Genomic DNA, 56746 nt, shown 5'->3' with positions numbered 1-56746 from the left:
TTTCGCCGCAGGCAATCTTTTCACCGGCGTCTCCTGCAGGCTGTGAATGGAAGTCATCTGGTTTCAGATGAATGACCGCCGTCCGCCGCAGAACCTCCTTCGGTTTGAACCGGTCGGTGTAAACCGCCATACAGGCAAAACCGTCGCGCGCAGCGAACAGCGGCGGCAGGTCGCCCGCGTGCGCCGGGTGCGGGCAGCCACCCGGATTAAAGTGGCCGTCCGTATCTTTCAGTGGGTCATCCGCTGTACCGGTGTAGCTGCTGCCGCTGTGAATATGCAGTGCAAAAATATTCACAGCACAGGGCTTTTTTTCAACCGGCAGGCCAAAGACCTCCGCTGTCACCACCGTACCGCCGGGGGCTTCGTACAGCCGCAGCACGCCATGCACCGCGCGGTACTGCCCCACTCCGCGAATCTGCGCCCGCGCCAGGGGCGTGCCGTGGTCAATTAAATCGGTAAACGCTTTATATTTTCCAATATAAGGAAACACATTTCTCACCTCCACCACAGAATATGCAGGAAAAGCACGTTGGGCAGGCAATATTTTTCTCGCCTACTTTTACACGCTGGGGACAAACTAATGGTAAAAGGAGATGAACCTATGAAACGGAACACAGAAAAAGCAAAGCCGAATGCCAAACCAGAGCCGCAGGACAAAGACCTGCTGGGCTACACAGACGATTACTTGAACGAAGCAGACAATGTGGTTTCCGCGCAGGAATGCACTGGGCTGATCATGTACCCGCCGCTGTCGGAATCAGAAGCAGAGTCTTTTACCGACCTTTACAGCATTCCAAAGCCGGAAAACAAGAAACCAAACGGCCTGCAAAAAGAAAAAAAGGAAAAGCACGATTTTTCATAGTTGTATTTTGCCCTCTTTTCTGTTATACTAAAAGCATTCTAATTGCATTTACTGAAAGGAGGGCGCATGGATGTACGGAATCCGTATGGTTATTATCCTGCAATTTGGGCCGAATTTTGCTGCAAATAGGGGAAGTGCGCCCTTTTTGCGGTAAACAAAACGGTTTTACGTGAAAACACGGGCCGCGGCGTTTTGCCGTGGCCTTTTTTGTGTGGGTGCGGCTTTCCCTTTTTATGAAATTTTACATAAAAAGGAGCGGCTCTCTATGCAGATTCGCAGTCAAATCTTAAAACTATATTTTTTCGAGTTTCTCACATCCTTCCGCATTACCGATGCCATCTGGGTTTTTCTGCTCATCCACCGTGGATTTAACCTTGCGCAGGTCGGCGTAGCGGAGGCAGTCTTTCATCTGGTCAGCTTCTGCTGTGAAGTGCCAAGCGGCATGGCAGCAGACCTGCTTGGGCGCAGGCGCACGCTGTTCTGCAGCGGAATTTTGGTTACGGTCAGCTGTGTGTGTATGCTGGCCATTGACAATTTTTTCGGTGTTCTGCTCTCCATGATTTTTAATGCGCTCAGCTACAACCTAACGTCCGGCACCGACCAAGCGTTGCTTTACGACAGCCTGCTTGCAGCCGGACAGCAGGAGCGCTATCTTGCTGTCAGTTCGCGGCAGAGTGTCCTTTGCCGCGTTTCGTTTGCGGTTTCCGGTCTAAGCAGTTTTTGGGCGGTTGCCGCCGGTTGGCAGGTCTGCTATGTGCTGACTGCTGTGCTGGGGTTGGCGTCCAGCCTGCTGGCAGCCGCTCTGCATGAACCGCTTGTGACAGACGCGCAAAAGGCACGCGCTGCACGGGCGCTCCGAGAACTGCCGCACCGGCTTGCGGTGCATTTTCAACAGAGCTTCTGCTTTCTGCGGAAAAATCCCCGCGCCGCCTGCATCATGCTCAGTACCGCAGGTGTTTCCACGGCAAACTACATGACGCTCATGCTGCTGCAGGACTATCTGCCCACGATTGGTCTGCCGGCAGGTGCCATCGGTATTCCCTTGCTGCTGATTGACCTGCTCGGCTCAGTCGGCGTTTGGCTCGCGCCACGCGCCGCAAAAAAGCGAACATTCTTTGCGCTGGCGATGCTCTGCATTGTCTTTGCAGGTGCGGGCACGCTGCTCGCCGCGGCAGGGTTTGCCCCGCTTTCGATTGTCGGTGCCGCGCTTGCCGCTGTTTTTGACGGTATGCTCGACACCGCTTCCGGCGCTGCGCTGAACGACACGCTTCCCAGCGACCAGCGCGCAACGCTGCTGTCGGTAAGCAGTATGCTGTACAGTCTGCTGATGATTGCCGCAAGCCCCCTCAGCGGCGCGGTTTCCACTGCCGCCGGTACGCCCGCCGCCGCCATTGCGCTGATGGGTGCACTGCTGCTGGCGTGCGGTCCGCTGCTTGGGCGGCTGTACCGTGCCGTGCGGTCACGCCGGCTGTCCCGCAGCGATTAAGCCACACCTTGTCCCAACGGATTCTGCCCAATAAAAAAGCTGAGGTTTCACGCCTCAGCTTTTTTCTATTCCATTTCCTTTTTTCGCTTTCGCCACTTAAAAACCACAATGGCAAGGTACAGCGCCAAAAAACCGCAGAGCACCAGAACCAGCGTCAGGGTATCGCCGGTGCCGCCCATCTTTACCTCTGCCCACAAACTGTCGATGAGGGTGTTGGTTTTGTCCGGCAGATTTACAAAGACCTCGGACTTGTCCAAAATGGACTGCGGCGGGTAGTAAATCGGGTTGTCGGTCACTTCTTTCGGCAGCAGCTTTTTTGCTGCCGACTCCGGTGTGGAATACCCGATGTAGGACAAATTCGCGGCGGAAATCTGTGGATCACAAAGGAAGTTGATGTACGCTTCCGCAGCAGACTTATGCTTGCTGCCTTTGGGAATGCAGGCGGCATCCACAAAGAAATTGGTGCCCTCTTTTGTCGGGATGGTAAAGCCAATGTTGGGGTTTTCCCCGACCAGCGTTGCCGCGTCGCCTGCATAGTAGGGTGCCAGCCATGCTTCGCCGGAATCCATCTTGTCAAAAATCTGATCCATCACATATGCCTGCACCAACGGTTTTTGCTCTTTCAGCAGGGTAGCGGCGGCCTCCCATTCGTTGACATCTGTAGTGTTGTAGGAGTAGCCAAGGCGCTTCTGCGCAATGCCGAACGCATCGCGCGGATTGTCAAACATCAGAATTTTACCGGCATATTTTTTGTTCCAGAGAACGTCCCAAGATTCTGTTTCTTCTTTTTTGACATACTTCTTGTTGTAAAAAATCCCAACCACGCCCCAGGTGTACGGAACCGAATACGCATTCTGCGGGTCGTACTTCGGGTTACGGAATTTCCGGTCAATGTACTGAAAATTCGGGATGTTCTGAAAGTCCAGCTTTTCCAGCATTCCCTCTTCGGAAAGCTTGCTGACCATATAATCGGAAGGAAAAATGACATCGTACTCCGCACCGCCGCCCGCCAGCTTGGAGTAGAGGGATTCGTTGGTGTCGTACGTGGTATAATTGACGCGGATGCCGGTGCGCTTTGTAAATTCGGCGTTGACATCCAGCGTGCCGTCCGTTCCGTTGCTGATATACTCGCCCCAGTTGTAGACATTGATGGTCACCCCTGTATCCTTGGACTTAGCAGAGCTGCCGGAAGAAGCTGATGCAGGCAAAAGCGCGGTGCCGGCTGTCACCGCCGCCAAAAGCAGTGCAATTCCTTTTTTCAAACTTCTCCCTCCTCTGCCGCATCCTGCAGGCGCGCCGTCTTTGCCGACGAGCCGGACTGCCGCACATTCACGATAAACAGCAGCGCCAGAATCACCGCAAACAGTACCGTGGAAAGCGCGTTGATCTCCGGACTAATGCGCTTCCTGGTCATGGAGTAAATATAAATCGGCAGCGTCTGGGTGGTACCGCTGGTAAAATAGCTGATGACAAAGTCGTCAATCGAAAGGGTAAACGCCATGATGGCGCCGGTGATGATACCGGGCAAAATCTGCGGCAGCACCACCTTGAAAAACGCCTGTACCGGTGTGCAGCCCAAGTCCTGCGCCGCTTCATATAGATGGGCATCCATCTGCAGCAGCTTCGGGCGCACAGACATGATTACATACGGCAGGCAGAACGTGATGTGTGCAATCATCAGGCTGCCCATACCGAGGTCGGTGTTCAGCATACGCATGGCGATGACAAACAGCAGCATCATCGAAACACCGGTGACAATCTCCGGATTGACCATGGGCAGATTCGTGATATTCATCGCCGTGCGGCGCGCCCACTTGCCCTTGAGGCTGTTGATACCAATGGCGCCGATGGTGCCAAGCACCGTGGAAACCACCGCCGCAAGCACCGCAATGAGCAGCGTATTGCGCAGCGCCACCAGAATCAGCCGGTCCTCAAACAGCTGGCGGTACCACCGCAGAGAAAAGCCGGAAAAAACCGAGCGACTCATAGTGCTGGAATTATTAAAGCTGAAAAGAATCAGGACAAAAATAGGCGCGTAAAGGAACAGATAAATCAGCGTTGTGTACAGCTTTGAAACGAATTTCAAATCATCACCGCCCCTTTCTCTTCGCCGTCGTCAAACTGGTTCATAATGCCCATGCAAATCATGATGAGCACCATGAGCACCAGTGAAATTGCAGAACCGAGGTTCGGGTTGTAAGCGGAACCGAGAAACTGCATTTCCACCACGTCGCCAATCAGCAGGTTCCCGCCGCCGCCGAGCATTTTGCTAATGATAAAGGTGCTGACCGCCGGCACAAACACCATCGTCACACCGGAAATCATGCCCGGCATACTCATGGGCAGCGTAACCTTGCAAAACACCTGCGCGCGGCTGGCACCGAGGTCCTGTGCCGCCTCCAGAATGGAATTATCAATTTTTGTAAGCACCGTGTACAGCGGAAGAATCATATACGGAATATAATTATAGACCATGCCCAGCACAACCGCGCCGGCTGTGTTAATCATATGCAGCCGCGGCAGGCCCAGCGAAACAAACAGATTGTTGAGAATGCCATTATCCTCCAGTAGTGTCATCCAAGCATACGTCCGCAGCAGAAAGTTCATCCACATGGGCAGCATGACCAGCATAATCATCACGTTCTGCGTTTTCAGCTTGCGGTGCGCAATGCTGTACGCCAGCGGGTAACTGAGCACCAGGCAGATCACCGTTGCCAGCGCCCCCTGCCAGATGGAGCGCAGAAACACATTGCTGTACTGCCCCACCTGCTGCATATTTTCCCAGGTAAAGTGTCCACTTTTGTCGGTAAAGGCGAAGTAAAGCACCATCAACATAGGCACCACGGTAAAAAGAACCATCCAGACAAGGTACGGCAGCAGCGCTTTCTTTGCTTTCATTCGTCTGCCTCCTGCCGTGCTTCCTCCGCTTCTTCGACTTCTTCAGAAATCTGAATGTCCTCCTCCATCTCATCGCTGAACGTACTGTAATCTCCAAAGGAACCAGAATAGCTGGATTTGTGCATAATGTGAATGTCATCCGGCTCGATTTCCAAACCGATATGCTCCCCCACGCCGGTATAGTGAATGGACTGGATCATCCACTTAAAACCTGCCACATCCACAATAATTTCATTGTGCACGCCTTTAAACGTTACGTTAGTAACCACACCGTGCAGGGGGCTTTTCTCCGGTGCGACCACATCGATGTCCTCCGGACGAATCACGACGTCCACCGGCTCGTCTTTACGAAAGCCGGTGTCCACACAGCGGAATTTACAGCCCGCAAATTCCACCAGATAATCCTCATGCATCACGCCGTCCAAAATATTGGACTCCCCGATAAAGTCCGCAACAAACGCATTCTGCGGTTCGTTGTAAATGTCCTGCGGCGTACCGATTTGCTGAATGAAGCCGCCCTCCATCACCACCACGGTGTCGCTCATGGAAAGCGCCTCCTCCTGGTCGTGCGTGACAAACAGGAACGTGATGCCGGTCTGCTGCTGAATCTTTTTCAGTTCCACCTGCATATCCTTGCGCAGTTTCATGTCCAATGCGCCGAGGGGTTCGTCCAGCAGCAGCACCTTGGGGTCGTTTACCAAGGCGCGCGCAATGGCAACGCGCTGCTGCTGCCCGCCGGAAAGGCGCTCCACCCCGCGGTGCTCGTACCCGCGCAGGTTCACCAGCTCCAGCATTTGCTTCACTGCCGTGCGGATTTCCTTTTCCGGCTTTTTGTGAATCCGCATGCCAAACGCCACATTGTCGTAAACATTCAAATGCGGAAACAGCGCGTACTTCTGAAAGATGGTGTTAACCTCACGCTTGTACGCAGGCATATCGTTGATTCTTTTTCCGCTGAAAAAGACATCGCCCCGGTCAGGCGTGACAAACCCGCCGATAATGCGCAGCGTGGTTGTTTTTCCGCAGCCGGACGGCCCCAGCAGTGTGACAAACTCACCGTCACGAATCTTGAGGTTCAGATTCTGCAGGACCGGCTCGCCGTCAAACGAAACAGCAATGTCCCGGAGCGAAATGATTGGTTCTTGTTCCAATAGAGATGCATCCCCTTTGCGGTAATTTAGTTACGTTGAGCCAGGCATGGTTAAACGCTACCCCCGGTGCTGTGTCTTTGCTGCGCCCCGCAAAGGATTTTTCGCAGTCGAAACCGGACGGAAATCAAGCAGTTCCCTCCGGAATTTCTGCGGCAGCAAAACAGCGCCAAGTATTCGTCAGATGCAAACGCAACAAATGATATAATAGTGTGTATTCTGCATTCTGTCAATGTTTTTTGAAAAAATCGTCAAATTACTGGGATTTTTTAAAAATGCACAGGATAACAAGCGGATTTCCTCTGCTTTTCTCCCTGATTCTCCCGTTTCCTGCTTTGGAATTTTAAACAGAAGCAGCAGCTGTTTCAACCGGCAAATGCATTTTACCGGGCGCATCCTGCCACTTCACCGGATATCCCGCACCGTGCGAACAGAACACGGAATCCGGTGTATTTTCCACATCGCGCTCCGGCTCATACGCCGCCTGCCGCACCACCTGCTGGGTATTGTGGCACGGTTGGTAGCCGCCGAATGCCAGTGTCATGCTGCCCTGCCCTTTTGTAAAGGCAGTCAGCTGTGCCGGATACTCCATCATCTCCGATACCGGTGCCGCACCGCGCAACAGCGCACGTCCGCCGCTTTCCTGCAGCGGCTCGCAGGTACCGTGCATCCGCTGCACATCCGACAGTACCCTGCCGGACTGTGCAAAGTCAACCTCCGCGGCAAAAGCATACCATGGCTCCAGCAAAACACTCTGTGCCTGCATCAATCCCTGCCGCACCGCGCGGTAGGTTGCCTCACGAAAATCGCCGCCCTCCGTATGCTTCAGGTGCGCCCTGCCCGAAAGCAGCACAACCCGCACATCTGTCAGCGGCGCACCGGTCAGCACCCCGCGGTGCTCTTTTTCCAACACATGGGTGCCAATCAGATTTTGCCAGTTCCCTGCCAGCACATCCTGCGGGCAGCAGCTCTCAAACGTGATGCCGCTGCCCGGTTTTCCGGGGCACAGCTGCAGGTGCACCTCCGCGTAGTGCCGCAGCGGTTCAAAGTGGCCGCACCCAACCACCGGCGCGGCGATGGTTTCCCGGTACAGGATTCTGCACGCGCCGAAGCGAACCGTCAGCCCGTACCGCTCCTGTGCCAGCTGCGCCAGCACCTCTAACTGTACCTTACCCATGACCTGCACTTCTAATTCCCGCAGCGGCTCGTTCCAACGGACGTGCAGCAGCGGTTCCTCGTCCTCCAGCTCCCGAAAACACGTCAGTACCTGTCCTGCAGAAACGCTTTCCGCAAACAGCACCCGTGCGGAAAGCATGGGCTGCAGTCGGTACGCTTCGCCATGTGCCGCACCGACACCGGCGGTATCGCCGGGAGAAAGTCCCTGCACACCGGTCACCGCACAGAACGCTCCCGGTCCGGCTTTGGGTGCAAGCACAAACCGATTTCCCTGGTACACGCGCAGTTCGTTGCATTTTTCCGCATCCGGATTTTCCCCGGGCACCTGCAGCAAATCCTTGGGGTGCAGTTCGCCGTTCTGTACCCGCAAAAACACCACGCGGCCGCCGCTGTCGTGCCGTACTTTATACGCTTTCGCCTGAAACGGCGCGTCTGCCGTGCCCTGCGGTGGTGCGGAAAGCAGCGCCAAGCCGTTTAGCAAGCCTGCCACCCCTTCACCGGAAAGCGCCGCCCCTGCAAAAGTCGGAACCACTGCGCCGCGCGCAAAAAGTGCCCGCACCCGTTCCAGCCACAGCGCGGGCTGATACCCCTTCTCCAAATATGTTTCCAACAGGATATCGTCCAGTTCCGCCACAGCCTGCACCTGCACGTCAAGCATGGCACCGTCCGGCTGCAGCCCGTCTGAAAAGTCCACGCACGGCACGCCAAACTGTTTGGCAAAAGCCTGCCGCACTTCCTGCGGTCGGGCACCGGGGCGGTCGATTTTATTAAAAAACAGCATGGTAGGAATCCGCCGTTCCCGCAAAAGCCGCCAAAGCGTGCGCGTATGTGCCTGAATCCCCTCTACGCTGCTGAGCACCAGCACCGCACAGTCCAGTACGCTGAGGCACCGCTCGGCTTCGCCGGAAAAATCCGCATGGCCGGGCGTGTCCAACAGCGTAAAGCGCCTTTCTCCAATCGAAAAGGACGCCTGCTCTGCAAAGACGGTAATGCCGCGCCGGCGCTCGATGTCCGTATCGTCCAGAAATGCATTCTGCCGGTCAACCCGTCCTGCCTGCCGCAGGGCGCCAGTCTGGTAAAGAATCTGTTCAGAAAGCGTGGTTTTTCCCGCATCCACGTGCGCCAAAATGCCCACGGAAGTCATTGCCGTTTGTTCTGCCATTGCCGGTTCCCCTTTTTTATGTATTGCTATCTTCCAGTATACCACAGGCGCAAATGTACACCCGCGCATAGGAAAGCCGCCGCTCTATTGCAAGAGCGGCGGCTTTGGGTGAAAATTATGAAGAAAGAAAAAGAGTTGTAATCAAAAGGAAAAGACAGCCGTTAAGCAAACGGGTTCTCGTCTTTATACGGCATACCGGCAGGCTGGTTGTACGCAATGTCCTTTACGCCAAGATACTGGAAAATGCTGTACAGCGCCTTGCCGCAGTGGCTGAACGCAACCGCGCCGTGATGCGGATAGCGCTTTCCGACCAGAACATGGCGGAAGAAACGACCCATCTCCGGAATGGCGAAGATGCCAATGCCGCCAAAGCTGCGGGTTGCCACAGGCAGCACTTCGCCCTCTGCCACATAGCTGCGCAGCTGGCCATCGGCTGTGCCCTGCAGGCGGTAGAATGTAATCTGACCGGGTGCGATGTCGCCCTCCAGCGTGCCGCGGGTAAAGTCCGCTTTTTCGCCGTTTTCGAGCAGACGGTTCTGAATGAGCTGATACTTGATGGCACGGCCCGCGCAAAGCTTGCAGCTCGGGGTATTGCCGCAGTGGAAGCCCATAAATGTATCATGAAGCTTGTAGTTGAATTTGGGTTTGATGTCCTCTTCATAGAGGTCAGCCGGCACGGAGTTGTTGATATCCAGCAGCGTAACCGGGTCTTGGGTGACACACAGGCCGATATACTCGGAAAGTGCGCCGTAAATGTCAACTTCGCAGGCCACCGGAATGCCGCGGGTATCCAGGCGGCTGTTGACGTAGCACGGCTCAAAGCCGAACTCTTTCGGGAATGCCGGCCAACACTTGTCTGCAAAGGCAACGTACTTGCGCGCGCCCTTGTTCTCTTCTGCCCAGTCGAGCAGAGTCAACTCAAACTGTGCCATGCGCGGCAGCAGGTCGGGGTAGGTGTTGCCCTCCATGCCCAGTTCCTTCGCCATGTCTTCCACGACTTCGGGAATGCGCTTGTCGTTTGCGTGTGCGTGGTAAGCAACCAACAGGTCAAGCTCGCTGTTCTCTTGGATTTCAACGCCCAAATCATACAGCGGCTGAATCGGCGCATTGCAGGCAAAGAAATCCTGCGGGCGCGGGCCAAATGTAATAATCTTCAGATTGGAAACACCGATGAGCGTACGGGCAACCGGCACAAAGTCAGCAATCATGTCCGCCACTTCGTCTGCTGTGCCGACCGGATACTCCGGAATGTATGCATCCAGATGGCGCAGGCCGAGGTTGTAGGAGCAGTTGAGCATACCGCAGTAAGCGTCGCCGCGACCGTTAATCAGGTCTTTGCCGGTTTCCTCTGCTGCGGCAGCATACATGACCGGACCGTCAAAGTACTTGGCAATCAGCGTTTCCGGTGTTTCCGGGCCGAAGTTGCCGAGGAACACACACAGCGCGTTGCAGCCCTGTGCCTTGACCTCTTCCAGCACTTTCTGCATATCAATTTCATTTTCGACAGTGGTTTTTGCTTCGTAAACGTCAATGTTCTTCTTTGCACAGGCTGCTTTTACGGCAGCGCGGCGGCGCTCGGAAAGGGAAATGATGAAACAGTCGCGGCTGACCGCGATGAGTCCCAGTTTTACCTCAGGAATATTCTGCATTAAGGGTTACCTCCATTTATCTGCTTTTTGTAATGCATCGCTGCGCTTAAACGCGCAGATTTTCTCCGGTCAGTCCGAGAAACGCTCCATCTTTGTCCAAACCGCTTTCCGGGTGGGCCAGCAGCCACTTGTTCTGTGCGAACAGCAGCGCGTCCTCTCCGGATTTTTTCGGTGTGAACTTAAGCGGCTCATTGGTGCCCTTGGGCAGGGCCACCATACAGCGGAACTTGCCGTTCACGCTACAAGGCGCGTAGTGCAGGGTGGTGGCGTACACTTCCAGCATGGTGCCGGCCGGCACCAGAAACGCCTCCATCTTTGCCGTATCATACTGATGGGTTGCAGGGTCAATATCCTGCTGTCTGCCAAGCAGAAGAATCAGGTCTGTCGCGGCATAGTTAATCTCACTGCTGCGGTGATACTCCACAGCGTCCAGCTGGTGGTTTTCGCCGTTGCAGTAGCCGACCTGTGTCGGCAGCCCGCCGAAGAGCCGTTCGGAAATTTCCTGTGCAACCGACAGATTTTCCAGAGCGGGAATGCCCGGCTCATAAATCACATTGCTGGGGGCTGTGAGCTGCTCCATTGCATTCTGCAGCGCCGCGCAGTCAAAATCCGAAATCACCCGGCCGTATGGAACGAACGCCGGAGCATCGAGCTTTTGAATCTCCATGTCATCCTCCTTGTTTCGTTAGCGTGAAATACACGGTCTGAACCAACTTTTTGTGCCCGTGCACAAGTTCATTTATACCCTAACACGCAGGAAGCAAATTGTCAAGAATAATCGACGATATTTTTCAAAAATTTTATTTGACAAACCGCACCGTCTATTTTATAGTAATAGGGAAATGTGCACGCGCACAAAGGAGGTGTTCCCTTGGCAGTCACCATCAAACAGATTTCCGAACTAAGCGGCGTTTCCCGCGGAACCGTCGACCGCGTTCTGAACGGCAGGGGTCATGTTTCCCCGGAAAAGGACGCTTTGGTGCGGCAGGTTGCAAAGCAGCTCGGCTACCAGCCCAACATGGCTGGCAAAGCGCTCGCTGCACGCAAAAAATCCTATACCATCGGCGTTCTGCTCTGCTCGGAGGGCAACCCTTTTTTTGAGGAAGTCATCCGCGGCGTGCGCGCTGCGGAAAAGGAACTGGCGGACTTCGGCGTGCAGGTACGGCTGCACACCCGCAAAGGTTACAACGACGTGCGCCTTGCCGAAGAAATGCGCACCCTTGCCAAAGACTTGCACGCGCTGGTTCTGACGCCGGTCAACAGCCCGCTTATCGCCGACGAAATCAACGCCCTGACCGATGCAGGTACGCCGGTGGTCACGGTCAACACCGACATTGAGGGCAGCCGCCGCCTGTGCTACATTGGCAGCGACTACGCCGCGGGCGGACGGGTTGCCTGCGGTATGCTGCGCCTGCTAACCGGCGGAACCGCCCATCTCGGCATTCTGACCGGCTCTTTAAAGGTGCTCGGTCACAACCAGCGCATTGCTGGTTTCCGCGAAGTGATGAAAAAAAGCTGCCCCGGTTTTACCCTTTCTGAACTGGAAACCACGGAAGATGACGACATCATCGGGTACGAAAACGCCAAGCGGATGCTGCACGCAAATCCGGAAATCGATGCGCTGTTTCTTGCCGCCGCCGGTGTGTACGGTGTCTGCCGCGCGGTACAGGATTTCCGCCGGGAGTCCCCTCCGAAAATCGTCTGTTTTGACGCCACGCCACCGGTACGGGAGCTGATGCAGGCAAACATTGTGCAGGCCGCCATCGACCAGCAGCCGTTCCGGCAGGGCTACGATTCCGTACAGACCGCTTACCAGTATCTGCTGACAGGCACGCCGCCCAAGCAGGACCGCATTCTGATGGAAAACCAGATTGTGATTCGGGAAAGCTTTCTGCGTTAGCCTGCCGTTTCTCCCTTTCAAATCGCAGAAATCCAAATAATTTTATATTTAATTTTTTAGAAGGAGCTGAGTATATGCAGTATCTGATTGGTATTGACATCGGTACTTCCGCAACAAAAACGGTTCTGTTTGACGAGGAGTGCCGCGTAATTGTAAGCGCAAGCGAGGAATATCCCCTGTACCAGCCGCAGAACGGCTGGGCAGAGCAGCGCCCAGAGGACTGGAAGCACGCGGTGCTGGCAACCCTGACCGAGGTACTCAAAAAGTCCGGTGTAAAAGGGCAGGATGTCAAGGGCATCGGCCTTTCCGGCCAAATGCACGGTCTGGTTATGCTGGACGAAAATAATGAAGTCATCCGCCCCGCCATCATCTGGTGCGATGGGCGCACCGGCAAGGAATGTGACGAAATTTACGAGCGCGTCGGTCGCGAGCGGCTCATTCAGATTACCGCAAATCCGGCGCTCACCGGCTTCACCGCCTCCAAAATTCTGTGGGTGCGCAACCATGAGCCGGAAAACTACGCGCGCTGCAAACATATCCTGCTTCCGAAAGATTACATCCGCTTTGTGCTGACCGGCGTTTTTGCCACCGAGGTCAGCGACGCTTCCGGTATGCAGCTTTTGGATGTGCCGAAGCGGCAGTGGAGCGAAGAGATTCTGCAGAAGCTGGACATTGACCCTGCTTTGCTTGCAAAGGTGTATGAATCCCCCGAAGTCACCGGCGAAGTGCTGCCAACAGTTGCGGCGCAGACCGGACTTGCCGCCGGCACACCGGTGGTCGGCGGTGCGGCAGACAATGCCGCCGCGGCAGTCGGTACAGGCATTGTCACCGACGGCAGCGCTTTCACCACCATTGGCACCAGCGGCGTGGTTTACGCGCACACTTCTAAAGTTTCCATTGACCCGAAGGGGCGCGTCCACACATTCTGCTGCGCGGTGCCGGGCTGCTGGCTGGTACTGGGCTGCACACTCGCCGCAGGGCTTTCGCTGAGCTGGTTCCGCAACAACTTCTGTCAGGAAGAAGTCGCCACCGCGAAGGGCATGGGTGTCGGTGCTTACTATCTGATGGATCAGGAAGCAAAGAATGTGCCCATCGGCGCAAACCGCCTGCTGTACCTGCCTTATCTGATGGGCGAGCGCTCTCCGCTGCTGGATCCGGACTGCCGCGGTGCGTTTATCGGTCTGTCCGGCATCCACACCAAGCGCGACCTGCTGCGCGCAGTGATGGAAGGCGTCACCTACTCCCTGCGTGACTGTTACGAAGTGCTTCAGGAAATGGGCGTGCACATTGACGAGATGATGGCGTGCGGCGGCGGCGGAACCAGCCCTCTGTGGCGGCAGATGCTCGCCGATGTTTACAACTGCCAGGTCAACACGGTACAGTCGGAAGGGCCGGCTCTGGGCGTTGCCATTCTCGCCGGTGTGGGCGTAGGAATGTACCCCAGCGTACCGGAAGCCTGCAAGCGCTTCCTGTCTAAGGACAAGACCTGCGAACCGATTCCGGAAAACGTGCCGCAGTATGAGCATTTTTACCGGATTTACAGCAAGCTGTACGGCAATTTGAAAGACAGCTTTCATCTGCTTGCACAGTAAGCTTTGAAAAGAAAGCCGCACGTTTTCGTCTGCACTGCTGTGCGGCAAGGAAACGTACGGCTTTTTGCGCCAATATACTGTTTACAAATGCCCACAAAAGTAGTATACTTTAAAAAAACAGAAAAGAGGGATCTCTGTGAAAGGAAAAAAATTGGCCGGTCTTGCCGGTCTTGATGACGCTCTGGTTTGGGTGGAGTTCGAAAATCCGGATGCAGCCACCTGCGAAAACTGCGGTGCGTGCGGTGCCGCCAGCCAGGCAAATGCTGTTTACCGCGATGGCGTTTATCGGGTACAGGGGCATTTTCTGGTTTCACAGGAGAATCCCGATGTTTGTTTGCATGAATTCATTCCGCGTATCCAAGGAATTTATGCATGGACGCAAAATTGAGCTTTTCAGTCCGAACTGCCAAAAAACCGATCTGTCCGCAAGCGACAGGTCGGTTTTTTTGGGGCAGGCTAAATTTTTTCACGCTGATTCATGTTTGTACAAAAAATGTTTACAATATATTCGGGCAGACGCATTGACACACATTGTAAAGCAGAATATAATATTATATAATATTAAAAACTATATAATGTGGAGAGAATAATCATGGCAGAAAAGATTGCAATTCTGGTCGACTCCGGCAGCGACCTGCCGGAGGAACTGACAACGAAATATTCCATCATGACCATGAACCTGCGTATCGTTTATGGAAATGAAGTTTTTGAAGATGGGAAAGACATCTCTCCGCAAATGGTTTACGAACGCTTTCCGCAGCAGATTCCCAAAACATCCACGCCAAATTTGCTGGAAGTCAAGGATGCTGTGGAGCAGATTCGGCAGAAGGGCTACCGTAAGCTCATCGCTGTCTGCATTTCCAGCGGTCTGAGCGGTACCTATAACACGGTAAAAACCGCTTTGGGCGAATTCACCGATATGGAAACCTTCGTGTTTGACAGCCGCAACATTTCCATCGGCACTGGTATGTTTGCACTGTGGGCTGCCCGCGCCGTGCAAGACGGTATGGCATTTGCTGACATCACCAACGGGCTGCTGCAGCGGCGGCAGCGCTGTAAAATCTATTTTTACATGGATACCTTGGAGTATCTGCGCGCGGGCGGCAGAATCGGCAAAATCACCGGAATCATCGGCAAGGTACTGGGCATTCGCCCCATCATCTCCTGCAATGAAGAGGGCGTATACTACACGGTTTCCATGCTGCGCGGCAGAGCCAGCGGCGTGCGGCGGCTTCTGGAGATTGCCAAAAAGAACGAACCTGCGGGAAAAAGCTGGATCGCACTGATGAATGGCGACGCCGAAGAGCAGGCGCAGAATGTACGGCTGGAACTGGCCGAGTTGTTTCCAGACAGCAAGCTGATTGTGGACAAACAGATTGTCGCTTCTCTGGCGGTTCACACCGGACCGGGACTCATCGGTATCTGTATGTTCCCCTGCGACTGACGCGCAGCAACCCCCTTATAAAATTCTAAAGAGCAACGATTTGCCGGTCTTTAACCACGGCAAATCGTTTTTTTTATAGTTCTTCGGGCAGCGCGTCCCGCTTTCCAACGTCCTGCGCTGGCACTGCATTTTCCGGCTCCGCTGTCAGAAGTTCCTTTAACGCAACATTTTTCAGGAGCAGAATCAGCGGCAGCCCCATCAACACAGCCCCTGCCAGCGCGACGACCTGCACACCCCAGACTTCCGAAAGCGCACCGTACAGCAGCATGGAAGCCGCAACGCCGCCCTGCGAAATCGAGGTCAGGATTCCCAACGCCTTTCCGCGATATGCCTCATCCACCATCAGAATCAGAGCCGCGTTCATCAGCATATTAAAAGTGACGTTTGCAAACGCACCGATTGCATTGGAAACTGTGCAAGGCAGAAAACCGCGCAGCAGCATGGTTGCCGCATTGCAGCCAAATGAGCACACAATCATCACCGCCATTAGCCGATAGCGGTGCTTTGCAGGCACCCGCACCGCAGAAAGCAGCAGAGTTGCCAACACGGAGGCACCGCTTTCCACCCCCAGAAATAAGCCGTACTCCGTCACACTCATTCCCTTTGCCTGTGTCCACGGGTACAGCACCGCGCCAAAACCGGAGCCGCACAAGTTCATTAGGAACGCCGCCGCAAAAACAGGAAGCAGCCCGTGGATGGAGCGCAGGTACTGAAATCCGCCGCGAAAGTCGCGCAGAATCAGCTTCAAGCTCAGCGATGTGCCTTCACCGGACTGCCGCGGCACCCGAATGAACCACTCTGTCACCGCAGAAACCAGAAAAGAGATACCGTTCAAGAGAATCATCAGCGGCACCCCGAACAGCACCACCAGAAACCCGCTGACCGCGTTTCCAATCAGCCCGACAAAGGATGTGACCCCCTGCATCATGGACTGCGCGCGCACAAGATCCGCCGGCTTCACCAACTGTACCGCTACCGTACTGGAGGCAGGCGCAAAGAAGACATTGCACACAGCCGCCAAAAACGCCGTCAGCAAAACCTGCCACACCGCAAGCGTGCTGTGAAACGCAAACCACGCGATTCCCAGCATCAGCACCCCGCGCACCGCGTCCGCCGCCACCAGAATGTTCCTGCGGTTCATTCGGTCAATCAGCACCCCTGCAAACGGCCCCAGCAGAAACGCGACCAGATAAGTAAAGGAAGTCATGACGCCCATCAGTGCGGTGGAGCCGGTACTGTTGTACACCCAAATGCCAATGGCAATACTGTACAGAACGTTGCCGATGGTTGACACCGCAGAGCCCTGCCACAGCAAGAGAAAGTCGCGGTTCATCAGCTTTTTTTCGGTCGGTTTCTGTCCGTTCATGGTGCTCATCCCCTTTGTGCATAAATTATAACATAACAATTATTATTACGTCAAGAAAAAGTTTTCTTACGCACAAAAAAACTTCCGCGCGGTTCAGCCGGCAGAAGTCTTTTGGGGTGTGGGCGGCGTTTTAGGAGCAACACGGTTCATACAGTCGAGGGAATATAGGGTGCGAAACGCCGTAGGCGTGCAGCCTTTGAGCTGCTTAAACATTCGGATAAAGGCGGGCAGGCTGGAAAAGCCGGAGTGCAGCGCCACCTCCGTCACCGAGTAATCCGGATTGCTCAGCAGTTGCTCGGCGTGGGAAATGCGCTTTTTGTTCAGGTATTTATAAAACGAAGTGTGTGCAAATTCCTTAAAAAGGCGGGCAAAATGATACTTGCTGAACCCAGCCAGTTCCGCAGCCTGCGCCAGAGAAAGTTCCTCCGTGCAGTGCTCGTTGAGGTAACTGCACACGCGCAGCATACGCTCTGCGTACCGGCAGGACTGCGCCGAACCGGTGTCGGTCTGTGTACCGGCGGCAAAGCGGCAGCGCCCCAGCAGCCCCAGCAGCTCAATCAGCAGCCCGCAGATACAGCCCTCGTAAAAAGAAGCGGCGTTCGCGTATTCCTCCTCAATCCGATCCAGCAGGTCGCTCATACGGCGGTGCAGCTCCGCATCTTTTGCCGCTGTCACCACCGAAACCGGCGGCAGCAGCGCCAGCAGGGTTTCCAGATTGGACACATGGCTAAAGAAAGAAATGTCCGCCAGAAAAATTGTACGGCTGCCCTGCTGCGGTGCGTGCAGCGCATGGATGGTACCGGGACGGATAAGCGCGATGTCTCCCTCCCGCAGTTCGCAGGTTTCCTCATTGGATGTGATTTGATACCAGTTCCGGGTGTCACGGATAATTTCCAGCGGCGTGTGCCAGTGTGCTGGAAAATCCTCGAAATAGTCCAGATGATGAATGAGAATCCCCTTGCTTTTCTGAAAATTGACCGTTTCAAAAATACCGTCCAGATTTTCAATCATGCGGCGCCCCTTCTTTCCTTTTTCACGAACAATTCGTGCGCGTCTATCTTTCCTATCATACCTGAAATCTCGTTGGAATGAAATAGAATTCCGTGCTTTTCCGCAGAAAATGAATGCAGAATGTATGGAATATCGCGCAAGAATTGCAACAGAATCCGCAAGAATTGTAAAGTAAAGCGCACAGCAGTCTGTTATGCTGTTCGTACAGAAAAACATCAAACGGTTCTATCCCGAATGCACGCTTCGGGAACGCGAAAAATGCAAACTTGCAGCAGGAGGTTTTATCTTATGCGAGAGTATCATGTAGCAAAAAACGGCAGTGACTTTTCGGACGGCACCCAGGCGCATCCGTTTCTAACCATTTCCAAAGCAGCCGCCCTTGCCATGCCCGGTGACTGCGTCATCGTGCACGCGGGTGTGTACCGGGAATGGGTCAAGCCGGAGCACAGCGGCCGCAGCGACGCGGAACGCATCGTTTACACGGCGGCACCGGGTGAAAAAGTGGTCATCAAAGGCTCCGAACAGATAAAAAGCTGGCAGCCGGTTGAGGGGGATGTCTGGAAGGCAGTGCTGCCCAACTCCTTCTTCGGTTCGTACAATCCGTACAAGGAAACGCTGGGCGGCGACTGGTTCATTTACCCTGCCGACCATGCCCTGCACCCCGGCGATGTGTATCTGAACGGCAAGTCGTTCTATGAGGCAAGCTCTCTGGAAGAAGTAAAGCATCCGCAGATTCGCACCGAAGGGTACAATCCGCCATGGACAAAGCATCCCGAAAAGCTGCCACATCCGGAAGACACTGTTTTCCAATGGTACACAGAAAGTGATGAGGAAAGCACCACCATCTACGCAAACTTTCAGGGGAAAAATCCAAATGAGGAACTGACGGAAATCAATGTGCGCCGCTCCTGTTTTTATCCGGAACGCATCGGCCGCAACTACATTACCGTGCGCGGCTTTGAGATGGCGCAGGCTGCCTGCCCCTGGACCCCCCCGACCGCGGACCAGCCGGGTCTTTTGGGCACCCACTGGAGCAAGGGCTGGATTATCGAACAGAACGTGATTCACGACGCAAAGTGCAGCGGTATCAGCATTGGCAAGGAAGCCTCCACCGGTCATAACCTGTGCACCCGTACGCACCGGAAGCCGGGCTACCAGTACCAGATGGAAGCGGTTTTTCGCGCGCGCCAGACCGGCTGGAGCAAGGAAACCATTGGCTCACACATTATCCGCAACAATGAAATTTACGACTGCGGGCAAAACGGCATTGTAGGGCACATGGGCTGCGTTTTCAGCAAAATTTATCATAACCACATCCACGACATTGCCGTGAAGCACGAATTTTTTGGCTATGAAATTGCGGGCATCAAGCTGCACGTTGCCATTGATGTGCAAATTTTTCATAACAATATTCACAACTGCACCCTCGGCACCTGGCTGGACTGGCAGGCACAGGGCACGCGCGTCAGCAAAAACCTTTACTATCAGAATGACCGCGACCTAATGGTCGAGGTCAGTCACGGGCCCTATCTGGTGGACAACAACATTTTCGCTTCCGCTTACAACTTTGACAACCTTTCGCAGGGCGGTGCCTATGTGCACAATCTCTGCTGCGGAACCATGCGCCGTGAGGACGTTCTGGATCGCTCAACGCCTTACCACTTCCCGCATTCCACCGAAGTGGCAGGCACCACCGTTGTATACGGCGGCGACGACCGCCTGTACCAGAACATTTTCCTCGGCAGTGCCAAAACGTACACCGAGCAGTCCATACACGGAACAGAGGGCTACAACGGCCACCTTACCTCGCTGGAAACGTATATTGAAAAAGTCATGTCCCTCGGCAACGGCGACCTCGAACAGTTCCAGCTGGTCAAGCAGCCGGTTTACATCAACGGCAACGCCTACCTGAACGGCGCCAAGGCTTTCCGGGAAGAAGCAGACAACTTCGTGGGCAAAAACGACCCTGCCGTGCGCATTGTGCAGGACGGCGATGAAACCTATCTGGAGTTTCAGGCAGAGCAGGGGCTGCTGGAACTGCCCACCCGGATTTACGGCACAGCAAATCTCGGCTCGCCGCGCATTACGGAAGAGCCCTACGAGAACCCGGATGGCACCCCGATTGTGCTGGACACGGACTACTTCGGACATCCCAGAAAGTCCGCCCCGATTGCCGGCCCGATTGAAAACCTGCGGGCAGGCGCCAACCACATTTGTGTCTGGTCAAGTGCAGACACTCTGTAAGCACAAAAACTAAAAAAGCCGGCCGGACGTTTTGAAGCGTTGAACTGCACCCTTTTAGTTAGACAGTATGATATACTGAAATAACTAAAGGGGTGTTTTTATATGCCAAAAGGAATACCAAACAAACGCTATACGCCGGAATTCAAGGTTATGGTAGTGGAAACGATGCGTAAGGAGAAGTTAAACTACTGTGAGGCCGCGCGACAATTTGAAGTAAGTGATTCTAAACGAATAGCCTCATGGGAGCGTATCTATCTCACAGAAGGTCCTGAAGGTCTGGCTGTAGAACGACGGGGACGTGCCAGTGCCGCCAGCGGCACGCGAAAAGGCCGCATTTCTAAGCTGAATAAGCAAGTGGAAGAGGACTTAATTGCAGAGAATCAACGTCTGCGTGCGGAGGTGGCATACTTAAGGCAACACCGCACAGAAAAAAAGCTGCGGTAAGAAGCGAGATATGATAAAATAGGTATATGGATAAGCAGATGAGTATGTCAGCTCTGTGCGATGAACTGGCACAGGCGCGTACGAAGAAAAAAGAATTTCTCGAGCAGATTGAGCGCATCGTTCCATGGGGGAAATGGGTGGCCATGATCAAGCCGTGCTACTACAAAGGAGAGCACGGAAACAAGCCCTATGATTTGGAACTGATGCTGCGGCTGTATCTGCTGCAAAACCTATATAATCTATCCGACGAAGCAACGGTGGCTGAAACGATCGACAGTCGTGCCTTTTCGGATTTCTGCGGCGTGGAATCAAGCAATCAGGTGCCGGACGGGGATACGCTGGGAAGATTTCGTAATATTCTCATACAAAACGGTTTGCAGGAGCAGTTGTTTGCGCAGGTGGCAAATTTGCTGCAACAAAAGGGACTGCTTCTGAAAAAGGGTACCATTGTGGATTCCACCATCATAGCCGCTCCGTCCTCCACGAAAAATCAGGAGAAGCAGCGAGACCCGGATGCACATCAGGTGAAGAAGGGCAATGCGTGGCACTTTGGCTACAAGGCACATGTTGGGGTGGATAAGGATAGCGGGCTTGTTCACACGGTTGAGGTAACGGCCGCCAATGTCCATGATGTCGCCATGACCTCCAAACTGCTGACCGGAGAGGAAAGCGTTGTATACGGAGACAGCGGATATTTGGGAGCGGAAAAGCGCGAGGATGCCATTATAAAGAACAATGCTGGCAAGCGTATCCGTTACAAGTTCAATCGTCGCCCATCGCAAATCAAAAAGGGTTCCAACAGGTCGCAAGCCCAACTCAAGCGCAGAGAGCACGAAAAGTCATCGGTTCGTGCCAAAGTAGAACATGTTTTTGCCGTTGTGAAAGGTCTGTTACGGTACCGAAAGACGCGATACCGAGGTCTGCAAAAGCAGACCGCCAAACTGAATATGATGTTTGCGTTGGCGAATCTGATTCTGGCTGACAGGCCCTGCCTGTCAGTCTGATTGCGTTTGCCTTCGCAGATATAATTGGGAGAGTTCCTCGCTGCTTGCCGCCTTTGGCAGATGGCGTGGATTTTTTACGCCATTGTGCGGTGTTGCCCTAAATATGTTGTGCGTTGATATGAATTTCAATCCACGCTCCTCGTGTGAGGAGCGACCCGAAACTGCTAAATTAACGCAGAGGGAATTAGGCATTTCAATCCACGCTCCTCGTGTGAGGAGCGACCTGCTTGCATGGCGGGTGTTCCGGTCATGTTTGCAGATTTCAATCCACGCTCCTCGTGTGAGGAGCGACATCATAATCAGGTATCCAATCAGAGTGTACAAGATTTCAATCCACGCTCCTCGTGTGAGGAGCGACTTAGATGTATGCGAAACAACCGGACGTTCTATTATTTCAATCCACGCTCCTCGTGTGAGGAGCGACCTGCACGTGCATATGCTCTGCAATCAAGCGGGGCTATTTCAATCCACGCTCCTCGTGTGAGGAGCGACGCCGTGTTGTCACTGCGGATGTCCTCCACCAGAATTTCAATCCACGCTCCTCGTGTGAGGAGCGACACCTGATGATTAGGTACCGACCTGCATTTTTAAGATTTCAATCCACGCTCCTCGTGTGAGGAGCGACCCGCGTCGGCTCGTCAGTAGAGTGCGACACAACGGTATTTCAATCCACGCTCCTCGTGTGAGGAGCGACGTAGTAAAAAACGTAACAATTCCGTCCCAAACAATTTCAATCCACGCTCCTCGTGTGAGGAGCGACTTTTGTTTGACTTGCACCTGACTTGCATGAGCTGATTTCAATCCACGCTCCTCGTGTGAGGAGCGACGATATGATATTGGCCCCAAAATTGGAATTGAGGGAATTTCAATCCACGCTCCTCGTGTGAGGAGCGACGGCGATAAAGTGCTGGGACTCGATGAACAGGTACAATTTCAATCCACGCTCCTCGTGTGAGGAGCGACCGCCGGAATCGCAGAAAACACAAATGGAGGTAATATTTCAATCCACGCTCCTCGTGTGAGGAGCGACTTTTTACGATCTGAAAAAATGACGTTCTTGATAGAAATTTCAATCCACGCTCCTCGTGTGAGGAGCGACCGCTCAAGCAGGACGAGGGGGTTGTGCTGCTGCATTTCAATCCACGCTCCTCGTGTGAGGAGCGACCTGGTCTGTGAGTTTAGACAGTTCCGGACTTTTATTTCAATCCACGCTCCTCGTGTGAGGAGCGACAGCGAATGTGTACAATCATTTGAATGATTACACATATCGTTTGTAAATTTTAACGAAATTTCACTTCTTTGGTGCACCGAATCTTAAGCATCTGCAACTTTCAGAATGCAAATTCATGCTAAACAAGGTGCGAACGACCAAGGGAATCCCTGCGCGTTTCCACTTCGCACTAAAAAATCAAAGTTCCTTCCGGATCATACCCTGCTTTCACTCCGAAGTGTTCAATCTTCGTATGATAGTGATTTCCTATGTAATAAAACCGAAGACTATCTTTGCTCAAATCAATGATTCTACACAATGCCGCCTGCAGGGTTTTGCATTGACTTGCATCCAGCAAACACTCAAAAACGGAACACTGCACCCGCTGTCCGTGCTTGACACATTCCTTCGCAACGCGCCGAAGGCGCTTCTTTCCCGCATCATCCGTCGTATTTACATCATAGGTCACCAAAACCAGCAATTTAGGCACACCTCATTTCCACAAAAACGCCGGGTACGCATCCAGGTCACCGCGCACATAGCGCGCCAACAGCAGCGCCTGAACGTATGGCACTAAGCCATACTGCATCTTCTCCTGCAGATAGGGATGCTTAATTTCCTCCCGCTTACGCTCCTGCCAAGATTTTAGGAAGATCTTTCTCCCGCGATCATTTAGCAAAACTGCTCCATTTTCAGACACATCGAAATCTTTTGCCGTTATTCGACGCAGATTAATCAGCGTTAGCACAAATCGGTCCACAAACACACTTCGGAGTTCTTCCATCAAATCCAACGCCAGGGACTCCCTGCCGGGGCGATCACGATGCATAAACCCCACATAAGAATCCAATCCCACACTTTCCAATGCCGCCGCACAGTCGCTGGCAAGCAGGCGATAACCAAATGAAAGCATTGCGTTCACTCGGTCCAGCGGGGGGCGGCGGGAACGCACCGTAAACCGAAAATCATCTTTTTGGTTCAGAATCAAATGATCAAACACGCCAAAATATGCATTGGCCGCTTGCCCTTCCAATCCACGCAGTGTGTCCAATTCCGTTGTTTTTAATACGATTTGCGATGTCTCCGCCAAAAATCGTGCAGCATTTTTTAACGTCTGCACGTCGGCCCTCATTCCGTGGTCACGCACCGTTCTTTCTAAGCACCAGCGATGATTGTACAGTTTACCAAATATAAAGCAGCGAGCTGCAAGACAGCTCTCCGTTTCACTGTCAGAAATTCGGTACTGCGCTTTCCGCAGGAATACATTTCCCTGCGATCGTCCGCTGACTCTAGCCAAAAACCGCCCATTCGGTGTGAGAAACGTAAGTCCAATTCCACGTTCGGCGCATGCCCCAATCAATGCAGGGCTGGCCCCTTTATAGGAAAAGCAGAAAATACTTTCAAGGCCCAACAGCGGCAAAAAATTCTGTGTACCGTCTTCCGCATGGATTCCCACATTTTCATCCTTTAATGAGAGGTAAGTGTTTTCGCTCAGGATAAAGAGTGTATTGAGTAAATGCTTCATAGTTCCTCCCCAGCATGCATGGTTAAGTATGCCGAGGCAGAACCGGCCCGGTTCAGTTCCGGCAAGCAGATTCCTTTTAAAGAACAAGCATTACATGACTTTGTCCTTTTTACCTTAGGCGTCCACCCTTTGTGATACAGCTCATTCATTTCCTTTAGAGCTGACTGCACTTCTTCCCGCAGTTCCTTTGTGAAAATCACCGTGGTGCGGCGGTGTGATTCTCCGTAAAATAAATCCCCGGAATGTATTTCACAACACAGCATTTCTTCCAGGCAGATGGCCTGTCCGCACAGCTGCAATACATCCGCATTTCCTTCCTTGGGCCTTCCGTGTTTATACTCCACCGGATTTGGAAGCCATCGCCCGGTTCTGCCGTACAAGGTTACCCCCGCATTATCCTGCCTGAACTCAACTGCATCGCAAATTCCAACCGCGCAAAGTTCATCTGACTTCACACGCATTCCGCGCACGGTCAAAAGATCCCCGCGCAGCTCAGTTTGCTTTTCATCGTGAACCCGTTGGTGCATCAGATTTCCTTCTGTGGTACGCAGATTTTCCGCCCACTGATTTTCAATGTGAATGAGCGCCCATTGTCTGCGGCAAAAAGAAAAGTGCTGCAATTCGGAAAGTTGCCGATAATCTTCCTCGTCTGTGCTGCCCATCCCGTTTAATCCTTCTGCTCGCAGGTTACACCTTCCGGTAATTTGGTATCATCTACCGCTACGGTATAGTCACTGTAGCAACGCGGCGTAGTCACGCCTTTGTTTGTCTTTGCCGTAACGATGTCAAACAATTTGTGTGCAGGGGCATTACCCAACTCTGTAGCGTGTTTAAAAATAATCAGTTTGCGTACCGCCATTTGCCCCCGCGCAGCGGAGCGGTCATACTCAAACATATTGATGATGGCATCCCACAACAAATTTAAATCCGCTTCCGAAAAACCGGTTGCCTTGCGCGCAAGATTTGCAGAGACATACCCCTCGCAGCGGTAAAGACCGTAAGGAACAATATATTTGCTGCCCATCTCGTTGCTCTTCTTCTCTGCATCCTCCTCCGTAGAAATCGCCATACGGGTAATAGACACCTCCTGCGGAACAATGGGATCCACAGAACGTGCAAAACTGAGTTGCACCGGCCCGCGCACCTGCCCGCAGTTCAGCGCGCCTTTTACCATGGTCGTCATGACAGCACCGAAGGTGCGAATATCATAGAAGTGGCTGCACATATAGTCCCGGATGGTTTCGTCCAGCTTGTTGTCTTTTTTTGCATCCTTCAGAACTTTTTTTAAGTCTTTGCTTTCTGCGGCATTTGAAATCCCCACCTGCTCAAATGCCTCGTTGTCGCTCCGGTTCAGCGGCACGCCTTTTTTAATGTAAATGCGGTAGTATGGGTCGTTTTCCTTGACTGTTTCCACATAGTTCCGAATCTTGCGTTTCAGACAGACATCGGTGACCAGCCCCAAGCCTGTTTCGGGATCAATTCGCGGCATATTGCCCGCATCCGGATCTCCGTTGGGATTGCCGTTTTCCACATCAAAAAATACAACGAATTCGTATCGGTTTTTAATTGCCTCGCTCATGGTTTTCGTCCCCTTCCTTTTTATCTACATCGTTTTTTGTAAAAAGCTTTTGCTTTTCATGGTAATAACCAAGGTAAAATACGCCCTGATCCTGCAGTTTAAAACGTGCCGGCAGTGTTTCGTGAATGCGATTTTCCAGGTCTGTGATGATCTTATCGTAATAAACTTTTGAGCCTTCCGACAGTTTGCGCTGATGGTGCTGGGACAACGCTAAAATCACTGGAAAGATTATCGCCGGTGTTGCACTGGCGCTAGTAAAATACTTATTGCGTATAGTGGCTGTTGCCACCATTTTTTTAGTATTGTCTTTCTCTTTTTCTGCTGATTTATTGAGCTTTGTTTCAGATGAAACAATCTGCACCTTTTCCAACACAGCAAAAAGCCTTCCAAGTACATATGGCAGGTATGTACTGTTCTCATTCAATTCCACTCCTAGTACCTCCTTCGGTATAACAAACTCTTTATTCTTCAAAAAGCACGCTTTCAAAATGGCAGCTTTTCTCCACTTGATGTCACGCTCTGTTTTGATTCTGAGCATCACGTTTTCAAATAAAGCCGCCGGATAATCTGTACCCAGTACAATGGAGCGCAGCACCGCGCCGGCGGTTGGGGCCGGTGGTTTCTGGTCCCGCGCATTTTGATCGGCCAGTTCGTTCAGCAGGTTCCAAAGCGGCAGTTCCTTTTTTTCACCCATTGGTTGGATGATTTCCAGTCGTTTGTTGTGTTCATTCAGGTTTTCCAGCATCGTTCCGAACTCGCTCTGCAAAAAGAAACGCACCGAAAGCCGGGAGGCGTTGGGGGCAAGACCTAAGATGTAAAACGGATTATCAAACTTCAGTTGCACACCGTTTATACTGCCGCCGTCCCGCATTTGCTTTAAAACCCCGCCGATGGTTTTCACACCGATTTTGTTTTCCTTCTGCCCGAAAATGCCCATTCCCATAATGTCCTGATACAGCACTTCCGCATTCTGCGCCCAATACACAACCGTGGTATCCGCAATGCGCTGCACGTGCTCCCTGTCGGCAATCAGATAGTTGAGGGCTGCACCGTACTGAAAGGCTGCCGTTTCACTGACGGGGGCGTTTAGCCCCTGCCCTGTGCCGTCCCGCCCCTCATGCCCGTAAGACTCAAACGCGGGCGCATTGTAAGAAACCAGCGAAGCACCAGAGGGCTGCGCACCGTTGACTCCTTTAATACTCGGGTGAAGGCGCGCCACCGGCGCTTCTTCGCCTGTCACTAAGCAGCGCATGATGACCGCATCTTTCGGTACAACCTGTTGCTGCTTTTCCCAAGCAGCGCGCACAGCATGGTCTTCCTGAATGTATTCTCCGTTCCGTTTAAAAATCAGGTTTGCCCCTGTTTTGATTTCATCCATCACCCCGGAGAGGACTTCTGCCTCTTCCGCCTTTTCTACTTGCCAAGTATCAAAGAAGGCAAGGACTGCTTTGGCGGCGTCACTTTCCACACCGTCCAAAATTTTGTGGTGAAGTTCTTTTGCCGCAAGAAAGCATTTCTTTGTGCGCTCCGGCTTTCCTTTGCCGTCAATACAAAGGAAGTAAGCACCATTGTCACATAAAAAATTTGCGGAAACGCCGGAAGCCCTTTTTGCCTGCTCCGGCACCCACATGGGCTGCGGCACCTCTTTTTTGCCGTTTTGAGCAGGTACTTTCAGCGGCAAGACTCGTAAAACAGAGCCGTCTTCTGCAAGTTCCAATGCCAGGGAAACTTTTGCAATACTCCAGCCTGCCGGGCAAATGGTTCCTTTCTTTGCCAGTGCATCATAACAATCGACCAATGACTGCAGGATCATTTCAGCACCTTCTCCCCGGCAACCTGCACCACACCATTTCGCAAATAGGCGTGGAAGAACATGGGCTGAATATCCCTTGGGTTGCTGTAATCCAGATCATAAAGCATGATTCCCAAATCCTTTGTGTACGGCACCGCCGGTATTTCTCCGCCCTGCCACGCCTTAAAGTGGGCAGGGAACTCGCGGCAGCCAAAGTACGGCTGGGAATAGCATCTTCCGCTTTCCAGCCTGCGGCGGAAAATGTCTTTGAACTTCCCTTCATTGTCACTTGGCGCGGCCTTTTCCGTGAGTTCAAAGTGTGCCTCCAAAACATAGTGCACATCCTGCAGCAGGGTGGCCGCCCGCTGCTGAATATCCGCACTGGTGTTCAGAAAAGGCACAGAACCGCCTTCCATCATACTTTTCACCTTCGCGGCCTGCACTCTGCTTTTGACTTCATTCCGGCGCACATTGGTGAATTGAATCGGATTTTTCTTTTGATGAACGGGTTCCCCAAATTTTTCAAGCACATAGATTCTGTCAATGATGACGCGAAAGCCCGGATGCCAATAAATAGATTCAATCAATCCCCGCGCAGCGGACGGCGTAATCACCTCGTAACTCATTCGTTCCGTTTTCAGTTCCGGCCGCGAGAAAAGGGCAAAGTCGCCCCAAACCTCCACTTGCAAGCCATAACTCAAAGTTCTGTCACTTCCCTTCTGATTGTTTCTGCTTCGGAAATTTTTCTTTAGGCTGCCTTTTGTTTTCCATGGATGATATTTACATCGTATCACGGACGATCTGAAATGTCAATAATTTTTTCTTAGAATTTATTTTTGTCTGGTAAGCTAATGATAATTGTGGTTCGACGATTGTTTCTTTACTTTTTAGTGGCAGCAATATATACTGGTTATCAGTCCGGACCTTTCTGTATCGACTCGGAAAGGTCCTGTGGGTTGAAACTTAGATTTTATCATTGTCGGGTAGGGAATACAGCCGGGCGGGTCACTCCGCACCGGCTTATTCTATACGTTACTGGATAAGCCCGAATCCGCCGTCATTTTGAAAGCTAAGCCCCAGCTTTGTGTCATACAGGTTTTTCACCGTCAGAATTCCAAGGCGCTCCCCCACCATCACAAGGGACGGATAAAGTTCCTGAAAATGATTTTGATAAACACTGACGCAGTACTGCCCAAGCAGCCGGTAAAATGATACATCTGGCTGGAATGCTTCCTGCTGCAGCTGTGAAGCCATCCTGCGACTGGTTTCGTCACACGGTATGAAGATGGTCCAAGTATCGTTTTCAATAAACCGAAAATTTCTTGCTGCCGTCTTAAACGGAAAAATTCCGTTGCTCAGAGCGCCGTCTTCAAAGCCTTTTACAATTCCTTTCAAATCCACCGCGCTGCCCTTATCCTTATAAAGCGCTGAAAAATACGCCTGCGTCACCGCCGGAAGCGTCATGTCTTCTACACCAGCCGTTACACTCTGCGCCTCCTGTACCGGCAGCTTCAGTGCGTCCGGCACACGGTACTTGCTTTCCGGCTGAAAAAGGAAGACCACACTGTCCTGCGCGGCATTTTTCCCTTCGCGGTTGCAGCGTCCGCCCGCCTGTATTTCGCTGTCCAGCCCGGCGTACGCCCGATAGACCGTTGGAAAGTCCACATCCACACCGGCTTCAATCAGGCTTGTTGAAACCACTCTGCACGGTTTTTTGTCATCCAGCCGTTTCCGAATTTTCTCTAAAGCGTCACGTCTGTCCCGCGGCGTCATCAGGGTGGAAAGGTGGAAGCACCCCTCTCCGTTCAAAAGCTGATAGACATTTTTGGCTTGTTTGCGAGTCTGGACAATACACAGAACCTGCTTCAAATCGTTCAGCCTTTGTGCCAGTTCCTCATCTGTCAACTCCCCAAGGGGTTCGTAGCGCACGCGGCGGAACAAGGAATACAACTCTTCTGTATTTGGGCAAATCTCCTTAGACTGCAAATTCGGTGCGTATTCCTTAAAAAACGGCTGCAGCGCCGGCTGTGTCGCCGTACACAGCACACAGGAGGTTCCGTAGTTAACCGTCAGCTCTGCAATGGCATCCACACACGGCTTCAAATACGATACCGGCAGCGTCTGCACTTCATCAAATACCACCACACTGTCGGCAAGATTGTGCAGTTTGCGACAGGCAGAGGTTTTGTTTGAAAAGAGCGACTCAAAAAACTGCACCGCTGTGGTTACCACAACGGGCATATCCCAGTTTTCGGTCGCCAGCCGTCTTTCAGCGAGTTGCTCGTTCTCATCATCGTATTCCGCGCCGGAGTAGTGCGCCAAAACATTTTTCGCACCTAAAATTTCGCCGAACGTATCCACTGTTTGTTCAATAATTGAGCAGTACGGAATCACGTAGAAAATGCGCCGCATATGGTGCGCCACTGCATGGTGCAGGGCAAACGCCAGGGACGCGACTGTTTTTCCGCCCCCCGTGGGCACTGTTAAGGTAAAAAGGCCTTTTTCAGAATCTGTTCCTTCGCGGATACAGGTTTTTAAAATTTCGCTGCGCTTTTGGTTGAGCCCCTCCTTTCCTTCCAACCAGTGTTTTTCGTTCAGAAAGCTCTCCAGTTTCTTTAAAAGCGCCAGCAAGTCACAGCCGTTCCATGCTCTGACTTCCTGATTCTTCATAAATGCTTCCGTATCCAAAAAGTCCGCATCCACAAGGCACGAAAAAAGCATTCGTATGAAAAAGGAATTGGTAAAGCCGCCTGCCCCCAACTGCGTTAATTGAGGCGGATTCGGCCGCTGAAGGGAAATCTCCTGCTTATAAACTTGATATTCCTTGTTGATTTCTTTTGTCATTCTGCCGTACAGCGTCCCCGACGTCTGGCTGCTGTCCATTTGCCCACCGCCGTTCATCAAACCGGCGTGGTGCCCCGCTATGCAGTAAGCCCCCGAAATTCCGCAGATTGGCAGGATTTCCTGCGCACCTGCCGTAGAGTGGTCTGGCTTTTTCAGTGCGCCCCGCAGATGTTCCTGAAAGTCCTTCGTGTATTTTCCAACGTCATGCGCCAGCCCGCACTGCTCTGCCATACCGCCCGCACCGAATGGTTCCGCGAATTGTTTCGCCAAAGCCGCAACGTTTTCCAGATGTTCCTTGACGGTTTGAACGGTCTTGTCCTCTCTGATATGCGCTGCATATTCTGTTCCGTCTTCCATTTTTACAGACCTCCAACTTCTTTTGATTTTTACCCATGCTACCGCAGAAAAAGGGGCAGCCTTTTTCTGATTCCACTTTTTTAAGATTGCTATCCGGAACCATAAAAATTGAAATTTCTGTTCTTCTATCCTAACACTCGATCCCCCACTATTTCTATCTCTACTTTCCGTATCACTAACAGATCCACCATGATGCCAGCGTATAACCTGTTATACAAAAAGGAATCTGGAAAATTTTTCACAACCTCATTCTACAACAAAAAATCGGAGCAGCCAACCCCTTTTAGGTGACTGCTCCGACTTTTTTGGGAAATGCTCTACAGCATCCTCCTTTTTATAACTTGATCTGCACAGCAGAAATGGATCTAACCCGTATATGTCTTTCAGCCTTTTACCGCTCCTACCATGATTCCCTTCTGGAAATACTTCTGGAAGAACGGATAGATGACCATAATCGGCAGCGCCGCAATCACTGCAATGGCCATGCGCACTCCAGAAGCCGGCATTGCGCTGGTTGACACCGACTGCTTCACCACGCCGCTGGACAGCGTCTGAATGTCCTGCAGCATTTGGTTCAGCAAAACCTGAATGCTGAATTTGTGAGAGTCAGAAATGTAAATCAAGCCGTTCATCCAGTCATTCCAGTAGTTCAGCCCGGAGAACAACCCCAGCGTCGCCACAATCGGCAGCGCCAGCGGCATGACAATCTTAAACAGAATAATGGCTTCGTTTGCGCCGTCAATCTGTGCCGCTTCGATCAAAGAAGTCGGAATGCTGTTTTCAAAATAGGTTTTCATCAGAATGATGAAAAATGCATTGGTCAGCAGTCCGGGCAGGATGTATGCGGCAAGCGAATCTTTCATTTGAAAGACCTGTGTCCACATTAAGTAGCTTGGCACCAGGCCGCCGTTAAACAGCATGGTAAACACCACGAAGAACATAAAAAACTTTCGCTTCGGCAGATCTTTCCGTGACAGCGGGTAAGCCAGCATTGCCGTGATGACAATGCTCGCAGTCGTGCCGATGAGCGTAACGAGAACGGTAATTCCGTAAGCACTGGCAATGGTGCTGAAGCTGTCGCCCAGATACTGGTATGCCGCCAGGCTGAATTTGCATAGTAGCTTTTGTCAATCCCGACAATGGAGGAAGGGTACATAATTGCTGAGTAGCCAAGGCCCTTCCAGATGTTCACAATCAGCAGAATTGCCGGCCAGTACTTTGGTTCGTTGTACCACGAAATTTCACCGATGCCCAGCGGCTTTAAGATACTGTTGTTGATAAAGCCTGTCTGGGTACTCAGCATACCGTAAGCCAAATAGCTGACAATAACCATGGAGATCAACTGCGGAAACAGAATGACCGTCTGGTACAGTTTAGAGAAAAACTTCTTGGTAATTTCATTCAGCAGGATTGCCACGAACACCCCCAGCACCGTGCCAACCACCATGAACACCAGATTGTAAAGGATGGTGTTGCGGGTGATTACAAAGGCATCCGTTGTTGAAAACAGAAATTTGAAGTTGTCAAGACCTGCCCAGCTGCTGCCGAATATTCCCTTGCGGTAATTGTACTTTTTAAACGCAATGATGATACCAAACATCGGAATGTAGTTGTTAATCAGCAAATACAGCAGTCCGGGCAGCATCATGAGGTACAAGAGCCAGTATCGGGAGTTCTTTTTGTGTGTACTGCGCCGGCTGGCGATCGCATACGAAGGCTTTGCCATAAAATGAATCGATCCTTTCCTTGAAATCTATACACAGAAACAGGGATGACACAGAATGCATTCCTGCCATCCCCGTTTGCAGCGGTCTGCTAAAAACTTACTTGCTTGCTTTCAGCCAGCTGTCCAGTTGCTTCTGTTTTTCTGCAACGTAATTCTCGATGCCACTTGCCTTCAGCTTTTGAATCATCTGCGGCAGCACGGTATCCGGGTCGCTGACGCCGTCTTCCAAAGAAACGCGGTACTGCGTCAGCACATTGGAAATGCTGGAGTTTTCCGTTGTCAGGTCAGAGTTGTCAAACGAGAAGCCAACTGCCTTGGAATCCACAACCGTCTTGTTGTAAGCATCCGTGTTTTTCAGGTAATCCGGGTCGTAATCCTTGAGCTGATACTGCAGCTTCTGGTTGGGGAACTCCCAAGCGTTTGCAGCACCAAAGGTTGCGTACCAGTTTTTGCTCATATCTGCGCCGGACGGGAACGACACAGCCTTATTACCGGAGCTGTTTTTCACGATGTTGTAATCCGTACCCTGCACGCCGTACACCAGATCGTTCATGAGCTCTTCGTTTTTATACATAAGGTTCAGGAACTGCATGGCTTTGTCCGGATTCTTTGAGTTCTTTGTCAGTGTCCACAGCCCCTGTGAAGTGGTTGCATACGGCGTAACCATCTGCACGACATTAACGGCGCAGCCGGTTGACATCTGCACATCCGCGGCAATATCCTTAACATCTGCGTAAGTCTGGTAAAGGCTTGCAAAGGCTTTCCCGGATTTGAGCAGGGTGGTGGCGGCATCCGTATTGGTCGTGATATCTTTCATAATCAGACCTTCTTTGTACCAACGGTGCACCATATCCAGTTTTTCCTTGTACTCTTTCTGCTCATACAGATTGACAACCTTCGTGTCGCTGCCTTTGTTCATCAAAACGCCAATGCCATCGCCGAGGATATCCCAGTCGTGCGCAGTATCAATCAGTGTAACACTATTGGACTGCGATACCAGCGGATACAGCGACGGGTCTTTCTGATGCACAACTTTCAGAGCTGCCTCCAAAGAATCATAGTCTGTAATTTTAGAAGCATCAATGCCATACTTCTTGCAAAGATCCTGGCGCATCACCACGCCGTAGCCGGCGCCATTGTAGCGGTTTGCCACTGACACGGCATACTGTTCGCCATTCATCTGGCCGTTTTTCATGTATGCCGTGCCGACTGCCTTTTCAATATCAGGCGCGTCCTGCTGCAGATATTTTTCCATGCTGAGAATCTGTCCGTTTGCATAATAAGTCGGCAGACTGGAACCGAAGCAGTACATCAGATCCAGGCTTTCTGTTCCGGACAGCATCAGGTTAATCTTCTGCTGCCAAGCGCCGATGCTAATGGGCAAAAACTTCACTTTAACATTGATTTCTTTTTCCGCAATCTTGTTAATCGCCTGAAATGCCGCCGAGTTAGTGTCCGGTGTGGTGCCAAATGTAATGAACGCCATGGTAACCTCTGTCGGCGTACCGCTTTCTGCAGACTTTGCCGCGGTGCTGCCCGCTGTGCCTCCCGAACTGCTTGTGCTGCTGCCGCATCCGGTAAATACAGTACCGACCATGGCGGCTGCAACCAGAAATGCTGCGATCCTTTTCTTCCTGCTCATTTTCTTTCCTCCTACCTAATTCCACAAATAATGATAAGCTAAAACGAACGCCTCTCCAGTAAGCAACTGCAATGTGTGGCATTTGCTTGGAATATGAATAATCATAGTCAGAAATTGATATTCGGAATATCAAAATTTATATATTTTTGATACAATCAGCAGATTAAATGTACTTTTTTTATAAATTGAGGACACTGGGGCTGTGCTGTGTCTAGCATTTTCCATAAAATTCCGCTAAAATAAAAGAAAACGGAACGCACACCACACGCCTGCCCGAAAAAGCAGGCGGTTTCGCACGCAAAGCAGGTGACAGAAAAATGGAGCAGTATCATGTTCTTTGCAAATCCTTAAGCAAACTTCTGGATACAACCGTGCGTTATTTTGACCGGGAAATGACCATGCTGTGCATCTTTCCGCGCCAGTCCGGCACAGAGGATGCCCTGAAAACAGACTATGCCCTGCTGGTTTCCATGCTGCAGGAAAGTTTAAATGGAAATGAGCCTGTGGTCTTTGTCCATGCGCACAAATACTACGCACTGGTACCCGTTCTGCAGGAAAAAATTCTGTGCGGCCTTTACATCATTGGCCCTGTACAAGAGAAGCTAGACAAAAAATCTAACTTGGCGTTCAGCGCCAAGCTGACATCGGCTGTCACGCTGATTCACTTTGAAGCATCTGGTGAGTTGCTGGAAGAATCTGAAATCCTTTTTCTGGGCAGCATGAACGACACCCGGCTTGAAACCAAAAAGGATTTTGACAAAAACCTGCAGTCTGCCAGAGAGCTGAACCGCTACCACGGAACGTACCAGTACGAAAAACTCCTGTGGCTGTGCATCCGCACCGACGACCTGAAGAACCTCAAGTTTTACTCCGCAATGCCCTACACCGGTAATGTGGGCATAATGGTTTCAAACCCGAACGACAACCTTCGGCAGTCCAAAAATGCCTTTATCGCCTTTGTCACCATGGCAACGCGTGCCGCCATTGACGGCGGTCTAAACATCGAAGTGGCATACACTCTTTCCGACACGTACATTCAGCGGGTGGAAAGCGCCGCTTCTGCGCTGGAAGTTGACAGCCTGGCAGAAAAGGTGCTGCTGGAGTTCACCACCCGCGTCAAGCGTTCCAAGCTCAGTTCCTACTCCAAGCCGATTCAAAAGTGCATGGAGTATGTGCAGAACCATATTTTCGAAAAACTGAAGGTACAAACGATTGCCGCCTACACCGGGTACAACAGCAGCTATTTGGCGCAACTCTTTAAAAAGGAAACGCGCCAGTCACTGGTCGATTACATCAATGAACAAAAAATTGAGGAGGCGCAGGGGCTTCTCAAATACTCGGAATATTCTTCTTCCGAAATTTCTTACCTGCTTTCCTATTCTTCGCAAAGCTACTTTATCTCCCTATTTAAGAAGCACACCGGCCTGACGCCGAAGGAATACCAGTTGCAGTCCGCACAGATGCCGCTGTTTGATGAGCATGGAAATTTTCAAGGAACAAGCCACGCAGACACCGCCTCCTCCGTACAGGGCGCATAAGGACAAAAAAAAGGCGGGCAAAAAGCCCGCCTTTTTTGATACCGTTTTTACTTGGGATGGCAGTTACCGGAGCAGCTGCTGCAGCCTCCGCTGCAACCGCTGCAGCCGCCTTTGCCATGTTTTCGATTATAGATTTCCCTGGCAATGACCGCTGCCATTAGCGCCACCAAGACCAGTGTAATAAGAACTGTTGCAAGCATGAAGCCGCACCTCCTGTCGTTTTACCTGCCGGCGGCGGCCGAAACCGCACGAACCGACTCTGTATTGTGTTCTTTATACTTATTTTTCCGTGCAACCAGATAGATAATTAACGCAATCACTGCAAGTGCAAACGCTGTGCCGACGCTGAAGGAAGCACCGGTGAAAAGAACGCCGAACTGGTAGCAGATGAACGCCAGTGCATAACCAACCGCGCACTGGTAGCCGATGGCGATCCAGCCCCATTTGCGGCTGCCCATCTCGCGCATGGTGGTTGCCATGGCAACCAGGCAGGGCGGGTCAAACAGGTTAAGCACCATGAAGGAAAACGCGCCCGCTGCCGTAAACATGGTGGCAATCCCAGCAGAAACCGCGCTGTCAGCAGCTCCGTCTGCAACGCCGTTGAGCACAGCCAGCGTACCGATTGCCTGTTCCTTTGCCATCTCTGCGCTGATGACCGCGACCGCACCTTTCCAGTTGCCAAAGCCAAGCGGAGCAAAGAACCAGGAAACGGCACCGCCGATGCTTGCCAAAATGCTCTGGTCAATCTGGTCATCCAGGAACTGCATATTCCAGCTGAACTTGGACAGCAGCCAAATCACAACGCAGGCAACAAAAATAATGGTACCTGCCTTGATAATGAATGCACGTGCGCGCTCCCACATATGAATCAGCACGCCCTTGAAAGACGGAATGTGATACGCCGGCAGTTCCATGACGAACGGTGCCGGGTCCCCACCAAAATACTTGGTCTTCTTCATCGCAATACCGGACAGCACAATAATGACAATGCCGAGCAGATACATGGCCGGCGCAATGAATGAAGAATGCGGGAAGAAGGTCACGGTAATCATGCCAATAATCACCGTTTTTGCAGTGCAGGGAATGAACGGTGCCAGCATAATGGTCATGCGGCGATCCTTTTCATTCTCAATGGTACGGGTTGCCATGATAGCGGGCACGCCGCAGCCGGAGCCAATCAGCATGGGAATAAAGGACTTGCCAGAAAGACCGAAGCGGCGGAAAATGCGGTCCATGATGAACGCCACACGTGCCATATAACCGGAATCCTCCAAAACGGACAGGAAGAAGAAAATCAGCAGCATCTGCGGCACAAAGCCCAAAACCGTACCCACACCGCCGATGATACCGTCCACCAGCAGGCTCTGCAGCCACGGCGCCGCATTCACACTGGTCAACCAGCCGGTTACTGCGTCCGGAATGACGGCGCCGAACAGCGTGTCATTCATGAAACTGGTCGCCACATCGCCGACTGTCGTCACAGAGATGTAATACATCAGCCAAATGATGCCCGCAAAAATCGGCAAAGCAAGAATGCGGTTGGTCACGATGCGGTCAATCTTATCAGAGGTTGTCAAGCTGCCTTTTTTTGCTCTTTTACGCACAGCCTTGTTGATTACGCCCTTTATGTACGCATAGCGCTGGTTGGTGATGATGCTCTCCGCGTCATCCTCCATCTCCTTTTCGCACTCGGCAATATGCGCTTCCAGGTGGGCTTTGAGCGCTTCGTCCAGGTTCAGCTCCTCCTGCACCTTTTCATCGCGCTCGAACAGTTTGATGGCATACCAACGCAGATTTTTGAGATCCACCTTTGCCTGAATAGATTCCTCCACATGGGCAATGGCGTGCTCGACGCTGCCTTCAAAGACGTGGGGCCGGTCGCCCGGCTGTACGGTAGAGGCTGCCAGAGATGCTGCCTGCTCTGCCGCCTCCATGCCGCCCTTGCCTTTCAGCGCGCTGATTTCAACCACCCTGCAGTGCAGCTCCGCGCCAAGCTTTTGGGTATCAATGAGATCTCCGCTTTTCTGCACCAAGTCCATCATATTGACTGCAATCAGCACCGGAATGCCGAGTTCCAGCAGCTGGGTCGTCAGGTACAGATTCCGCTCAATGTTGGTACCGTCGATGATGTTCAGGATGACGTCCGGCTTCTCATTGACCAAATAGTTGCGCGTCACGACTTCTTCCAGCGTATACGGCGAAAGCGAGTAAATGCCGGGCAAATCCTGAATAATGACATCCTTGTGCCCTTTCAGGCGGCCTTCCTTCTTTTCCACCGTTACACCCGGCCAGTTGCCGACATACTGGCTGGAGCCGGTCAAGTCATTGAACAGCGTGGTTTTGCCGCAGTTCGGGTTGCCGGCCAGTGCAATTGTAATTGCCATTTGCTTTCCTCCTCAAAATCATTTTTAGCATACACAAACTTTATTAGTTGAGGCTAACTTATGCCCATAAAGAAGTCATTCGACTTCAATCAGTTCGGCATCTGCTTTGCGCACAGAAAGTTCATATCCGCGCACATGCAGCTCCATGGGGTCACCCAGCGGCGCAACCTTGCGCACAGTAAGCTCGGTTCCCTTGGTAAGCCCCATGTCCATAATGCGGCGCTTCACGGCACCCTCGCCGTGAAGCCTGACAATTGTTGCGCTTTCGCTGACTTTTACATCTTTCAGTGTTTTCACTATGCTCTCCCCCTAAAATTGAATTCGATTTGCCATGGTTCTGTCCAGCGCAATCCGGCTGTCTTTCACCTGTAAAATCAGGCTGCCGCCAAGTTCACTGACCACCACCACTTCTCCGCCGACAACGAACCCAAGCTCTGCCAAGTGCTGGCGCACCTCGTCTTTTCCGCCAATACGGCGAATGGTGACCGGTTCTCCCGGCTCTGCCATCGAAATCGGCATCATCCCTTCCACCCCCTGTTTATGAACAGCTTGCTGACCACCGTGCAAAGTAAAAGATTAGCGCGCGCTAACCTTTCGACGCTTATAGTTTACCACCGCTAACTGAGGTTGTCAACCGCGATTTTAAATTTTTTCATTCTTCTTTTTGTTTTTGTACTGGCTGCAGCTGTCCGCGGTAGATTGGAAAGATGCAGGCAAGTACGTTACCGAAAAACGCAGGAAACAACTTGCCCTGCCACTGTTTTTTCTGAAAAAAGTCCGAAACAGCCCGCACCTCAGCCGGATATTTTTCCAGCAAAAGTTTCCAGCATAAAATCGCGGAACCGTCTGGCAGGTTCCAACAGATTCTCATCCCGCCACGCACAGACGCCGTACACTTCCAAAGAAAAGTTTTCCAGTTTCAGCAGGCGCACTGCCGCTTCGTGGTCTTTCACAAAGCCTTTTCCGGTGATGGCAACGCCCTCCTGCCGGCTCACTTTCATAAACTGACTCGGCACATTTTCCACGGTGACAAATGTTGGGGAAGCCTGAAACGGCCGGAACGCCTCATCAAAGTGCGCCATAATATTTGATGAAATCTGTGAGGAAATGACCACAAAGGTTTCCCGGCGAATCTCCCACGGTGTCACTGACCCGCGCTGCGCCAGAGGGTGCTGCGGTGCAACTGCCAGGTAAAACGGAATACGTGCCATGCGCAGCGTCCGGTACTGCGGCGCCGACTCCATTTCCAAATTGGTTGTGAACAAAAAGTCGCAGGAGCCGGCCTTTTCTTTTATTTCATCAAAGCCGTAGAGGTTCGGGTCAATTTTCAAATCCGGGTGCAGGCTCTCAAACTGGGAAGCCAGCGGTGCCAGCTTTGACTCAAAATCAAACCCATACAGCAGGCCGATGCGAATACATCCGCAACCCTGTGCATCGGAAAGCTGCTGCGCCAAATGCACCGAGGTTTCCCATTCCATACGCATCCCGCCCCAGCGTGCGTTCAGCAGATTTCCCGCAGATGTCAGCTCTACACTGCGGCTGCTGCGCTGCAACAGCCGCACGCCCAGTTCTGCTTCCAGGTGTTTAATCCATTTGGTCACTGTCGGCTGGGAAACATACAGCTCCGCTGCCGCCCGGGTAAAGCTTTTGTATGCTGCCACGGTTAAAAACGCTTCGATTTCCTCTATGCTGATTTTGTACATTTGCATCACCCTCTGCATTGTAACACAATCTATTATAATATGGAATAGATACGCAAAAAAATAGAATTGGACATTGTTAAATATGTGACGATATAATAAGAACAGAAAAAAAGAATTGAGGGGGCAAAAACTTTGGTCGAACTGACAGAAGAGGAAAAGAAACTGCCGTACGTCAAATATTTCTATCGGGACCTTGCAAAGGTGCCGGAAGAAAAGCTGCGCATCGCACAGGGAGCACCCGCCGACCCGCGCACAGCTCTGCCGCTGGAAGAGCGCAACCGCTTCCTGGCAGGTACCGACGCCGGTCTGACCTGCGGTTTCACCGTAATGCCAGACGGACTCGGCTATGTTGCAAACAGCACCTTTATGCCGAACGTCACCGTTGAGATGTGTGAGTGGTGGTTCGGTTGGCACAGCGTTGGCAGTGACCTGCGCTACAAACTCTGGGATCACGATGACCACTATCACGCACGCGCGGATAAGCCGGATTATGTCAAAGACCCACACGTGCCGCTGGCGCAGAAGACCTGGGGCGTCCGCCACTTTATAAAGGAAGACATCGGCTTCGGCCCGGAGGAAATGTACCTCTGCTTTGCCGCGCCGCAGGATTTGGGCTACGACCCCGCGCTGATTGGAACGGATGCGTGCCCCTCCTTGGTGTGTGGCACCGGCGAGGGAAAATCCCCCGCACTGATGACGCACAAATTCTGCAGCGTACCGGGCGGTGTGCAGTTCGTCAGCCGCTTCTGGATGGGAGTCGGGATGAAAGACGGAAAAGTAACGCGCCTGCTGCCGGAAGGCGCACGCGTGCCGGAGGCAGCCCCGCGTGCGCTCTTCTCTCACAACATTAAAGAATTTACAAACCTCGCCTCGCTGCTGCCCGCGCTTTATGCGGAAGAAAAGGACAACTGGTGATGAAGAACGGACAGAAGCCCTCTCGCCTAACTGTACGCGATGCGCTGCCTGCCGCAGTCGGGGTGGCGTTGCTGCCGCCTCTCTGGGCAGTGGTCAGTGCACTGGCAGGCATCCCGTTCGGATGGGTATCGCTCGCCAGTGCGGGTATGCTGCTGCCGTTTCACGAGCCTCTGCGTGCCGGCGTGCGGCAATCCCTCTCCTTTTTCATGGGCTGCATATGGGGGCTGACCGCCACCATCGCCATGTCTGCACTGCCGCTGCCGCAAATGTCCGCACTGTTTCTGGTGCTCTGCGTCTGGGGCTTTGCGGCGGTGCTGCTCAGCGAAGTTGCCTTTCGGCAAAAGACGGTGCTCGCCATCTGGCTGGGCTCGTGGGCAATTGCCTTGGGAACTTTCGGTGAAAGCACACCGGCAAACTACGCTGCCGTTTTTGGCAAGCTGCTGCTGGCCATGCTGTGCGGCGTGTGGTACATCGGCCTGCTGAACCAAAAATTTCAGGCGCTGCTTGACCGGCATCTCCGCTGTGAAAAAGCGTCGCATACCCATGAAAAGCAAGCATAACTCTGAAAAAAAATTAGGAAGGAAGGATTTTCATGGCAGCGATTACGATTGACGGAAAAACCATTCATGCCGACGAAAATCTGTGCGTACTGGAAGCTGCGCTGCAAAACGGCATTTACATTCCGCACCTGTGCCACCATCCGGATCTGCCGGATCTGGGTGCTTGCCGGCTCTGCGTTGTCGAATGTGCGGGAGAAGCCGAACCGGTTCCCTCCTGTATGCTGCAGGTGCGCGACGGACTGCAGATTACCACCAAAAGCGAGCGCGTTGACCATCTGCGCCGTCTGGCAATGGAACTGCTGCTGGCTGCCCACCCTGAGGACTGCTCCGCCTGCCCTAAGTACGGGCGCTGTGAGCTACAGACGCTGATTCAGTATATGAATGTTTCCGCTACACGGATGCACACCCGTGTCAAAGGCTTTGCAGAAAAGGAACAGCCGCTGCTGATTCACGATATGAACCGCTGTATCCTGTGCGGCCGCTGTGTGCGCGTCTGCGACAGTGTGCGCGGCGTGCAGGTGCTGCAGTACAACAAACAGGAAATGGAAACCTACATCGGCACCCTGCACGACCGCCTGCTGAAAGACGCGGACTGCCGCTTCTGCGGTGCGTGCGCTGAGGTCTGCCCCACCGGCTCCATTCGGGACGCGGTTAACTACACCGCAACCGAAAAGCGCGATGCGCTGATTCCCTGCCACGCCGCGTGTCCGGTTCATACTGATGTGCCGCGCTATGTCCGTTATGTCAAAGAGAGCCGCTATGCAGAAGCTACAGCCGTGGTGCATGAGCGCCTGCCCTTTCCAGAGTGTCTGGGGCACGTCTGCGCACACCCGTGCGAGGCACAGTGCCGCCGTGGGGAAGTCAACGAGGCAATCTCCATTCGGAACATCAAGCGTTTCGCCGCAGAGCATGACAACAATTTGCTGTGGAAGAAAAACCAGAAGCGCCTGCCTGCCACCGGCAAACGCGTCTGCGTGGTGGGCGGCGGGCCTGCCGGCATGACCGCCGCTTTTTATCTGGCAAAGCAGGGACACGCCGTCACCCTGTGTGAGGCATTCCCCAAGCTTGGCGGACAAATGCAGTACGGCATTCCTTCTTACCGCCTGCCGCGCGATGTTGTGGACCGCGAGGCAGGCTACCTTGCGGAAGTCGGTGTCGAAATCCGCTGTGGTGACCGCGTGCAAAAGCCACTGGAACTGAAAAAAGACTATGATGCCGTTGTGCTTGCCATCGGTACCCACAAGGGCGTACGCCTGCCTATGCCCGGCAACGACCTGCCCGGCGTCCTGCTGAACACCGACTTTTTACGCAACGCCTCTATGGGCAGCCCTACCGGTCTTGGCGAGCGCGTGGTGGTGCTGGGCGGCGGCAATGTGGCGTTTGATTGCGCCCGCACTGCCAAACGCTTGGGCGCAAAGGAAATTCATGTCGCCTGTCTGGAAGCCCGTGAAGCCATGACCGCGGATGAAGAAGAAATTCTGCAGGCGCAAGCTGAGGGAATTGCGGTTCATCCGGCACAAACTTTTGAAGCCATCCTTGGGGAAAAAGCTGTAACTGGCGTATCCTTTATGAACGTGAAATCCTTCCGCTTTGACGAAAACCATCGCGCCGTCATTGAAAAGGAAGAAGACTCCTTGCATCAGATTGCGGCAGATACCGTCATTTTCGCCGTTGGGCAGCGCGCGGAAATTGACGAAAGCGCCGGACTGCCGCTCGGACGCGGCAACAGCATTCAAACCACCGCACCAGACAGCGCCGCGACCGCCACGGAAGGCATTTTTGCCTGCGGTGATGTCGTTTACGGCACCAAAACCGTCATTCAGGCAGTTGCCTCCGGCCGTGATGCCGCAAGTGAAACCGACCGCTTTCTGGGCGGAACCGGCGATATTTCCGAAGTGTTGGCGCCGCGTGAAACACCGGACGGAAACATCGGCCGTGTCGAAGGCTTTGCCGCGCTCTCCAGAAAGCAGCCCGAAATTCTCGCCGCCGAAAGCCGCTGTGATAACTTCCGCATGGTGGACAAAGGTCTGCCTGCCGGTGAAGTCTGTGGCGAAGCCGCCCGCTGTTTACAGTGTGACCTGCGGTTCCAGCTGCACCCGGGCAGAATCTGGAGCGATTACAACACCACGCAAAAGGAGGTTTCTGCACAATGACGAACAACAATACGGAAGCAGAGCAGATGGTACAAACGCTGTCTGCTGAAGAAATTCTGGAAAAGCTGCGCGCCGCCAATCTCTTGACCACTGGCAGTGCGCCCGCACCAGCTGCTGCGTGCCTGAAGCCCGCCTCCTGCGTGGTGGGTGCTTTGGAAAATGCAGACTGTGACGGTGTGCTTGCCGAACTTGCCTTACAAAGCCCCGACGGCATCGCCGCCGGTTTTGCCGCGGCTGTCAAAGTCACCGGCGCCAAAGAAGCCCTTGCTGCTTTACCGGAATCCTGTGCAGATGCCCAAAGTGCTCTGCAAAAAGCGGCGGAACGTATCCAACTGCCGCTGACAGTTGTGCTGCAAAACAGTGTAAACGCACGCGCGCATTTGCATGATGTACTGCTGCCGCTGCCCACACTCGCCGCAATAGCCGATGTGCTGTCCGGACAGCAGCCCGCCGCTGTCATATTTACAGACGGCCACCTGTGCGCAGTGCCGTTCGGCACGCCGCTGCGCTCTGCTTTTCCGGCGGTTAATGCGCGCGCTGTGTGCATCAACCACACGTTTTACCCCGCTGAAGTGTTAGATAAGCCGCTGGCACCCGATTTTCCGCTTGGCAGCGGTGTCATCCGCCCTCTGCGTAACGACCAGTGTATCGCCGCGGAAGCTTTGGCAGAACTGCAGATCCTGCGCAAAAAAAGCTGCGGGAAGTGTACCTTCTGCCGTGAGGGGCTGTTTCAGCTTTCTGCAATTTTTGAAGACCTGACACAGGCGCGCGGAAAAGCCGCCGACTTAGACCTCGCGGCAGAACTCGGCGAAGCTATGAACCATTCTGTTCTTTGCTCGCTGGGGCGCATCGCCGCCGCGCCTGCGTGCAGCGCGCTCACCGCTTTCCGCCCGGAAGTAGAGGCGCACCTGCGCAAAAAGGTCTGCCCCTCCGGCGCGTGTAAAGCTTTCTTAAAGCTTTACATTGACCCCACTCTCTGCCAGGGCAACGGCGACTGCATGGATGTCTGCCCTGCGGACTGCATTGAGGGCAAAGACGGCTTTATCTCTATGATTGACGAGTTTGACTGTACCAAGTGCGGCAAATGCGTTGAAGCCTGCCCGGAGGGGGCGGTCAAGTATGCTTCCGGGCATATGCCGCCGCTGCCGGAACGCCTGACGCGCGTTGGCCGTTTCCGCAAACGCTGAGTCCTTTCGTTTTGCACATCCTGTAAATCCAACATTCTTTATAAAGGAGACTTTCACATGAAGCAGATTCAAACCGACGTTGCAGTCGTTGCCGGCGGCCCCGCCGGACTTGCCGCCGCAATTACTGCCGGCGAAAACGGCCTGAAAGCCGTCATTTTGGAAAAATCCAACACCACCGGCGGCGCCGCCAACATGGGCATGGGCCCGCTGGGAATCGGCACGGAAATTCAGAAAAAAATGTTTAACGACATTACGGTCGAGGAAGCGCTGGAGGAACACATGGAATACACCCACTACCATGTGGACGAAGACCTGGTGCAAATCTACTTCAACAAATCCGCTGACACCATTGCATGGCTGCAGGAAATGGGCGTGGAATTTGCCGGCGCCTATCGCTATTTCCGCGAGTCCGCGGCAACCTGGCACATTGTCAAGCCGGAAAACGGCGTCATTGGGCCGCGCGCGGCAAGTGCCATGGCAAAAGCCATGACCGAGCGCGCCAAAGAACTGGGCGCGGAAATTTATCTGGAAACTCCCGCCACCGACCTCATTGTGGAAGACGGCCGTGTGTGTGGTGTGCTGGCAAGCGATGCTTCCGGTGAAACGTATGAAATCCGCAGCAAGGCAGTGGTTGTCTGCACCGGTGGTTTCGGCAACAATGCCGAAATGATTAAGCGGGAATTTGACCTGAATCTTGGCAAGGATTACTTTCCGTTCCGTATTCCCGGTATCACCGGCGACGGCCTGCGCATGATGTGGAAAGCTGGCGCAAAAAAATGGGGTGCCAACATTGAAACCATTTATCAGGTTCCGGACAACCTCAACTGGTTCTTAATTGACGCAGTGCTGCGCCAGCCAAATCTGCTGATTAACCAAAACGGCGACCGCTTTATGAACGAAGGACAAATGGGCAACACCACCTACACCGGCAACGCCATCGGTATGCAGTCGGGTCACTACGCCTACTGCATTATGGACGAAGCAATTCTCAAGCGCTACAAAAAGAACGGCCCCGATATTTTCGATATTGTACATCCTGCAGATGCTTTCCTTGCCTTTGACCAGGAAGCACAGAAAGCACAGGATGCACATTACGAAGGCTACATCGAAGCCAAAACGGTGGAAGAACTTGCCGAAAAGCTGGGCATTGCCGCAGACAAACTGCAGGATACCTTGGACGAGTACAATGACTTCTGTGACTTCGGTGTGGATGAGCAGTTCCACAAGCCACAGAAGTACCTGCACCCCATCCATGGCAAGGGCAAGTATCTGGTCGGCAAGTTCTATCTGGGCGCCTACGGCACAGTTGGCGGCGTGCGCGTCAACAAATACTGTGAAGTGCTGGACGCTGACCTAAAGCCGGTTCCGGGGCTGTTCAGCGCGGGTTCTGACGCAAACACCATTTACGGTGACAGCTATAATTTCACGCTGCCCGGCAATTCCATGGGTTTTGCCGTCAACAGCGGCCGCATGGCCGGTGAGCGCATTGCCGACCTGCTCAACTAAAAATTTCTGCAAAGCAGAAGAAGCAAGGAGAAAACTGCATATTATGTCTTTTAAAGTAATCGGAATCGTTGCAGGCCGTCACGGCGGAAACAGCGAAATCCTGGTCAAAGAAGCCCTGAGCGCCGTACAGAAAGCCGGCGGCGAGGCCATTCTTATTAACCTGTTTGATTATCACATTCTGCCCTGCACCGGCTGTGAATCCTGCACCATGCAAATGGGCGAAGTCGCACAGGATCCAACCAAAACATACAAGGGCTGTATTCTGAAGAACCGCGATGATATGGATACCATTGTCAACGTCATGCAGACCTGCCAGGGCGTAATTGTGGGATGTCCCACGTACGATCTGGCTCCCTCCTCGCTGTATTTGACCTTTGCACAGCGCTTTCTGGCATATGAGCTGGCATTCCGCATTCAAATCGGTGCGGTCAAGAAAGATCCGCACACTGTGGCGGGGCTGATTGCCGTCGGCGGCAGCTGCCACGACTGGCAGACACTCACGCTGGAAACATTGCAGGCAACCATGTTCACACAATCCCTGCAAGTTGTAGACCGTATGCTGTCTACGCGTGTCGGGCGTCCCGGCAATGTTCTGCTGCATCCGGAGCAGATTGCCCGCGCACACCAGATGGGTGCACACATCGCGCAGGCGATTCAAACACCGGTCGAGCAGCGCACCTGGCTTGGCGACCCGAACGACGGACTCTGCCCGCGTTGCCACTCCTCACTGATTTATCCCGGCGATGCGCACTGGGACGGCATTACCTTCCCGTTTGAGTGTGCTGTCTGCGGCGCAGGCGGCAATTTGGAACAGCAGCCAGACGGCAGCTACCGCTTTATTCTGGCGAAAAACGGTCTGGTTCGCGACCGGAACGTTAATGAGGCACGCGCCGAGCACTTGAACGAAATCATTAAAACACGTATAGCCTTCTTAGAACGTCAAAGCGAAGTCAAAGAGCAGTACGCCAAGTACCGCGCCATGTCGTTTCCAAGCATTCCGAAAAAATAAGCCTATTGTCACAGGCCATGCCGGCGAATACCGGCAAGCGTAATAAAAGAGTTGTTGCAAAGCAGTTCTTAAAAAAAAGATGGAACAGCCCATTCCGATTTAAGAGGGTTGTTCCACCTTTTTTGTATGAAAAGAAAATCCCAAGACAAGTAAAAAAGCTGTTTGCAAAACAAAAGTTTTGCAAACAGCTTTTTTCTCATTATCATGCAACCTGTGACGGCAAAACCGCCGGGAAAGAAGTGGTATTGCATGATTTCTGCCGTGTTCGCCTTTCGGCCATTTGGTGGACGTTATAGGACTCGAACCTATGACCTTCCGCACGTCAAGCGAAAATTATGTCACATAGTGTCATCCCTTTCTTTATTATATGAAATAATATAACTATTAGAAAAAGAAAGGATCTTGAATAACTATGACACAAGAAGAAATTATGATGTTGAAAACCGCTCTTTCGCCTATTACATCCATTTTGAAACAGAACCAACCGACGATAACGTTTGGAGAATGGATGACAAAATATTTAGAAGGAGAACGCAAAGGAACTGTAAGTGCCAAATCCTATCATCAACTGGAACTATTGCAAAATAAAATTCCGTCTCAACTACAGGAACTTGCTATAACCACAATTACCCCCATCATGTTGCAGAAATTTCTAAATAATTTTGCAGTAACAGCGTCCGAATCATACATTCAAAAAATGTATGGACTTTTGCGCTCAACTTTTGAATCCGCAGTAGAAAATGACATTTGTATCAAAAATGCCGCCAGAAAACTTAAGTCTCCACATAAGCCTGAAAAAAGCGGTAGTAGTTATGAGCTTGAAGAGGTTCAGAAAATCATTTCCTTTGCCCTTACATACTATCAAGGAATCAGTAATAAACGACACCGTAGAGTAGCCATGCAAATTGCAATTGGAACTATCGTTTTACTTGTAACAGGGATACGCCGTGGGGAACTGTTAGGACTTGAATATGTCGACTTGAATGTTCAAAAAGGAATCATCCACATCCGCAGAGCTGTTTATTGTGACGATGATGGAATTCCTCGCGTAACTGATGGAAAGGCAAAAACACATGATTCCATAAGAGACGTTCCTTGCCCCTCATGGGTGATGGAACTTATTTTGAACATTCCTAAAACCTGTGACTATCCATTTGGCACGTCAGTTGGTACATTAATATATCCTTCCAATTTTAACCGTTCTTACAATAAATTTATGAAAGAATCTGGTATCCACCGTTTGAATGTTCATTCATGCCGTCATACAACAGCAACACTAATGCAAGAACTTGGCGCTAATCTTCGCGATGTACAAGTAATTCTCGGACACACTCGACCAGAAACCACCGCAAGGTACAGCCATCCAAGCGCTGCTAAACTGCACAAAACCAGCGACGCGTATTTTCAATCAATTATTAAATAACAAACTTAACTATGAGTCTAATCACACTTGGCTTAGCTGTCAAGTGCTTTTTTATACCATTTTACATATTTGAAATGCGACATTCTATCACATTTGGGAAGGAAGTGAACCGATGAACAAAAAGACCTGTGCTAACCATCCGTCTTGTGGCCGTTGTCGCGGCCCCCACCGAAACCACTTTAGGAGTGAAGTATTATGGAAAACAAACTACCGCGCTTGACCTTTAAACTTGCTCAGCAGATAGCAAAAAAGTATTTTGGTACTGCCGCAGGTTTGCGCCCGGACGAAGATACCATAGACGTACCGTCACACTTTCGGCACTACAGAATGGAGATTGGGCATCTGCAAATCTGTATTGGCTATACGCCTGACAGCAACGATTACAGCAGATTGTCACACAGCTGCATCCAGCTGCACACATATCTCTCATGCAGCGGAGTTGGCATATTTGGTGACAGTATTGAGCAGTACATTGACCCCATCACGTTGGAAGAAAATTACGATGCAGAAGATGAAGAATCCTCTTATCTCCGCGCTTCGTATGTCGCAGAGATGGAAATACAGACTTGTTTGAAAGAGGTAAATCAAAATGATTAAAATGCGCTTAACTGCCCTGCCAGACGAACTGCCGCAGGAAATTGAACGGTTGAAAGAGAATCATATTATACTGGATGTGTCAAAGCCGGAACGCAACCGTGGCAGCATATATTACCGTCAGTATGTTGACGCTGAACCAAAGGAACCGCAGGTTTCCAAAAAGCACACCCTCCAGCCTGCGGATGATGAAGTGTTTTACTCTACATTCCTTGACGAGTAAACCTGTTGCCTATCGGCAGCACAATGACAAAAAGACAAAATATTAACGTCTGTGGCTGAAAAGCCCCCATTGTAAAGGAGAAAAATCATGAGCAAAATTATTGCAGTAGCTATCGAAAAAGGTGGCGTCGGCAAAACAACAACGGCATTGAATATCGGTGCTGGTTTGCACCTGCTGAAAAAGAGTGTCCTTCTGGTAGACCTTGATCAGCAGGGACATTTGTCCCGCTGGCTCGGCTATCAGCCGGACGGCAAGCCCACCATATCAGAGCTGATTTACCAGGAAGTGTCTGGTATCTGCTCTAACGATGATGCTCTGTTCATCCGTCATAGCGACCGGGAGCAGCTCGACTACATTCCGGCTAATAAGATGCTGGGCGGTATCTATGCTGTCTTAGGTAACGATGGTCAGAGTAATACCGTGCTTGACAGGATTTTTCACCGCGATTTTTTCGCTCGATATGACTACATTTTGTTTGATTGCCCGACTGCTGTTGATAATCTGCTGGTTAGTAATGCATTGAAATGCAGCGACAAATTGCTGTTACCAGTGCAGGCGGAAAAGTTTGCTTATGATTGCATTCCGCAGATGTTGCAGCGGTATATGGCAATTAAGCAGACACAGGATGTTAAGCCATACTTGGCTGGAATGCTCGTTACCATGTATAGTCGCCAGACAAAAATGAGCAACGAGGTTTTCACGGCTTTAAAAGAAAGCTATGGAAGCCTCGTTTTTTCAGAGCCTGTTCCGATGCTGCAAGAAGCGCGGAACAGCACAGATGATGATAACGCTCTGTGCGGCAGTTTGGTACACCGTAAGAGTAGCCGTGTTGGGCAGGCATACCTTGCCGCTGCTAAAAGAATCGCAGGTGATAAACAATGAATGAAGCAATAAAATCTTGCCCATTTTGTGGAGCATATCCAGAAACTGACTATTTCCCTGATAAGCACTGCGACACATACGGAATAACTTGCTCCAATGAAAAGTGTATTGCACACAGTATCTTTGAAGTATATTGTTCTATTCAAGAAGCTGTCGAAGCGTGGAACTGCCGTGTTCCGCAATCGGAAGGGAGTAAAAAGAAATGAAAAAGCAGTCACTTCCGACTCTGGAGCAAGCGTTTTCCGGCACACTGTTTGGTTCGGGTGCAACCACATTACTATCCGATATTCAAATTGTAGAATTTGAACCGTCTGAATTGACAGAAATCACAGACCAACCATTTCACGCCTACGGATCAGACAAATTGTCGCAGTTGGCTGATAGTATCCGCGAAAACGGACAGCAGCAGCCCTGCATCGTTCGCAAGATAGACAATAAGTACATTATCTTGGCAGGTCGCAACCGTAAACGCGCTTGTGAACTGGCCGGTTGCAAAGTAAAGTGCATCGTGCGCGAATGCACAGATGCAGAAGCAGATTTGATTTTGACTGACACCAACCTTTACCAACGTCATGAACTGCTGCCATCCGAATTGGCTCATGCATACAAAATGCAAAAGGCAGCATACGAAGCGCGTGGTGAGAAAAAAAGCACCGCCGCCATCGCTGATACTTACGGCGAAACAATTAAAACCATACAACGTTACATCAAGCTGGCAGATTTGAACCGCAATCTGCTGGCTTTTGTTGACTCTGGACGCATCCCGGTTATGGCTGGTGTGATGCTGACCGATACCACTTATCCTGGCAATCAGCAACGCCTTGCAGATTACCTGATAAACAATCCCAGTCAGAAAGTATCGTTGAAGCAAGCCGAAGGACTCATGAAGCTTGAAACCCTTCACAACTGGTACAGTGACATTCTGGCTGATTTCTTTGCCGGAAAAATTGATTTGCTGGAACCTGACGAAGCGGATGGTGTAGAGGAACCTGTTCCGGCTGGGAATCAGAGCAAAATGGTCGAGATACCAGAAATTCAATCTGCCGGTAATAGAGCTTTTGCGCCGGTGCATGAATGTAAGGCAGTCGAAAAGCACGTCCGTGACAGCAGCGGAAACCTGCCCCTGCCAAACCAGGAAACTGTTTTCTCTGAGGATGATATTGTGGTCAATGATGCAGCTGCCCCGGCACGTTATGAGCGCCTGACACATGAGCGTTGCAACGGAATTAAATCTGGCTATTGGAGTGAGGCCACAAAAGAGGAATTGGTGCAGCGCCTAGCCGAGTTTGAAAACATATATCCTGATGGGCCAATAAAATGATAAAAAGGAGTGCCTTTTATGGATACAAAGGCAGTAAACTGGCGAGGGTTAAATAGGCAGCTAGATTCATTGCTGGTTGAAAATATTGCAGGGATGCAAAAGAAACGGCTGTTGGTATTCTTTTCTGTGAAAAAATCCTGTCGGCTCGAAATTACAACAAATATCCATAAAGCATTTTTAGAATTTGTAAACGAACAACCTGAATATGCTTTTATGAATACTCGAAAAGAAATTGCACGATCAATTCATCAGCTTGAGCAAGAAATCAAGGAGTTTGAACTTGCCCAGTTTGATGACTCATGGCCATCCTACTATAAGATGCGGTTAAAGACTACCAATGCTGAATTAATAGCCTTTGAGTATTGGCTTCGTGTAATCACCAATTTATTGTAGTTAGCAGCGTTTGAAAATGCCTATCCAGATGGGCCGAAAGGAGTGTGACACTATGGACATCAAAAGCAAAATAACAAAGTTGCTGGCTCTCTCAACGAGTCCCAATGAAAACGAAGCAAAAGCAGCGCTTCTCAAAGCTCGACAGCTCATGGCTGAACACAAGTTACAAGTGAGTGATGTTGCTCCCTCAGAAAATGCAAGGCTTGTGCAACAGCTTTGCTCTATGCAAAGCCTAAGCAAGTGCAAAAAGCTACTGAAAAACTTGAATCCATGAAAAAACAGTTCAACAAAAGGAGGAAAAAATGAATTACAATCCGAATATGTACAATGCAATACAGACTGTAAGACTCACCTTTCAGCAGTGGGAATACACCGGTCATATTGCCTTTGAAATAGGCGGAAACTGCAAGGGCGCAGAGCTCTTTGAAAATGTCCTTGACGACCTTGACGAAGATACAAAGTTTGTCGAAAACGACTGCAAATTTGAGTTCAATGAGCCGGACGAAGATACAAACGAAGATTATGCTGACGGTTGGTACAGCATGACGCTTAAAAACAGGGCTGGCGACGAACTTTCGTGCAATGACACATTGCCCGATGACCTGCCAGAAATGCTTGTTGCCGTCGAAATCGTTGATGTAAAGGAGGAAACCAATGAGTGAAGAATTAAAGCCATGCCAGTTAAGTCCAGAACGTGCTATTGAAATTTTATGGGGCGAGGCAGCGCGAAACCAACAGCCATTGCACTGCACCCGCAAAGAATTATGTGATGCTGTAGAAATGGCAGAAGAATCTATTACCCGCGCCCAGCAGCCGAATGAGCCGCTGACAGTGGGCGAGCTGCGAAAAATGGATGGACAGCCGGTGTGGGTAAAAGCCGTCGACCCAAACGATTCGGATACTAACTACTGGGCGATTGTAAGTGCGAATATGCACTACTCTCACAAATCGGGAGGCGTAATCAGTACGTCAACCGACGGAGTAGCCGTTGTTGCAATTGCTTATTTTGAGGACTACGGCAAATCGTGGCTTGCCTACCGCCGCCCGCCGGAAGCAGGTGAAAAGGGGTGAAAACCAACGATTTAAAACCGTTAGAACAGCCATGCGTGGTATGCCGAGACCATAAGCCCAATAAACCATTTAAAATCCGCGCTGACAACGCCGTTTTGTATGAAACAAGTTTTATCAACAACTGCCCTTTTTGCGGCAGATTTCTTATTGAAAATTATCAAAAAGAAGGTGAAAAAGGATGAAAGTTGAGTATGTGCAAAACCTCGACGATGAAGACATCAAAAAGCAGTGTGCGTTTGGGCTTGCGGACATATGGAGCAAGTACGTGGCCGCAAAGGATTGTAAAGATACGCGTACCATGCGTTGGTATGCAAAAGATTTTCAAGCTGTGAGCAATTTTCTGTACCAAACGCTCGGATGGACATTCCGAGATGATTCGCACGACGGGGTGGTGTGGGACATAACCGGGCAAAAGGAACACGACTTAGGCGCGATTGAGGGATATGGAAAAATGCTTGCAGAACTCAACGGCGCTGAAATTTGCCCATTCTGCGGGTCACTGCTCGGCAATCCGGAGGAGGCCAACCCATGACTGCACCGGACAGGAAAAAAGGTGAAAATGTGAAATATTCTAATTACCGAAAGTTAGGCAAATATCAGGCGGAATTAAAGTGGTGTGCTTCTCGCCTGCAGGAAAAAGACAATTCTTCTTTTGTCGCTGAATTTTCCGAAAAAGCATGTTTGCGGTTGCAAGAGATTGTTCGGCAGCAGGCACTTGATAGCGCATGGAACACTTATCACAACATAAACCGCAAAGCAGCAGACTATAATCCTCATGAAAAAGAAATACTTGAGGAAATAGCTCATATGAAATCATCTGAAGACGGTTGGAAAGTAGCCGATGATATGCTCAGTGTTTGCAACAGTTTGAAAGTTCCATGGTATGCAAAGGGGCGAGCAGCTTCCCGATTTGGTTTTCTCATTTTACTGTTTGACCTTGTGATAGGAGCGGTTTACTTTTATTCATTTGGAAGATGGTTTGTTTGGTTTTGGATTGGCATGGCCATATTTATCATGATTTCAGTGCTCAATTCTCATTATCTTGCATTATTCAAAGCTTAAGAAAACCTGAGGAAATCGAAGATAGCAGAAAAGCGGCCAGAACACAACATCTTGTGGTCTGGCCGTTTTTGTGCCAGCAGGTAAAAACCTGCGTAATCTGCGATAACCGCTGAAAATGGCAGTTGACTTTTCAAGCGCTGTCGGGCGGTGCTTTATTATACAAAATGTCCGTTAAGTCTAATTAGATTGGTGGTGATTTTTTGTTGCAGAATATTTTAACTTTACTAATTTTGTGTCTTTTCGTTGTAGTCATAATTCTTGGAGAGAGTCTGGCAACAGGAGATGCCAGACTCTGCAAGATAAGGGGAAAATGGATAATTTGTTTACTTATCATTTTGGTTTTATTTAGCGTAATATATGAATTAATGTACATGCAATAGCAATTTGCAGCACTCCTAAAAGTCAGGAGTGCTTTTTTATTGGAGGAAATATTATGAAAAACCGTCGTTATCGGATTGAGGAAACCGTGCAGGAGCGGTTCATCCGTATGCCCTACGCCCTTTTCGCTAATCCACAGTACAAACCACTGACACCGAAAGCCAAAATTCTTTATGCTCTGCTGCTGGACAGAATGACACTCTCCATCAAGCACGGCTGGAAAAATGAAAATGGCGAAGTCTATCTGATCTATCCGCGTGAAACGATTGCTGACCTTTTGGGGATGCAGCCGAAGACAGTCAGCAACGCTTTCAAGGAATTGCACGATGCAAAATTAATTGAAGAAGAACGACCAGGGTGTGGCCGCAGCAATCGCATTTATGTACTACACGCCGAAATGGCTGCAGATGATGCCGAGAAATTTTCGGTTGACATGGACTCTAATAATGAGAGCGACAGTGACAAAGAGCTTGAAAAGTACGAAAGGTATATGCAGATGTGTAAAAATGACACCCATTGTATCCCTGAAACACCCGAAAACGAGGCACTTACCCCCTCATCCGCGCCGGAACCCCTGTCATTATTACCGATTCAGAAAGGTAGTAATGACGTTTCTAGAAAGGTAAAAATGACTCCTGAGAAAAGTCAAAATGACCTGCGAGAAACGTCAAAATTACCTACTATCCATACTGACCTTAACCAGACGGACTTTAGCCAAACTGAGGGGAGGGACGCGAGTGCTCCCCTCCCCTCCATGCAAGAAGTTGTTACTTCTGCTGTGCAGCTTTTTGCAGAGAAGTGTCCTTCCCTGCCTAAGCCGGTAACCATCGGCTGGACGCCGAAGCGAACAACACGGGTGTACCATCAACTGGAGTTCCTCTCTCGGCAACAGTGTTCCTTGTATACACTTTTTTCGCAAGTTGAAAAGAGTGATTTTCTCACAGGCCGTACTGCAGGCTATGACAAGCGCGTGTTCCGGGCAGACATTGACTGGATTACACGCCCGGACAATGCTGCAAAGATTCTGGCGGGAAAGTATGACACCTCCCCCACTGTTCGGCCGCAGGACAAGCCAAATCATGATCTTGATGCTTATGAGCGGGACTGTGATAATCTCATTTTTGAAGCAACGGAGGATTTGTATGCGAACTAAAACATCAACTTTTGAAATCTGCGGCCATAGCATAAATGTCGCAGGAAAGTCGTTTGTATATATTCACGATTCTGAATCAAATCAGAATTTTGCAGCTGTATCATTTGAGGTGGAAGTACGAAAAGACTTTGCTGGTCAGCCATATTTTGTTGTCAAAGCGGATGCATTGCTCGATGATGAGCCACTACACAAGCACTTGTGGCTGCTGGAAACAACGGACTTTAACGCCGCATACGATTTAAAAAATGCTCTTTGCACACTGCTCGGTGACCCTCCATCCCGATACCAGATGCAGCATTGCACCGGAGCACTGCAATTTAGGAGGACTGGAAATGACTGATACAGGCTATAAATGCGCTGGCAAGCCGCTGCACGTCAGCGACATCGTTGCCGAGCGCCACATGGACACATCCGGCGGTCAAGTAAATTTTGACCTGACCTACTGGAAAATCACGCAACATGACGACGCATTCTGGCGCTGCAGCTGCGGGCCGGAAGGCACCGAAATTAAGCTGGACGCTGATCTAGACATACACTTTTCTATTGCTGACGCGATTGATCTGCAGACTTCGGAAGTGCAATTAGTTGCTCCCCCCGTAGATACAAACAATCAGGAAAAGAAGTCATGGCTGTTTGCAAAAATCACCATAGCGGCTTTGGTTGTTTACATCCTTTTACGCATCTGCACACCATTTTTAGTTACTGCCAACATCGTTGCCGTACTGTGCGCTGTGTTGGCAGCAATCACAATAAAACTGCACGGAGGTATTCATGATGAGAAATTTTGACCCGGACTATATCCGAAAGCGTCAAAAAAGCACGGCACGGGCAACTGTGATTGCCGGTGCCGTGCTTCTGCTGGTAGGACTTTGGCTATCCTTGTATTGTGTTCTCGGCTATCTGGTGATGATTGCCGGATTTATTATGGCCGACTGGACTTTACGCAACCATGGCAAAGGGCTTTTCCGCAACAACATCTGGCGGAAAAAGTAATGCGAAAAGATAAAACTGCTGCACCTGCACCACCGGACAGTCCCAACGGTCGGGCGGCTTACCTGCAGCAGCTGACGGCGGAAGCTCCGCAGCTTACCGCAAAGCTTCCTCTGAATGAGCAAGAATATGTACACTGGGTGCGGGTAATTAATGACCGGTTGCGTTCCGGTCGGTACATTGAGGATGAAGCGCGCGCGTGGCTGATTTGGATGCAGGTGAAGTGCTTACAATATTTTT

General features: G+C 51.4%; 59 protein-coding genes and 1 CRISPR repeat array (3 of these 60 cut by a window edge). Of the genes, 33 read left to right on the top strand and 26 right to left on the bottom strand.

What is annotated here, in order from left to right; all coding sequences use genetic code 11:
• On the bottom strand, window positions 1-490 hold the 5' portion of the coding sequence (locus PXC00_RS03500) for a superoxide dismutase family protein (protein ID WP_275846689.1). The gene continues 23 nt to the left of window position 1, outside the view; the window shows 490 of its 513 coding nt (coding positions 1-490); the start codon lies at window positions 488-490; the stop codon falls past the left edge of the window.
• A 111-nt stretch (window positions 491-601) separates the two neighbouring features.
• Between PXC00_RS03500 and PXC00_RS03495 the strand changes: the two genes are divergently transcribed.
• Both PXC00_RS03495 and PXC00_RS03490 read left to right on the top strand, forming a co-directional pair.
• On the top strand, window positions 602-862 hold the full coding sequence (locus tag PXC00_RS03495) for a hypothetical protein (protein ID WP_275846691.1): 261 nt from the start codon (window positions 602-604) through the stop codon (window positions 860-862).
• A gap of 265 nt (window positions 863-1127) precedes the next feature.
• The gene (locus PXC00_RS03490) at window positions 1128-2348 is read left to right on the top strand and encodes an MFS transporter (RefSeq protein ID WP_275846693.1); all 1221 of its coding nucleotides are present in this window, start codon (window positions 1128-1130) and stop codon (window positions 2346-2348) included.
• 65 nt (window positions 2349-2413) lie between these two features.
• Here PXC00_RS03490 and PXC00_RS03485 read toward each other — a convergent pair whose 3' ends face one another.
• The 7 genes from PXC00_RS03485 to PXC00_RS03455 all read right to left on the bottom strand — a co-directional run bounded on the left by PXC00_RS03485 (window position 2414) and on the right by PXC00_RS03455 (window position 11048).
• Window positions 2414-3610: an ABC transporter substrate-binding protein gene (locus PXC00_RS03485; RefSeq protein ID WP_275846694.1), complete on the bottom strand. Its 1197-nt coding sequence runs from the start codon at window positions 3608-3610 to the stop codon at window positions 2414-2416.
• Window positions 3607-4434 carry an ABC transporter permease gene (locus tag PXC00_RS03480; RefSeq protein WP_275846696.1) on the bottom strand — a complete coding sequence of 276 codons (828 nt, stop codon included), beginning with the start codon at window positions 4432-4434 and terminating at the stop codon, window positions 3607-3609. The genes PXC00_RS03485 and PXC00_RS03480 overlap by 4 nt, the downstream gene beginning before the upstream one ends.
• Window positions 4431-5246, bottom strand: coding sequence for an ABC transporter permease (locus PXC00_RS03475; RefSeq protein ID WP_275846699.1), 816 nt, complete (start codon window positions 5244-5246; stop codon window positions 4431-4433). Before PXC00_RS03475 ends, PXC00_RS03480 begins: the two co-directional genes overlap by 4 nt.
• Window positions 5243-6397 carry a spermidine/putrescine ABC transporter ATP-binding protein gene (potA, locus tag PXC00_RS03470; RefSeq protein ID WP_275846701.1) on the bottom strand — a complete coding sequence of 385 codons (1155 nt, stop codon included), beginning with the start codon at window positions 6395-6397 and terminating at the stop codon, window positions 5243-5245. Before potA ends, PXC00_RS03475 begins: the two co-directional genes overlap by 4 nt.
• 340 nt (window positions 6398-6737) lie before the next feature.
• Window positions 6738-8732, bottom strand: coding sequence for an elongation factor G (locus PXC00_RS03465; protein WP_275846702.1), 1995 nt, complete (start codon window positions 8730-8732; stop codon window positions 6738-6740).
• A gap of 161 nt (window positions 8733-8893) precedes the next feature.
• Window positions 8894-10381 (bottom strand): L-fucose/L-arabinose isomerase family protein, encoded by a 1488-nt coding sequence (locus tag PXC00_RS03460; RefSeq protein ID WP_275846705.1) that lies wholly within the window; start codon window positions 10379-10381, stop codon window positions 8894-8896.
• A gap of 46 nt (window positions 10382-10427) precedes the next feature.
• On the bottom strand, window positions 10428-11048 hold the full coding sequence (locus tag PXC00_RS03455) for a DUF4867 family protein (protein ID WP_275846706.1): 621 nt from the start codon (window positions 11046-11048) through the stop codon (window positions 10428-10430).
• Between the two features lie 204 nt (window positions 11049-11252).
• On the opposite strand from PXC00_RS03455, the gene PXC00_RS03450 reads away from it, so the two are divergent.
• The 4 genes from PXC00_RS03450 to PXC00_RS03435 all read left to right on the top strand — a co-directional run bounded on the left by PXC00_RS03450 (window position 11253) and on the right by PXC00_RS03435 (window position 15317).
• Window positions 11253-12281 carry a LacI family DNA-binding transcriptional regulator gene (locus PXC00_RS03450; RefSeq protein WP_275846707.1) on the top strand — a complete coding sequence of 343 codons (1029 nt, stop codon included), beginning with the start codon at window positions 11253-11255 and terminating at the stop codon, window positions 12279-12281.
• 74 nt (window positions 12282-12355) lie between these two features.
• Window positions 12356-13873, top strand: a complete 1518-nt coding sequence (xylB, locus tag PXC00_RS03445) for a xylulokinase (protein WP_275846708.1) — start codon at window positions 12356-12358, stop codon at window positions 13871-13873.
• Window positions 13874-14009: 136 nt separating this feature from the next.
• A complete protein-coding gene (locus PXC00_RS03440) occupies window positions 14010-14261 on the top strand; it encodes a hypothetical protein (RefSeq protein WP_275846709.1) in 252 nt (83 codons plus the stop codon).
• Between the two features lie 204 nt (window positions 14262-14465).
• Window positions 14466-15317: a DegV family protein gene (locus tag PXC00_RS03435; protein ID WP_275846710.1), complete on the top strand. Its 852-nt coding sequence runs from the start codon at window positions 14466-14468 to the stop codon at window positions 15315-15317.
• Window positions 15318-15390: 73 nt separating this feature from the next.
• On the opposite strand, the gene PXC00_RS03430 is transcribed toward PXC00_RS03435, so the two are convergent.
• Together PXC00_RS03430 and PXC00_RS03425 are read right to left on the bottom strand one after the other, a co-directional pair.
• A complete protein-coding gene (locus PXC00_RS03430) occupies window positions 15391-16683 on the bottom strand; it encodes an MFS transporter (protein ID WP_275846711.1) in 1293 nt (430 codons plus the stop codon).
• A 93-nt stretch (window positions 16684-16776) separates the two neighbouring features.
• Window positions 16777-17694 carry an AraC family transcriptional regulator gene (locus PXC00_RS03425; RefSeq protein ID WP_275846712.1) on the bottom strand — a complete coding sequence of 306 codons (918 nt, stop codon included), beginning with the start codon at window positions 17692-17694 and terminating at the stop codon, window positions 16777-16779.
• Window positions 17695-17982: 288 nt separating this feature from the next.
• Here PXC00_RS03425 and PXC00_RS03420 point away from each other — a divergent pair, with 288 nt between their 5' ends.
• From PXC00_RS03420 to PXC00_RS03410, 3 genes are all read left to right on the top strand, one after another.
• Complete coding sequence (locus tag PXC00_RS03420; RefSeq protein ID WP_275846713.1) at window positions 17983-19938, top strand: right-handed parallel beta-helix repeat-containing protein; 1956 nt, start codon at window positions 17983-17985, stop codon at window positions 19936-19938.
• Between the two features lie 102 nt (window positions 19939-20040).
• Window positions 20041-20382 (top strand): helix-turn-helix domain-containing protein, encoded by a 342-nt coding sequence (locus PXC00_RS03415; RefSeq protein WP_316935084.1) that lies wholly within the window; start codon window positions 20041-20043, stop codon window positions 20380-20382.
• A 38-nt stretch (window positions 20383-20420) separates the two neighbouring features.
• Complete coding sequence (locus PXC00_RS03410) at window positions 20421-21386, top strand: IS5 family transposase (protein WP_316935202.1); 966 nt, start codon at window positions 20421-20423, stop codon at window positions 21384-21386.
• Window positions 21387-21508: 122 nt separating this feature from the next.
• Window positions 21509-22617: direct repeats of the CRISPR family, unit length 33 nt; unit sequence ATTTCAATCCACGCTCCTCGTGTGAGGAGCGAC.
• Between the two features lie 169 nt (window positions 22618-22786).
• Here the strand turns inward: PXC00_RS03410 and cas2 are convergent.
• The 10 genes from cas2 to PXC00_RS03360 form a co-directional block, all read right to left on the bottom strand.
• Window positions 22787-23077, bottom strand: coding sequence for a CRISPR-associated endonuclease Cas2 (gene cas2 / locus PXC00_RS03405; protein WP_275846129.1), 291 nt, complete (start codon window positions 23075-23077; stop codon window positions 22787-22789).
• Window positions 23078-23089: 12 nt separating this feature from the next.
• Window positions 23090-24121 carry a type I-C CRISPR-associated endonuclease Cas1c gene (cas1c, locus tag PXC00_RS03400; protein ID WP_275846130.1) on the bottom strand — a complete coding sequence of 344 codons (1032 nt, stop codon included), beginning with the start codon at window positions 24119-24121 and terminating at the stop codon, window positions 23090-23092.
• Entirely contained in the window at window positions 24118-24783 is a 666-nt protein-coding gene (gene cas4, locus PXC00_RS03395) for a CRISPR-associated protein Cas4 (protein ID WP_275846087.1), read from the bottom strand. The genes cas1c and cas4 overlap by 4 nt, the downstream gene beginning before the upstream one ends.
• Window positions 24784-24788: 5 nt before the next feature.
• On the bottom strand, window positions 24789-25700 hold the full coding sequence (gene cas7c / locus PXC00_RS03390) for a type I-C CRISPR-associated protein Cas7/Csd2 (protein WP_275846088.1): 912 nt from the start codon (window positions 25698-25700) through the stop codon (window positions 24789-24791).
• Window positions 25684-27513: a type I-C CRISPR-associated protein Cas8c/Csd1 gene (gene cas8c, locus PXC00_RS03385; protein WP_275846089.1), complete on the bottom strand. Its 1830-nt coding sequence runs from the start codon at window positions 27511-27513 to the stop codon at window positions 25684-25686. The genes cas7c and cas8c overlap by 17 nt, the downstream gene beginning before the upstream one ends.
• Complete coding sequence (gene cas5c / locus PXC00_RS03380) at window positions 27510-28193, bottom strand: type I-C CRISPR-associated protein Cas5c (RefSeq protein ID WP_275846090.1); 684 nt, start codon at window positions 28191-28193, stop codon at window positions 27510-27512. The genes cas8c and cas5c overlap by 4 nt, the downstream gene beginning before the upstream one ends.
• A 331-nt stretch (window positions 28194-28524) precedes the next feature.
• Complete coding sequence (gene cas3, locus PXC00_RS03375; protein WP_275846091.1) at window positions 28525-30693, bottom strand: CRISPR-associated helicase Cas3'; 2169 nt, start codon at window positions 30691-30693, stop codon at window positions 28525-28527.
• A 383-nt stretch (window positions 30694-31076) separates the two neighbouring features.
• Window positions 31077-31634, bottom strand: coding sequence for a carbohydrate ABC transporter permease (locus PXC00_RS03370; protein ID WP_275846092.1), 558 nt, complete (start codon window positions 31632-31634; stop codon window positions 31077-31079).
• Window positions 31577-32419, bottom strand: coding sequence for a sugar ABC transporter permease (locus PXC00_RS03365; protein WP_275846093.1), 843 nt, complete (start codon window positions 32417-32419; stop codon window positions 31577-31579). Before PXC00_RS03365 ends, PXC00_RS03370 begins: the two co-directional genes overlap by 58 nt.
• A 97-nt stretch (window positions 32420-32516) precedes the next feature.
• On the bottom strand, window positions 32517-34061 hold the full coding sequence (locus PXC00_RS03360) for an ABC transporter substrate-binding protein (protein ID WP_275846094.1): 1545 nt from the start codon (window positions 34059-34061) through the stop codon (window positions 32517-32519).
• A gap of 317 nt (window positions 34062-34378) precedes the next feature.
• Here PXC00_RS03360 and PXC00_RS03355 point away from each other — a divergent pair, with 317 nt between their 5' ends.
• On the top strand, window positions 34379-35599 hold the full coding sequence (locus tag PXC00_RS03355; protein WP_316935083.1) for a helix-turn-helix domain-containing protein: 1221 nt from the start codon (window positions 34379-34381) through the stop codon (window positions 35597-35599).
• A 47-nt stretch (window positions 35600-35646) separates the two neighbouring features.
• On the opposite strand, the gene PXC00_RS03350 is transcribed toward PXC00_RS03355, so the two are convergent.
• From PXC00_RS03350 to PXC00_RS03330, 5 genes are all read right to left on the bottom strand, one after another.
• Entirely contained in the window at window positions 35647-35799 is a 153-nt protein-coding gene (locus tag PXC00_RS03350) for a FeoB-associated Cys-rich membrane protein (RefSeq protein WP_275846096.1), read from the bottom strand.
• 21 nt (window positions 35800-35820) lie between these two features.
• Window positions 35821-37983: a ferrous iron transport protein B gene (gene feoB, locus PXC00_RS03345; protein ID WP_316935082.1), complete on the bottom strand. Its 2163-nt coding sequence runs from the start codon at window positions 37981-37983 to the stop codon at window positions 35821-35823.
• 75 nt (window positions 37984-38058) lie between these two features.
• Window positions 38059-38280 carry a FeoA family protein gene (locus PXC00_RS03340; RefSeq protein WP_275846098.1) on the bottom strand — a complete coding sequence of 74 codons (222 nt, stop codon included), beginning with the start codon at window positions 38278-38280 and terminating at the stop codon, window positions 38059-38061.
• A gap of 12 nt (window positions 38281-38292) precedes the next feature.
• Window positions 38293-38505, bottom strand: coding sequence for a FeoA family protein (locus tag PXC00_RS03335; protein ID WP_275846099.1), 213 nt, complete (start codon window positions 38503-38505; stop codon window positions 38293-38295).
• A 272-nt stretch (window positions 38506-38777) separates the two neighbouring features.
• A complete protein-coding gene (locus tag PXC00_RS03330) occupies window positions 38778-39686 on the bottom strand; it encodes a LysR family transcriptional regulator (RefSeq protein WP_275846100.1) in 909 nt (302 codons plus the stop codon).
• Between the two features lie 132 nt (window positions 39687-39818).
• Here PXC00_RS03330 and PXC00_RS03325 point away from each other — a divergent pair, with 132 nt between their 5' ends.
• The 23 genes from PXC00_RS03325 to PXC00_RS03215 form a co-directional block, all read left to right on the top strand.
• On the top strand, window positions 39819-40601 hold the full coding sequence (locus PXC00_RS03325; RefSeq protein WP_316935081.1) for a DAPG hydrolase family protein: 783 nt from the start codon (window positions 39819-39821) through the stop codon (window positions 40599-40601).
• Window positions 40601-41161, top strand: a complete 561-nt coding sequence (locus tag PXC00_RS03320; protein WP_316935080.1) for a DUF1097 family protein — start codon at window positions 40601-40603, stop codon at window positions 41159-41161. The genes PXC00_RS03325 and PXC00_RS03320 overlap by 1 nt, the downstream gene beginning before the upstream one ends.
• Before the next feature lie 32 nt (window positions 41162-41193).
• A complete protein-coding gene (locus tag PXC00_RS03315; RefSeq protein WP_275846103.1) occupies window positions 41194-43314 on the top strand; it encodes an FAD-dependent oxidoreductase in 2121 nt (706 codons plus the stop codon).
• Entirely contained in the window at window positions 43311-44501 is a 1191-nt protein-coding gene (locus tag PXC00_RS03310) for an NADH-ubiquinone oxidoreductase-F iron-sulfur binding region domain-containing protein (protein WP_275846104.1), read from the top strand. The genes PXC00_RS03315 and PXC00_RS03310 overlap by 4 nt, the downstream gene beginning before the upstream one ends.
• Before the next feature lie 57 nt (window positions 44502-44558).
• A complete protein-coding gene (locus tag PXC00_RS03305; protein ID WP_275846105.1) occupies window positions 44559-46007 on the top strand; it encodes an FAD-dependent oxidoreductase in 1449 nt (482 codons plus the stop codon).
• 43 nt (window positions 46008-46050) lie between these two features.
• Window positions 46051-47016 carry a flavodoxin family protein gene (locus tag PXC00_RS03300; protein ID WP_275846106.1) on the top strand — a complete coding sequence of 322 codons (966 nt, stop codon included), beginning with the start codon at window positions 46051-46053 and terminating at the stop codon, window positions 47014-47016.
• A 412-nt stretch (window positions 47017-47428) separates the two neighbouring features.
• Window positions 47429-48439 (top strand): tyrosine-type recombinase/integrase, encoded by a 1011-nt coding sequence (locus PXC00_RS03295; RefSeq protein ID WP_275846108.1) that lies wholly within the window; start codon window positions 47429-47431, stop codon window positions 48437-48439.
• A gap of 195 nt (window positions 48440-48634) precedes the next feature.
• Window positions 48635-49036, top strand: a complete 402-nt coding sequence (locus PXC00_RS03290) for a hypothetical protein (RefSeq protein ID WP_275846109.1) — start codon at window positions 48635-48637, stop codon at window positions 49034-49036.
• Entirely contained in the window at window positions 49029-49256 is a 228-nt protein-coding gene (locus PXC00_RS03285; protein WP_275846110.1) for a hypothetical protein, read from the top strand. The genes PXC00_RS03290 and PXC00_RS03285 overlap by 8 nt, the downstream gene beginning before the upstream one ends.
• 87 nt (window positions 49257-49343) lie before the next feature.
• Entirely contained in the window at window positions 49344-50138 is a 795-nt protein-coding gene (locus PXC00_RS03280) for a ParA family protein (RefSeq protein WP_275846111.1), read from the top strand.
• Between the two features lie 202 nt (window positions 50139-50340).
• Window positions 50341-51459 (top strand): ParB/RepB/Spo0J family partition protein, encoded by a 1119-nt coding sequence (locus PXC00_RS03275; RefSeq protein WP_275846112.1) that lies wholly within the window; start codon window positions 50341-50343, stop codon window positions 51457-51459.
• An 18-nt stretch (window positions 51460-51477) separates the two neighbouring features.
• Complete coding sequence (locus tag PXC00_RS03270; protein WP_275846113.1) at window positions 51478-51852, top strand: hypothetical protein; 375 nt, start codon at window positions 51478-51480, stop codon at window positions 51850-51852.
• Window positions 51853-51904: 52 nt separating this feature from the next.
• Window positions 51905-52126 (top strand): DUF2786 domain-containing protein, encoded by a 222-nt coding sequence (locus tag PXC00_RS03265; protein WP_212507985.1) that lies wholly within the window; start codon window positions 51905-51907, stop codon window positions 52124-52126.
• A 28-nt stretch (window positions 52127-52154) separates the two neighbouring features.
• Window positions 52155-52514: a DUF5406 family protein gene (locus tag PXC00_RS03260; protein ID WP_275846114.1), complete on the top strand. Its 360-nt coding sequence runs from the start codon at window positions 52155-52157 to the stop codon at window positions 52512-52514.
• Window positions 52507-52923 (top strand): hypothetical protein, encoded by a 417-nt coding sequence (locus tag PXC00_RS03255; RefSeq protein ID WP_212507983.1) that lies wholly within the window; start codon window positions 52507-52509, stop codon window positions 52921-52923. Before PXC00_RS03260 ends, PXC00_RS03255 begins: the two co-directional genes overlap by 8 nt.
• Window positions 52920-53105 carry a hypothetical protein gene (locus PXC00_RS03250; protein ID WP_212507982.1) on the top strand — a complete coding sequence of 62 codons (186 nt, stop codon included), beginning with the start codon at window positions 52920-52922 and terminating at the stop codon, window positions 53103-53105. The genes PXC00_RS03255 and PXC00_RS03250 overlap by 4 nt, the downstream gene beginning before the upstream one ends.
• Window positions 53102-53455, top strand: coding sequence for a hypothetical protein (locus PXC00_RS03245; RefSeq protein WP_212507981.1), 354 nt, complete (start codon window positions 53102-53104; stop codon window positions 53453-53455). The genes PXC00_RS03250 and PXC00_RS03245 overlap by 4 nt, the downstream gene beginning before the upstream one ends.
• Window positions 53452-53985 (top strand): hypothetical protein, encoded by a 534-nt coding sequence (locus PXC00_RS03240; protein ID WP_212507980.1) that lies wholly within the window; start codon window positions 53452-53454, stop codon window positions 53983-53985. Before PXC00_RS03245 ends, PXC00_RS03240 begins: the two co-directional genes overlap by 4 nt.
• Before the next feature lie 433 nt (window positions 53986-54418).
• On the top strand, window positions 54419-55516 hold the full coding sequence (locus PXC00_RS03235) for a replication initiator protein A (RefSeq protein WP_275846115.1): 1098 nt from the start codon (window positions 54419-54421) through the stop codon (window positions 55514-55516).
• Entirely contained in the window at window positions 55506-55856 is a 351-nt protein-coding gene (locus PXC00_RS03230; protein ID WP_275846116.1) for a hypothetical protein, read from the top strand. The genes PXC00_RS03235 and PXC00_RS03230 overlap by 11 nt, the downstream gene beginning before the upstream one ends.
• Window positions 55849-56304 (top strand): hypothetical protein, encoded by a 456-nt coding sequence (locus PXC00_RS03225; RefSeq protein ID WP_275846117.1) that lies wholly within the window; start codon window positions 55849-55851, stop codon window positions 56302-56304. The genes PXC00_RS03230 and PXC00_RS03225 overlap by 8 nt, the downstream gene beginning before the upstream one ends.
• A complete protein-coding gene (locus PXC00_RS03220) occupies window positions 56288-56509 on the top strand; it encodes a hypothetical protein (protein ID WP_275846118.1) in 222 nt (73 codons plus the stop codon). Before PXC00_RS03225 ends, PXC00_RS03220 begins: the two co-directional genes overlap by 17 nt.
• On the top strand, window positions 56509-56746 hold the 5' portion of the coding sequence (locus tag PXC00_RS03215; RefSeq protein WP_212507974.1) for a hypothetical protein. 2 nt of this gene lie beyond the right edge of the window; 238 of the gene's 240 nt are visible here — the first part of the coding sequence; the start codon lies at window positions 56509-56511; its stop codon straddles the right edge of the window (only 1 of its three bases is visible, at window position 56746). Before PXC00_RS03220 ends, PXC00_RS03215 begins: the two co-directional genes overlap by 1 nt.
• Window positions 56734-56746 carry the end of a hypothetical protein gene (locus tag PXC00_RS03210; RefSeq protein WP_316935079.1) on the bottom strand. The gene runs 752 nt beyond the window's last position, so only the last 13 of its 765 coding nucleotides appear in the window; the start codon falls outside the window, past its right edge; its stop codon occupies window positions 56734-56736. The genes PXC00_RS03215 and PXC00_RS03210 overlap by 15 nt on opposite strands.

It is taken from the genome of Caproicibacterium argilliputei (assembly GCF_029211325.2).
In the GTDB taxonomy this organism is placed as follows: Bacteria; Bacillota; Clostridia; order Oscillospirales; family Acutalibacteraceae; genus Caproicibacterium; species Caproicibacterium argilliputei.
The sequence above is the reverse complement of the archived record's forward strand: the minus strand, read 5'-3'. Positions and strand labels throughout refer to the sequence as shown.

What these genes read in the sequence shown, in the direction of transcription:
- PXC00_RS03350 (WP_275846096.1), bottom strand. Translation starts at nt 35,799, where the DNA reads ATGCTTGCAACAGTTCTTATTACACTGGTCTTGGTGGCGCTAATGGCA.
- cas4 (WP_275846087.1), bottom strand. Translation starts at nt 24,783, where the DNA reads ATGGGCAGCACAGACGAGGAAGATTATCGGCAACTTTCCGAATTGCAG.
- PXC00_RS03425 (WP_275846712.1), bottom strand. Translation starts at nt 17,694, where the DNA reads ATGATTGAAAATCTGGACGGTATTTTTGAAACGGTCAATTTTCAGAAA.
- PXC00_RS03265 (WP_212507985.1), top strand. Translation starts at nt 51,905, where the DNA reads ATGGACATCAAAAGCAAAATAACAAAGTTGCTGGCTCTCTCAACGAGT.
- PXC00_RS03310 (WP_275846104.1), top strand. Translation starts at nt 43,311, where the DNA reads ATGACGAACAACAATACGGAAGCAGAGCAGATGGTACAAACGCTGTCT.
- PXC00_RS03495 (WP_275846691.1), top strand. Translation starts at nt 602, where the DNA reads ATGAAACGGAACACAGAAAAAGCAAAGCCGAATGCCAAACCAGAGCCG.
- PXC00_RS03295 (WP_275846108.1), top strand. Translation starts at nt 47,429, where the DNA reads ATGACACAAGAAGAAATTATGATGTTGAAAACCGCTCTTTCGCCTATT.
- PXC00_RS03415 (WP_316935084.1), top strand. Translation starts at nt 20,041, where the DNA reads ATGCCAAAAGGAATACCAAACAAACGCTATACGCCGGAATTCAAGGTT.
- PXC00_RS03490 (WP_275846693.1), top strand. Translation starts at nt 1,128, where the DNA reads ATGCAGATTCGCAGTCAAATCTTAAAACTATATTTTTTCGAGTTTCTC.
- PXC00_RS03255 (WP_212507983.1), top strand. Translation starts at nt 52,507, where the DNA reads ATGAGTGAAGAATTAAAGCCATGCCAGTTAAGTCCAGAACGTGCTATT.
- PXC00_RS03475 (WP_275846699.1), bottom strand. Translation starts at nt 5,246, where the DNA reads ATGAAAGCAAAGAAAGCGCTGCTGCCGTACCTTGTCTGGATGGTTCTT.
- PXC00_RS03365 (WP_275846093.1), bottom strand. Translation starts at nt 32,419, where the DNA reads ATGGCAAAGCCTTCGTATGCGATCGCCAGCCGGCGCAGTACACACAAA.
- PXC00_RS03300 (WP_275846106.1), top strand. Translation starts at nt 46,051, where the DNA reads ATGTCTTTTAAAGTAATCGGAATCGTTGCAGGCCGTCACGGCGGAAAC.
- cas8c (WP_275846089.1), bottom strand. Translation starts at nt 27,513, where the DNA reads ATGATCCTGCAGTCATTGGTCGATTGTTATGATGCACTGGCAAAGAAA.
- PXC00_RS03275 (WP_275846112.1), top strand. Translation starts at nt 50,341, where the DNA reads ATGAAAAAGCAGTCACTTCCGACTCTGGAGCAAGCGTTTTCCGGCACA.
- PXC00_RS03240 (WP_212507980.1), top strand. Translation starts at nt 53,452, where the DNA reads ATGACTGCACCGGACAGGAAAAAAGGTGAAAATGTGAAATATTCTAAT.
- PXC00_RS03305 (WP_275846105.1), top strand. Translation starts at nt 44,559, where the DNA reads ATGAAGCAGATTCAAACCGACGTTGCAGTCGTTGCCGGCGGCCCCGCC.
- xylB (WP_275846708.1), top strand. Translation starts at nt 12,356, where the DNA reads ATGCAGTATCTGATTGGTATTGACATCGGTACTTCCGCAACAAAAACG.
- PXC00_RS03460 (WP_275846705.1), bottom strand. Translation starts at nt 10,381, where the DNA reads ATGCAGAATATTCCTGAGGTAAAACTGGGACTCATCGCGGTCAGCCGC.
- PXC00_RS03330 (WP_275846100.1), bottom strand. Translation starts at nt 39,686, where the DNA reads ATGTACAAAATCAGCATAGAGGAAATCGAAGCGTTTTTAACCGTGGCA.
- PXC00_RS03290 (WP_275846109.1), top strand. Translation starts at nt 48,635, where the DNA reads ATGGAAAACAAACTACCGCGCTTGACCTTTAAACTTGCTCAGCAGATA.
- cas3 (WP_275846091.1), bottom strand. Translation starts at nt 30,693, where the DNA reads ATGGAAGACGGAACAGAATATGCAGCGCATATCAGAGAGGACAAGACC.
- PXC00_RS03245 (WP_212507981.1), top strand. Translation starts at nt 53,102, where the DNA reads ATGAAAGTTGAGTATGTGCAAAACCTCGACGATGAAGACATCAAAAAG.
- cas7c (WP_275846088.1), bottom strand. Translation starts at nt 25,700, where the DNA reads ATGAGCGAGGCAATTAAAAACCGATACGAATTCGTTGTATTTTTTGAT.
- PXC00_RS03230 (WP_275846116.1), top strand. Translation starts at nt 55,506, where the DNA reads ATGCGAACTAAAACATCAACTTTTGAAATCTGCGGCCATAGCATAAAT.
- PXC00_RS03320 (WP_316935080.1), top strand. Translation starts at nt 40,601, where the DNA reads ATGAAGAACGGACAGAAGCCCTCTCGCCTAACTGTACGCGATGCGCTG.
- PXC00_RS03280 (WP_275846111.1), top strand. Translation starts at nt 49,344, where the DNA reads ATGAGCAAAATTATTGCAGTAGCTATCGAAAAAGGTGGCGTCGGCAAA.
- PXC00_RS03420 (WP_275846713.1), top strand. Translation starts at nt 17,983, where the DNA reads ATGCGAGAGTATCATGTAGCAAAAAACGGCAGTGACTTTTCGGACGGC.
- cas1c (WP_275846130.1), bottom strand. Translation starts at nt 24,121, where the DNA reads ATGAAGCATTTACTCAATACACTCTTTATCCTGAGCGAAAACACTTAC.
- PXC00_RS03455 (WP_275846706.1), bottom strand. Translation starts at nt 11,048, where the DNA reads ATGGAGATTCAAAAGCTCGATGCTCCGGCGTTCGTTCCATACGGCCGG.
- PXC00_RS03235 (WP_275846115.1), top strand. Translation starts at nt 54,419, where the DNA reads ATGAAAAACCGTCGTTATCGGATTGAGGAAACCGTGCAGGAGCGGTTC.
- PXC00_RS03220 (WP_275846118.1), top strand. Translation starts at nt 56,288, where the DNA reads ATGATGAGAAATTTTGACCCGGACTATATCCGAAAGCGTCAAAAAAGC.
- PXC00_RS03430 (WP_275846711.1), bottom strand. Translation starts at nt 16,683, where the DNA reads ATGAACGGACAGAAACCGACCGAAAAAAAGCTGATGAACCGCGACTTT.
- PXC00_RS03465 (WP_275846702.1), bottom strand. Translation starts at nt 8,732, where the DNA reads ATGGCAGAACAAACGGCAATGACTTCCGTGGGCATTTTGGCGCACGTG.
- PXC00_RS03270 (WP_275846113.1), top strand. Translation starts at nt 51,478, where the DNA reads ATGGATACAAAGGCAGTAAACTGGCGAGGGTTAAATAGGCAGCTAGAT.
- PXC00_RS03360 (WP_275846094.1), bottom strand. Translation starts at nt 34,061, where the DNA reads ATGAGCAGGAAGAAAAGGATCGCAGCATTTCTGGTTGCAGCCGCCATG.
- feoB (WP_316935082.1), bottom strand. Translation starts at nt 37,983, where the DNA reads ATGGCAATTACAATTGCACTGGCCGGCAACCCGAACTGCGGCAAAACC.
- PXC00_RS03285 (WP_275846110.1), top strand. Translation starts at nt 49,029, where the DNA reads ATGATTAAAATGCGCTTAACTGCCCTGCCAGACGAACTGCCGCAGGAA.
- PXC00_RS03410 (WP_316935202.1), top strand. Translation starts at nt 20,421, where the DNA reads ATGAGTATGTCAGCTCTGTGCGATGAACTGGCACAGGCGCGTACGAAG.
- PXC00_RS03370 (WP_275846092.1), bottom strand. Translation starts at nt 31,634, where the DNA reads ATGTTCTTCGTGGTGTTTACCATGCTGTTTAACGGCGGCCTGGTGCCA.
- PXC00_RS03225 (WP_275846117.1), top strand. Translation starts at nt 55,849, where the DNA reads ATGACTGATACAGGCTATAAATGCGCTGGCAAGCCGCTGCACGTCAGC.
- PXC00_RS03355 (WP_316935083.1), top strand. Translation starts at nt 34,379, where the DNA reads ATGGAGCAGTATCATGTTCTTTGCAAATCCTTAAGCAAACTTCTGGAT.
- PXC00_RS03315 (WP_275846103.1), top strand. Translation starts at nt 41,194, where the DNA reads ATGGCAGCGATTACGATTGACGGAAAAACCATTCATGCCGACGAAAAT.
- PXC00_RS03335 (WP_275846099.1), bottom strand. Translation starts at nt 38,505, where the DNA reads ATGATGCCGATTTCGATGGCAGAGCCGGGAGAACCGGTCACCATTCGC.
- PXC00_RS03260 (WP_275846114.1), top strand. Translation starts at nt 52,155, where the DNA reads ATGAATTACAATCCGAATATGTACAATGCAATACAGACTGTAAGACTC.
- PXC00_RS03435 (WP_275846710.1), top strand. Translation starts at nt 14,466, where the DNA reads ATGGCAGAAAAGATTGCAATTCTGGTCGACTCCGGCAGCGACCTGCCG.